Raw genomic sequence first — 56180 nt, 5'->3', positions numbered from 1 at the left:
GAGCAAAGTTTACGCGCACTTCGGCAAGATATTCACGCAGGCGGGTTCCCTTGGTCGCAAAAAGCGTAACGTCAAAGCGCGCCTGCTGCGCCGGTGCATGGGCGACAGGTTCAATTTCTTGCGCCAGATTTTCTATCTGCTGCTCCAGCGAATGCAAAAGTGTTTGCGTGCTCAACGAGACTCTCCCGAACGATTATTTCCGCGATTATGCGACAAACTGCGCGGTAAATCATGCGTTGTGGGCGGTTTATCACGCACTGATTCGCCGCAGTGGTTGACCTGGGGCAATAAAAAAGGCGATCATCGCCGGCTGTAGGTTGCTTTTTAAAGTGGCTTTGCATAAATTTGGGCGTCTTGACCCTCGGTCATCCCCAACTTATTTTTCTTGAATCGCCTGCCAGAGTCGTTCGCCGTCGCCTTAAGCTCAGTTAGCTATTCCGAATTATCTCGGCGTAGGGCGTTTGGTTTGAACAGATTCTCGCGCCGTTCAGGTATGAACCGACGCTTTTTCAGGCCTTTATTATGAGCGCTACCGTTATGACCGCTACTGCACAGCAGCTTGAGTTTATTAAAGACAGTATCAAAACCATCCCCGATTACCCTAAGCCGGGCATACTGTTTCGTGATGTCACCAGTTTGCTGGAAGTCCCCGAGGCCTATCAGGCCACTATCGATCTGCTGGCAGAGCGTTACCGCAATACCGGTGTCACCAAAGTGGTGGGTACCGAAGCACGTGGCTTCCTGTTTGGCGCACCGGTTGCGCTGGCGCTGGGCGTAGGCTTCGTTCCCGTGCGTAAGCCGGGCAAGCTGCCGCGTGAAACCATCGCGGAAGAATACGCGCTGGAGTACGGCACCGATAAGCTCGAAATTCACACCGACGCTATCAAGCCAGGTGATAAAGTGCTGGTTATCGATGACCTGCTGGCGACCGGTGGTACCATCGAAGCTACCGCCAAGCTTATCCGTCGTCTCGGCGGTGAGGTTTCTGACGCGGCCTTCATTATCAATCTGCCAGAGCTGGGCGGTGAAAAACGCCTGAACGGTCTGGGCATTGAATGTTACTGCCTGGTGAACTTCGCCGGTCACTAAAATTCGGCGTCCATCGCGTTACGGTGGGGCTTTGCACACCTCGGTCACTGATGCATTTCAGCGTCCGGGAACTTGTGCAGTTACCCTACCTGTCAACCCGAAGGCACTAGAATTTCTTGTTTATATCAGGCCTCGCCCGTGCAGGCGGGGCTGTGATAACATAACGCTACAGACCCCTCGACTTCTCCGGTATTAATGAGCTATCAGGTTCTTGCCCGTAAGTGGCGCCCCCAAACTTTCACTGACGTAGTTGGTCAGGAACACGTGCTAACGGCACTGGCCAATGGCCTGTCGCTGGGGCGAATTCATCACGCCTATCTTTTCTCCGGCACGCGCGGCGTGGGTAAAACCACTATTGCCCGTCTGTTGGCTAAAGGCCTGAACTGTGAAACCGGCATTACCTCAGCGCCCTGCGGCGTTTGCGACAACTGTCGTGAAATAGAGCAGGGGCGCTTTGTTGATCTCATCGAGATTGACGCCGCATCGCGTACCAAAGTCGAAGACACCCGTGAATTGCTCGATAATGTGCAGTACGCACCGGCCAGAGGGCGTTTCAAAGTCTATCTGATTGACGAAGTACACATGCTCTCGCGCCACAGCTTCAATGCGCTGTTGAAAACGCTTGAAGAGCCGCCTTCGCACGTCAAATTCCTGCTCGCGACTACCGATCCGCAGAAACTGCCGGTCACCATCCTTTCACGCTGCTTACAGTTCCACCTGAAGGCGCTGGACGTCGAACAGATCCGCAATCAGCTGGCTAAAGTGTTGCAGGCAGAGCAAATCGACAACGAGGCGCGCGCCTTGCAGCTGTTGGCCCGTGCGGCCGATGGCAGTATGCGTGATGCGCTCAGCCTGACCGATCAGGCTATCGCGATGGGACAGGGCAAAGTCACCACCGAGACCGTGGCGCAGATGCTTGGCACCCTCGACGACGAACAGCCGCTGGCTATTCTTGAAGCGCTGGTGAGTGCCGATGGCGCGACGGTGATGGCGCAGGTTGAACAAGCCGCCTCGCGCGGGGTGGACTGGGAAACGCTGCTGGTTGAAACCCTGGCGCTGCTGCACCGTATCGCGATGGTCCAACTGCTGCCGTCGGTGCTGGATAACCACTATGCGGCTATCGAACAGCGTCTGCGCGAACTGGCGCGGGTTATTCCGCCGACCGACGTGCAGCTTTATTATCAGACGCTGCTAATTGGCCGCAAAGAGTTGCCGTTCGCCCCGGATAAACGCATGGGCGTCGAGATGACGTTGCTGCGTGCGCTGGCGTTCCACCCTAAGGTGTTGATTGCCGAACCGGCCGCCAGAGAACCACGCACCGCTGCACCGCAGCCGATGTCGAACTCGGCCATGCCTGCGCAAAATGCCCCTGCGCAGCCTAAAGCCGCCCCTGCTCAACAGGCGTCTGCGGGCGGTGACGTCGCAATACCTGACTCCACCGCGCAGCTCTTGCAGGCGCGAACACAGCTGCTTCGACAGCAGGGAAGCTCATCCCCAAAAAAAGCTGAGCCGGCCGCGCCTGGAAAAGCGCAGCCGGCAAATTCGGTGCTGGAGCGACTGGCTTCCGTCACCGAGCGTTCATTAGAACGCACGGGAGCGACTGCGCAGAAGAAAGCCCCCGCTGCGCCGGTTAAAGAAGAGGCTTATCGCTGGAGAACAGTGAATGAGCCTGAGGCCGCCCCTGAGCCGGTTGCCACGCCGAAAGCCTTGCGCGCTGCGCTTGAGCACGAAAAATCGCCGGAGCTGGCGACACGCCTGGCCGAAGAGGCCATCGAGCGAGACGAGTGGGCAGCTACGGTCAATAAGCTGACTATTCCGAAACTGGTTCAGCAACTGGCGCTCAATGCTTTCCTTGAGCGGCCTGATTCGGCTACAGTCTGTCTGCATTTACGTTCTTCGCAGCGTCATTTAAACTCGCCAACGGCGCAAAAAACCTTGGCAGACGCGCTTGCCTCGCTGTATCAGCAGGAGATAGCGCTGAACGTGGTTGAAGACGACAACCTGGCGATACGCACGCCGCTCGAATGGCGACAGGCCATCTATGAAGAAAAACTGGCGCAGGCGCGTCAGTCGATTATCGCGGATAATAATATCCAGACTTTGCGTCGTTTCTTTGACGCCGAGCTGGACGAAGAGAGTATTCGCCCTATTTAACCGCCGCAGTAGGAGCATGGTGCACATACGCGGCCCGACGCAAAGAGAGAAGATTATGTTTGGAAAAGGCGGCATTGGTAACCTGATGAAACAGGCCCAGCAAATGCAGGAAAAAATGCAGCAGGCACAAGCGGAAATCGCTGCCATCGAAGTTACCGGTGAGTCTGGTGCAGGTCTGGTGAAAATCACCATCAACGGCGCACACAACGTCCGTCGCGTTGAAATCGACCCAAGCCTGCTGGAAGATGACAAAGACATGCTCGAAGATCTGGTTGCTGCAGCATTCAACGACGCGGCTCGTCGCATCGATGAAACTCAGAAAGAAAAAATGGCAGCAGTTTCTGGCGGCATGCAGTTGCCACCGGGCTTTAAGATGCCATTCTGATGCAAACCAGCCCACTCCTTGAATCATTAATGGAGGCGTTGCGCTGTCTGCCGGGTGTAGGCCCGAAGTCGGCGCAGCGTATGGCATTCCAGCTGCTGCAGCGCGATCGCAGTGGCGGAATGCGGCTGGCGCAGTCCCTGACTCGGGCGATGTCCGAAATCGGCCACTGTGCCGACTGTCGTACTTTCACCGAGCAGGATGTCTGCACCATTTGCGCCAATCCGCGTCGCAAGGAAAATGGTCAGATTTGCGTGGTTGAAAGCCCGGCAGATATTCATGCTATCGAGCAGACCGGTCAGTTCTCAGGTCGCTATTTTGTCCTGATGGGGCATCTGTCTCCTCTCGACGGCATTGGTCCTGACGACATCGGATTAGGTCGTCTCGAGCAACGTCTTGAAAGCGAAAGTATTCAGGAAGTGATCCTCGCGACCAACCCCACGGTCGAAGGTGACGCTACCGCGAACTATATCGCCGAGATGTGCGGTCAGTATGGCGTTCTGGCGAGTCGAATTGCTCACGGTGTTCCAGTGGGGGGCGAGCTAGAAATGGTTGATGGCACGACTCTTGCGCATTCTCTGGCAGGTCGGCACGCCTTCAAATATTAGTTTGCTCGGTTATCGTATTTGAAGCTGTAGCGGCGTTGGCTGCGCTAGCCCGCCCCAGTCACTGGCTTGTGTCAGCGCCTGGGGATGAACTAACCTGCCGCCTTGCTACAACTTCTATAACCCAGACCGGCTGTTTTTTAAAATCCCACCTTGGTCACTTCCACAATCAGGCAGTCTGTTAAAAAGCCTTGTTTCAGTATTTCCAAAGCGTTAGCGGTTTGTTCCCTGCTGATTCTAAAATAATCAATTAACGCGCGTTTCGATATTTCCTTGCCCGTTCCTCTTGAAAATCTGCCTTTACCCCCCCACTTCATACTCAGTCTGTTTTTACAGAGTTACGTTTTTAACCACTCAAACGGTTTGATTGAGGTATTTGATGAGTATGAAAGGACAAGAGACCCGCGGATTCCAGTCAGAAGTTAAACAACTGCTTCACCTGATGATCCACTCGCTTTATTCGAATAAAGAAATCTTCCTGCGTGAGCTAATTTCCAACGCCTCGGACGCGGCCGATAAACTGCGTTTTTGCGCGCTGTCAAAGCCTGTACTTTACGAAGGCGACGCCGAGCTGCGCGTTCGTGTGTCGTTTGACAAAGAAAAACGTACCCTGACGCTGAGCGACAACGGCATCGGTATGACCCGTGATGAAGTGATCGACAACCTCGGGACCATTGCTAAATCGGGCACCAAAGCCTTCCTACAGTCAGTCGGATCCGAGCAGGCCAAAGACAGCCAGCTGATCGGCCAGTTCGGCGTGGGCTTCTACTCTGCGTTTATCGTGGCTGATAAAGTCACCGTTCGCACCCGTGCAGCAGGCGTTAGCGCCGATGAAGGCGTATTTTGGGAATCTGCCGGTGAAGGGGAATACACCCTGGCCGACATCGAGAAAGCCTCTCGCGGCACCGAAATTACCCTGCACCTGCGTGAAGATCAGGACGAGTTCCTGGACAGCTGGCGCGTGCGTTCCATTATCAGCAAATATTCTGATCACATCGCACTGCCGGTTGAAATCGAGACCCGTAACGAAGAAGACGATACCGTTACCTGGGAGCAGATCAACAAGGCGCAGGCGCTGTGGACGCGCGGTCGCACAGAAGTGAGCGACGACGAATACAAAGAGTTTTACAAACACCTCTCTCATGACTTTAGCGATCCGCTGAGCTGGAGCCACAACCGCGTTGAAGGTAAGCAGGAATATACCAGCCTGCTGTATATCCCTTCACAGGCACCGTGGGACATGTGGAATCGCGACCACAAGCACGGTCTGAAACTGTACGTGCAGCGCGTCTTTATCATGGACGAAGCCGAGCAGTTCATGCCTAATTACCTGCGCTTTGTGCGTGGCCTGATAGACTCCAACGACCTGCCGCTTAACGTTTCCCGTGAAATTCTGCAGGACAGCCGCGTGACGCAGAATCTGCGTAATGCACTGAGCAAGCGTGCGCTACAGATGCTCGAAAAACTGGCGAAAGACGATGCAGAAAAATACCTGCAGTTCTGGAAGCAGTTCGGTCTGGTCTTGAAAGAAGGTCCGGCAGAAGACAGCAGCAACAAAGAAACCATCGCCAAGCTGCTGCGTTTCGCCAGTACCCGCAATGACTCTTCCGAGCAGACGCTGTCGCTGGAAGACTATGTTGCCAACATGGTTGAAGGGCAGGACAAGATTTACTTCATCACCGCCGACAGCTATGCCGCGGCGAAAAATAGCCCGCATCTTGAGCTCTTCCGCAAGAAAGGCATTGAAGTTCTGCTGTTGTCAGACCGCATCGACGAATGGATGATGAGCTACCTGACCGAGTTCGACGGTAAGGTGTTCCAGTCTGTGAGCAAGGCCGATGAGTCTCTCGACAAGCTGGCCGACGAGAAGAACGAACAGCAGAAAGATGCCGACAAGGCGCTTGAGCCGTTCGTTGAACGCGTCAAAACCCTGTTGGGCGATCGTGTTAAAGAGGTGCGTTTAACGCATCGTCTGACCGACACCCCGGCTATCGTTACCACCGGTGCGGACGAGATGAGCACGCAGATGGCCAAGCTGTTTGCCGCTGCGGGTCAGGAAGCGCCAGAGGTGAAATACATCTTTGAGCTGAACCCTGAGCATGCGCTGGTCAAGCGTGCTGCAGATGAAACCCAGGAGAGCCAGTTCTCAGAGTGGGTAGAGCTGCTGCTTGACCAGGCTCTGTTTGCAGAGCGCGGTACGCTGGAGGACCCTAACCAGTTCATCCGTCGTATGAACACCCTGCTGCAAGCGTAATTAATTGAAATATTGACCTAATAAGAGGCCAGACGGTTAACCCCGGCTGGCCTCTTCCAATAGCCAGTGGCGGAAAAGCGTGATCTCTTTCTCGTGGCTACGCGAACGTTTCACCAGCATATAGGTGGCTCTGTCGACCTCGGTAAAGCCCAGCGGCGCAATTAAACTCCCTTCCTGAATCTCTTTTTTGACCAAAATCTGCGGCGTCATAATAATTCCCAAACCATTTTTTGCGGCCTGAATGGCCAGCGTCAAATTGTCAAAATGCTTGCCCGAAATAAAGTCTCCCCGCGTATTGGTTTTTCTTGCCCATTCTTGCCAGGCATTGATTTTGGTGTCGGCATGCAGCAGTGGAAGGGTGGCGAAGTCGGTCTCGTAGGTAAAGCGATGACGGAAATCTGGCGAACAGACGGGCCCAATATAATCGACGGTAATCAGCGTCGCCTCTATTTCATCCGACAGCGGTGTTTCATTACTTTTGATTAAAATATCCGTGCGTTCATCCTGAATATTTTCAATGTTTACATGGGTCTGGAATGTCAGGGCGATATTTTCATGCCGTTGCGAAAAACGCGCGATACGGGGAATTAACCACTGTGACAAGAAACTGGGCGCGCAGGAAATAATAAGACTGTTCTCTTCGCGGGTTTTTATTTCTTTGCAGGTTGCCTCGATATTTCTAAATACCTGTTCACAGCATTTCTTTAAGGTCTCTCCGTCCTGGGTTAAATAAACCCGTCCGGCCGTGCGTTTAAATAAAGGCGTCCCTAACCAGGACTCAAGATTCTTTATTTGATGGCTGATTGCACTGTGAGTGATATTTAAGGATTCAGCGGCGGCGCTGAAGCTTTCAAACAGTGCCGCCTGTTTAAAGTAGTGCAACGCGCGCAGTGAAGGGAGATCAGACATAGCGCCACCTTGTTAGTTAATTTCAACTTGTCTGTCTGTTTATATCATTTTCTAACGTGAAAAAAACCCTTTAGTCTCGACCTTGTCCCAAAACGAGTCGCCAGGATGGCGGAGCTAGTCTTAGTAACGAGCGTGGCGGGACAACCTATAACCCTTTAAAACCGTGCCTTTCACCCGGGTATTCAGACAATATTAAGGATCAATATGAATAATACTTCCGTAAAGACTCAGCTTGTGATGTTTACCGGTGGTCGTGACAGTACCTTGGCAGCTTGTTATTTAATGTTACAGGGTATCCCGGTTCATCTGTACTCCGCTAACAGCGGTTGCTCCCTGCATCGCGGCATTCTTTCTCATCGTGTTGATGAACTTAAAAACCGTTTTGGTGAATTGGTCGTGGAACACACGGTTGAAGATATTAGCGGGACGTTCCGCAGTATCGCTATCGAGAATATCGAAGGAGATATTCTTAAGTATAGAAAAAATCTGGTGCTGCTCGGCGAAAAATTGGCAATACACGCACATCTTATTGATTTCTGTCGTCGTCATGATATTGACGTCATTAATGACGGCATTACCCATTATCAGCAGGAATTCCCGGAGCAGCGTCTGGTCGCGAAAGAATATCTGGTCGATCTGATGAAAGAATTCGGCATTCAGTATCACTCACCTATATATGAATTTGCCCAGTCTTCCGACGACGTGAAATATCGTCTGCTGCAGCTTGGGATCTCCACCAAGTCACTGGAAGGTGTGAGCATCTTCGGTGATAGCTTTACCACCCCAAGCGACGACACCATTCTGGCCTACCTGCGCGAGAAAACGCCGCTGGCGCTGAATATTGTCAAATTCCTGTCGGGTGAAACCCTGACGTTGGCCAAGAAAGTGGCCAGCTCTCCCGCTGAAGCTGCCTGAGTGGAGCCTGTGATGAAAACTATCATCAAGTGTTCGGCGATTATTATTCGCAACCGTTCGCTGCTGTTGACGCGTAAAGAGGGGACCGACGTGTTTATTTCACCGGGCGGAAAACCTCTTCAGGGTGAGGATCACCTCACCTGCCTGCGCCGTGAACTTAAGGAAGAGCTCAACGTTGAAGCGGCAGAAATCAAGCCTTTCGGCCTGTTTCATGGCATCGCGGAGTTCGAATCCGTAGCCATCGAGAACCACGTTTATCAGGTTGAAGTCGTCGGTCAGCCTGTCGCCAGCTCGGAAATCGCCGAGATTGCCTGGGTCAATTACCGTAAGCCGCCTTGCGAAGTCGGCGTGGGCTCAGTGTTTCGCGACAACGTGCTTCCTTTGCTCTACCAGAAGGAGTTGATCGACTAATGGATCCTTCAGCATTGTCACCCCAGCTCCAGAAGCTGCACGGCGGCGGACACTTCTACAAAAAAGTGAATCAGCTGCGTGAAGTTCTGCGGGAGAAACTCACCGAAGTTTACCGTCTGGAGCAATACGATGTGTTTATGGTGCAGTCGGTCAGCGTCGGGTTGGCGATGCTGTCCCACTTACTACATAAGCAAAATATTTCACTGAGCCTGGCGAATCATCAGCATTATCAGCCGATTGATATGCTCTTTCCCCACGCAGTGGCGGAAGGCAGAGAAAACAGCGGCGTGCAGATTGTGACGCACGTTAACCCTTACACCGGCGAGTTGAACCGACTTCATCATCCGGCGAAGGGCATCGTGGTGGACGCATCTCACAGTTTTGCGACCAACATGCATGATGACCTGATTAAGCAGGGTTCGATATTTTTAGCGCCGTTGCACAAGCACGCCTCGGTCGCGGTAGGCCTGACGCTGATTGCGGTGCGCCCGGAAGAGTACAGCATGCTGCTACGCAGCGAGCTGCGTCTCTTCGAGCGAGCGACGGTGTCGGAAACCCCGCTCACGATGGCGCTCGAAACGATTAATACCCCCGGGTGGCAGCCCTACAACGTTGCCAGCGTGGATGCCATCGATCTTTGGCTGCCCGACGGCGAAAGACTGCAGTCAATCGGCGAACCGGGTCTGCCTTTCTGCTGTTTCAAGGTGCCGTCATTTTCGCACGAGCAGCGCAAGGCGGTGAAGGAGATGAACGGAAGCTATTTCGAACATAGCGGTACCCTCCGCTTGTCCCGCTGGATGCGTGGAAAGCATGGACGGCCGGTAAATTGTACCGGCAGTGTTTTTGAAGATATTTCAAAACTATGGAATATAAGATGAGTAAATCAAGTGCAGTAAACGGTAACCTGATCGGCATTCTCGGTGGGGTTATTCTCAGTACCGATTCGGTATTTATCCGTCTCATGGCAGTGCATAATTCGTGGCTGATTGTGGTGCTGCGGGGATTGCTGATGTGGGCAGTGGTCTTTGCCGTGTGGTTGTTAGTCCCCAAGAGTCGTGCGGTGCTGGGTGTGCCGTGGATAACCCGACAAAACCTGCTCTCAGTACTGTTTTTCTGCGCGTCGTCGGCCTGTTTCGTTAACGCGCTTAATCGCGGCAATGTGGCAACCGTTCTGGTGATTATCTCTTCAACACCCTTCGTATCGGCGATTATTTCGCGGCTGTTCTTTGCCACTAAAATTGACAAGTCGCTGATGGTTGCGGCGGTAGTCGGTATGCTCGGCGTGGTTATCGTGATGTCAGGAAGGCAGGCGGGCGTTGATGCAACCGCCAACTACTTTGCTCTGGCAACTGCCGTCTGTATGGCGCTGGCGTTTATCTTTGCCTCACGCGTCGAGCAGGGCACGTTGGGACTGCCTTCGCTCGGCGGCGTGCTGGCCTCGGTTGTTGTGCCTGCCTTTGCTGGTACTGGCCTGCTGACAACCGTTGCTGACCTGCATGCAGAGCAGTGGCTGTGGCTGGTGATTGAAGGGGCACTGATCATTCCTGTTGCCATGGGTCTGATTTCACTTTCGACCCGCTATGTGCCACCGGCGAATGCTGGACTTTTCCTGTTGCTCGAAACCGCGCTGGCTCCACTGTGGATTTATGTTTTCCTGAACGAAGCACCGACGCCAAACGCGGTGATCGGCGGGTGTATCATTATCGTTGCCGTCATTTCGCAAACCTTGCAGGCTAAAAAACAGACAGCCATTGCCTGATAGTTGGCGTTTAATCGCTAACTTGCCGCCCCCTTTCTTGAGGAAGGGGGCGCAGAATGGTATGGTTGACCGTTTTCGACTTTTTATAAAATTACATGCAAGGGGATTTACGCAATGCGTATCATTCTGCTGGGCGCTCCGGGCGCAGGTAAGGGTACTCAGGCTCAATTCATCATGGAGAAATACGGGATTCCGCAAATTTCTACCGGTGATATGTTGCGCGCAGCTGTTAAGGCCGGAAGTGACCTCGGCAAGAAAGCCAAAGAAATTATGGACGCCGGTAAACTGGTTACCGACGAACTGGTTATCGCTCTGGTAAAAGAACGTATTACCCAGGAAGATTGCCGCAACGGTTTCCTGCTGGATGGTTTCCCACGCACCATTCCACAGGCCGACGCCATGAAAGAAGCGGGCATCAGCGTTGACTTCGTTTTGGAATTCGATGTTCCTGACGAACTGATCGTTGATCGTATCGTAGGTCGTCGCGTGCACGCACCTTCAGGCCGCGTTTACCACGTTAAATTCAACCCACCGCAGGTTGAAGGTAAAGACGACGTGACCGGCGAAGAACTGACGACTCGTAAAGACGATCAGGAAGAAACCGTTCGCAAGCGCCTGGTCGAGTACCATGAGCTGACCGAGCCACTGGTTTCTTACTACGGTAAAGAAGCAGAAGCCGGCAACACCCAATACGTTAAAATCGACGGCACCCAAAAAGTGTCTGAAGTTCGCGAAGAACTGGCTGCGATCCTGGGTTAATTTCCTGCACGGTACGCAAACGTTATCAGAGGCGACTTAGGTCGCCTTTGTTTTTCCCTCATTTCCCCCTTGCTGATAGCATTGATTGTTAATCCCATTTACTGTTATCGGTTCCGATTTGCCTGAGTTTGGTTACAATAAGGTCGCATTCAGACAGGTCACTTGCCCTGTGTTAAAAAATTAGCAATATTATTTAGGGAATTCAGCATGATGCAGACGAAATTCGGTGTGTTACTGGTCAACCTAGGAACCCCGGAAGCTCCAACCACCCCCGCGGTAAAACGTTTTCTGGCTGAGTTTTTAAGTGATATTCGCGTTGTTGATACCAATCGACTGATTTGGTGGCCGATACTGCAAGGCGTTATCCTGCCGTTCCGTTCACCGCGCGTAGCCAAACTGTATAAATCGGTATGGATGGACGAAGGTTCGCCGCTGATGGTCTACAGCCTGCGTCAGCAAAAGGCGCTGGCAGCACGTTTCCCGGATACCCCGGTTGAGCTGGCGATGAGCTATGGCAAACCAAGCCTCGAAGATGGCATTGGCCGCCTGATAGAGCGCGGAGTGACCAAAATGGTGGTATTGCCGCTTTATCCACAATATTCCTGTTCGACCAGTGCCTCGGTATTTGACGGCGTAGCGCGCGTGCTTAAGGAGCAGCGTCGCCTGCCTTCTGTCAGTTTTATCCGCGATTACGCTGAGCATCCGGCCTACATCGCCGCGCTAAAGGCCAGTATTCTGGAATCCTTTGAGAAACACGGCGAACCGGACCGGCTGGTGCTGTCTTTCCACGGTATTCCTAAACGTTTCGTGACGCTGGGCGACGACTATCAGCAGCGCTGTCAGGCAACCACGCAGGCGCTGACTACGGCGCTGCAGCTGCCCGCCGGGAAAATCATGCTGACCTTCCAGTCACGCTTTGGCCGTGAGCCTTGGTTAACGCCGTACACAGATGAAACGATGGAAAGCCTGCCGGGACAGGGCGTGAAACATATTCAGGTTATCTGCCCGGGATTCTCCGCCGACTGTCTTGAGACCATCGAGGAGATAAACGGTGAGAACCGCGAGCTGTTCCTGCACGCCGGTGGTGAAAAGTTTGAGTACATTGAAGCGCTTAACGATCGTAACGATCATATCGACATGATGCAGCAACTGGTTACGCAACACTTCTAATCCTGCCAGACTCGATTATCCGGCTGACGCGCACGCCATCCGGATAATAACTCTCCTGAATCCATTGTTTTCGTGTGATAACATTCGCGTCTGTCTCACTGCCCGTGCCCAAACTTCATGAAATTTCCCGGTAAACGTAAATCCAAACACTATTTCCCCGTTAGCGCCCGCGATCCCCTGCTGCGTGACTCCATGTTGCATGAGTCGGTGCAGAAAAATATGCATACCGAGCCAGAGGCCAATGCTTCTTACATCGTAGGCATCGATCAGACGCTGGTGGATATTGAAGCCCGGGTTGATGACGAGGTCATCGCGCGTTACGGCCTCGTCGCGGGGCAGTCGAGCCTGATCGACGACGACAGCGCCGAGCGCCTGTATCAGGAGTTGGTTAGTCAGTCTCTGATTACCCATCAGTTTGCCGGTGGCACCATCGGTAACACGCTGCACAACTATTCGGTGCTGGCCGACGACCGCTCTGTGCTGCTTGGCGTGATGTGCAGCAACGTGAAGATTGGCAGCTACGCTTATCGCTACCTGTGCAATACCTCTAGCCGTACCGATCTTGACTACCTGCAGGGCGTCGATGGCGCGATTGGTCGCTGTTTTACGTTGATCAATGAAAGCGGTGAACGCACCTTTGCTATCAGCCCGGGGCACATGAATCAGTTGCGTCCTGAGAGCATTCCTGAAGAGGTAATAGCCGGTGCTTCGGCACTGGTGCTGACTTCTTACCTGCTGCGCGGCGAAGCGGGTGATCCTATGCCTGAAGCAACAAGGCAGGCGATCAAGTATGCGAAGAAGTACCAGGTTCCGGTGGTGTTAACTCTCGGCACGCAGTACGTCATCGCCGACGATCCCGAAGGTTGGCGCGAATTTATCCGTGAAAATGTGACCATTCTGGCGATGAACGAAGATGAGGCCTGCGCGCTGACCGGCTTGGGGGATCCGCTGATGGCGGTCAATCAGGCGCTGGAGTGGGCCGATTTGGTGCTGTGTACTGCAGGTCCGAGCGGGCTTTATATGGGCAGCTACACCGAAGAGGCCTTCAAGCGTGCCACCAATCATCCGCTGTTGCCGGGTGCAATCGCCGAGTTTAACCAGTATGAATTTAGCCGCGCGATGCGTCGTGAAAGCTGCACCCAACCGCTGAAGATTTTCTCCCATATTGCGCCTTATATGGGCGGACCCGAGAAAATCATGAACACCAACGGGGCTGGCGATGGCGCGCTTTCAGCGCTGCTGCACGACATTGCCGCCAACGGTTTCCATCGTATGTCGGTACCAAACTCCAGCAAACACGCGCGCGACTATCTGACCTATTCGTCATTGGCGCAGGTCTGTAAATACGCCAACCGCGTAAGCTATCAGGTGCTGAACCAACACTCTCCGCGCCTGACGCGAGGTTTGCCTGAAAGAGAGGACAGTCTCGAAGAGTCTTACTGGGAGTACTAAAAATCCTCGTCGCCCTGAACACCGTAGCGGCGTTGGCTTCTTTCGCGCGCCCGAATCACTGACTTATGTCAGCTCATCGGGACTTGCTCAATTGCCGCCTGGCTACGGTGTCCATGGCTTCGAGGATTAACATTAAGCGTCCCTGAACACCGTAGCGGCGTTGGCTTCTTTCGCGCGCCCGAATCACTGACTTATGTCAGCTCATCGGGACTTGCTCAATTGCCGCCTGGCTACGGTGTCCATGGCTTCGAGGATTAACATTAAGCGTCCCTGAACACCGTAGCGGCGTTGGCTTCTTTCGCGCGCCCGAATCACTGACTTATGTCAGCTCATCGGGACTTGCTCAATTGCCGCCTGGCTACGGTGTCCATGGCTTCGAGGATTAACATTAAGCGTCTCTGAACACCCTAGCGGCATTGGCTTCTTTCGCGCGCCCGAATCACTGACTTATGTCAGCTCTGGACACCGAACCTAGGTTAGTCGTCAAATCGTGCAACCTTCGGCTCTGGGCGGCATCGCCATCCCGATGTTGATCGAGTCGAGCATATTGTTGGCTATCTCGCGCTCGCCCATCACGACCTTGTCCGCCCCGCGTGCCATGATGTAGGTCACTTCATCATCGTAGTGCGCGCGGGCGATTATCTCGATGGTCGGGCGTTTGGCCCGCGCCGAGGCGATGATTTCCCCAGACTCATAGCCGTTTGGAATGGTTAGCAGCAGCCAGCGGGCACATTCCAGACCGGCTAGCGTCATAATTTCCTGATTAGCCGCATTGCCGAGTACCGCACTGATGCCCTGTTCGCGCAGCGCCTCTACGCGTGGTCGGGAATTTTCAATCACCACCAGCGGGATCCCCTGCTGTATGAGCTTGGCACCCAGCAGACTGCCGACGCGTCCGTAGCCCACAATCAAGGCATGATCGCAGAATGCGACCGGCGTCTGTGCTTCGTCTTCCACGATTTCCTCAAGACTTTGATCCTCAATGACCTCGGTTTTGGCGAGATAGCTTTCCAGGAGGGAAAACAGCAGCGGATTAAGCATTATGGAGAGAATTGAACCCGCGAGAACCAGGTTACGCGCGTGTTCAGACAGCATGCCTAACGAGATGCCCAACCCGGCAAGGATAAAGGCAAACTCGCCGATTTGCGCCAGACTCACGGAAATCGTTAATGCCGTGCGCTGCGAATGGCCAAACATTTTCACCAGCAGGAAGGCGGCCGCAGACTTGCCAAACAGGATAATCGCCAGCGTTGCCAGCACGGCCAGCGGTTCATGAATCAGGATCATCGGGTCGAACAGCATGCCGACCGAGACAAAAAATAACACTGCAAATGCATCACGCAGTGGCAGGGTGTCATGTGCTGCACGCTGGCTCAGCTCGGATCCGTTAAGTACCATACCTGCAAAGAAGGCACCCAGCGCAAACGAGGCATCAAAGAACTCTACCGCGCCAAAGGCAATACCGAGAGCCAGCGCCAGAACCGCCAGCGTAAAGAGCTCACGCGAACCCGTGCTAGCGGATTTTGCCAGTATCCAGGGCACCAGACGACGACCGACAACAATCATTAGAATAATAAAGGCGACCACTTTGCCAAGCGTGATGGCTAATTCAGTAAACAGCTGGCCGAAACTGACGTGCTGATTGCCCATCATATTGCTGATGGCGGGGAGCAGGACTAGCGTCAACACCATCGCCAAATCTTCAACTATCAACCAGCCGATGGCGATTTGACCGCGTTGACTGTCTATTAGTTGCCGCTCTTCCAGTGCGCGCAGCAGTACTACCGTACTGGCGGTCGAGAGGCAGAGGCCAAATACCAGCCCACTGGTCAGATCCCAGCCGAGAAAGTGCGAAAGGCCCATCCCCAACAGCGTCGCTACGGCAATCTGAGCGATGGCTCCGGGAATAGCGATAGACTTTACCGCTAACAGATCTTTAAGGGAGAAATGCAGCCCGACGCCAAACATCAGCAGGATAACGCCTATCTCGGCGAGTTCGGGAGCCAGTGAGGTATCTGCAACAAAACCGGGAGTAAAAGGACCCGCCAATACCCCGGCGGCGAGATAGCCGACTAGCGGCGAAATACGTAGACGATTGGCCAGCATGCCGAGAAGAAAGGCGAGAACCAGCCCGCCAACAATTGTCGTAATCAATGGGGTGGAATTATGCATCAAGATTCCCTCTCGTTATGCACGGAACAGCGTGAACCTGGTGTTTTCAGTTTAAGTTAAAAAATTAATTTTAGGTGAGAAATTAATTTTAAAAATAAGATAAATGCGAGGGATACTGATAAAACCTTATGAAGGGAATGTTTGTATTACATTAAGGTGAAAAAGGCTGATAAAGCACGTTATCTTGCGATAGAAAAAGTGCAATATCAGCCTAATGAAATGACATAGAGCGGGTCTTTACGTAGATTTACGTTCGAGATTCGGCAGGAACGCGGTCAATATCCCTAAAAGCGGCAGGAATGCGCAAATTTGATACACCAGCTCAATGCTGGTTTTATCGGCCACGTAGCCTAATACCGCCGCCCCCAGACCACCCATCCCAAACGCCAGACCGAAGAACAATCCGGAAACCATGCCGACCTTGCCCGGAATAAGCTCCTGTGCGTAGACCAGAATCGCCGAAAATGCCGAGGCCAGAATCACCCCTATAATCACACTCAGAACGCTGGTCCACAGCAAGTTGGCGTGTGGCAGCAGCAGAGTGAAGGGCGCAACACCGAGGATAGACACCCAAATCACGTATTTACGACCAATCTTGTCGCCAATCGGACCGCCAAGAATCGTGCCCGCCGCGACTGCCAGCAGGAAGGCGAACAGGTGGAACTGCGCCTCCTGAATGGAAACGCCAAACTTGTGAATCAAATAGAAGGTGTAATAACTGCTCAGACTGGTCAGATAGAAATACTTCGAGAAAACCAGCACCAACAGAATAGTCAGTGACTTCACGACGGTACGTTTTGGCAAGAGACTCACGGCGACCGGTGCTGGTCCACGCTTCTTCGCCAGCTGTTGCTGGTGGCTATACCAGCGGCTGACCTGTAACAGCACGACCATACCCAGCAGCGCGGCCAGAGAGAACCAGGCTACATTACCTTTTCCATAAGGTGCGATGATAACCGCGGCCAGCAGTGGCCCCAGGGCGCTGCCGAAGTTACCGCCGACCTGAAACAGCGACTGTGCCAGACCGTGACGCCCGCCTGAGGCCATACGTGCCACCCGCGAAGACTCGGGATGAAACACCGAAGAACCGGTACCTACCAGCGCGGCGGCGATGAGGATCACGCCAAAGCTTTGCGCGACCGCCAGCAGCAGTAGACCTGCAAGCGTAAAGCCCATGCCCACCGGCAGGGAGTAGGGCTTCGGATGCTTGTCGGTGTAATGACCAATTAACGGCTGAAGCAGCGAGGCGGTTACCTGGTAGGTCAGGGTTATCATGCCTATCTGCGTAAAACTCAGAGTGAACTCTTTTTGCAGCAGGGGATAAATCGCCAGAATCAGCGACTGGAGCATGTCGTTAAGCAGATGTGAGACGCTGATGGCGGTCAACACCTTGAAGGCGGTGCCTTTTAACGCACTCTCCTTTGGAGGGATTTTGGATTCTATGCTATCTGTCATTGGAGGCTCATTATTATATATTTGCAGGGTGAATTCAGCGTAGTGCCGTCAATCTCGTTTAGCGATATCGGCGAAGCGCCCGTTTAATAATTGACACAAATCCGCTGCCGAGAGCTCAAGATCGAGGCCACGTTTGCCCCCGGAGACAAAAATAGTCGAAAACTGTTGAGCCGGACTGTCGATAACCGTCGGCAGCAGTTTTTTCTGCCCCAAAGGACTGATCCCACCGACGAGATAACCGGTTACACGCTGAGCCAGCTGGGGATCGGCCATGTCGGCCTTTTTGGCACCCAACGCTTTGGCAACCTTCTTGAGATCGAGCTGGGCCGCGACTGGCGTAACGGCAACGGCCAGGTTTTTAGCCTCACCGTTTAAGGCCACCAGCAGCGTTTTGTAAACCTGGGCGGCATCTAGCCCCAATTTCTTTACCGCTTCATCGCCAAAATTGGTTTCATCGCTGCTGTGCTCGTAGGCATGCAGCGTGAAGCTGATTTTATTTTTTTCCAAAAGTTTTACGGCGGGTGTCATTTCTCTTTTCCATTTAACAAAGTCGGCTTTTCACAGGCGGCGACTTGATTACGTAAAAAAATAATCACTTTGCTCAATCTTTTGATACTAAAGACTAAAGTACGAAAATCAATCGTTCTGTGCGGTTTTTAATCATTTTGAGTGTTGCCAGATGTCAAACACGTTGCTAACCTACGCGCGCCGGCATGGATTCCTCAAGAATGCCATGTTGCCGCGATAATTAATAAAAATGAAATTCCTCTTTGACTGGCCAATAGAAATATTGGCCATTTTTTTATCCCGAGTTTTATCCCGCAACAAATTCCATTTTTAATTCTTCTGATTCAGCAGGTTGGGAAGGTTACCTTCGCCATAAAGATGCAGCGCGCCGACGGCGACGACGTAGTTTCCTGCGGGCATATTTTCCAGCAGTCGCTTCCAGCGCTGATTACGTTGATGCATAAGCACATCGTAAAGCACGTTACCAAAGGTGGCGGGGAGCTGCTCGATGCCAACGGACGGACGGCTGTCCAGCCACCAGCTGATCATGGTTTGCAAGAGTCTGGCATTAGTGTGCCAGTGGGTAAGAGTGTCATCAAGCAGGCTACGCCCGCCTTCAGGTAATTGATGTAGCAATTCGAGCTGCTGCTCTGCCCCTTCCAGCTCAATGACTCTCTTTGCATGAGTTTTTGCATAGGTCAGCAGCTGAAAGTCGATGCCGTACTCTCCGCGTAGCCCTAAACGCTGCGCCTGTGTTGCCTGTAACATTAACGCTATCTGCCAGCACGGCAGGGCAATGAGAGAATACATTGGCACGCCCAGCTCATCGCACAGCCGCTCGATATGTTGATACTGCTGCTCGTCGATGCGTTCCACCAGCGGTGGCAGCGGGGCGGGTTCGCCGAACGGCGATTCATTGCCGCTGATGTCGGCTTCGACAATCAGCGCATCGGCCTGCGCCACCTTTCGAATCAGTTGTTTCGGCAGCGGAGACATGTCTTGTGTCCCCATGTGGATACTGCCCACCAGATGAAAGTTGCGCCCACCCGGCAGCGTAATATCGATAGCAGGATATGGGTATTGCGTGGGAGAAAGCAGCCCGGTCCAGCGAGCCAGGCGAATTACAAGTTCCCGTATCATTCATAGTCTCCCTATTCCAATTGCTTTTCATGCTATCGCCTGCGCGCAATTAGGAACAGGGGGAAAACTCTCTATCGCACATTTACTTAATAGATGGGGTGTTATCGGGTCTGAAATGCAGCAGTCGGTTGGCGTTGGCTACGACAGTAATCGATGACAGCGCCATCGCTGCACCGGCAACAATCGGGCTGAGCAGCGTGCCCGTCAGCGGGAACAGCACCCCGGCGGCAATCGGAATACCAATCACGTTGTAAACAAATGCCCCCATCAGGTTCTGCTTCATATTGCGCAGCGTGCCTTTGGACAACGCCAGCGCATCGGCAACGCCGTGCAGGCTAGGGCGCATCAGCGTAATAGCGGCGGTTTCAATCGCAACGTCGCTGCCGCCGCCCATGGCAATCCCCACGTCTGCCTGTGCCAGGGCCGGTGCATCGTTGATACCGTCACCAACCATCGCCACCTGCTCACCGCGGGCCTGAAGCGTCTTGATGGCTTCGGCCTTGCCCTCGGGCCTGACGCCTGCAATAACGTCATCGATTCCAGCGAGTCTCGCAATGGCGTTGGCGGTAACAGGATTATCGCCGGTCAGCATCACCAGCTTATACCCCGCACGATGCAGGCGACGCAGCGCATCGATGCTGTCTTCGCGTAGGGAATCGCGTATCGAGAACAACGCCACAACCTTGCCGTTGGCGGCCAGCAGCACTGGCGTAAAACCTTCGGCAGCCTGTTTCGCCAGCAGCGTATCGGCTTCATGGCAATCTACCTGATGTTGTTCGAGCAGTTCCCGGTTACCGAGCAGTAGGGCGGTAGCGCCAAGATGCCCACTGACCCCGAGCCCGCCGTGAGTTCGGAAATCGGTAACCGGTGAAAGAGCCATACCGGCCGCTTTCTCGGCAATTGCTTGGGCGAGCGGGTGATGAGACCCCTGCTCAAGCGAAGCGGCTAGCCTCAGCGCCTGCTGCTGCTCGTTAGCATTAAACAGATGAACGTCGATAACCTGAGGTTTACCTTCGGTAAGCGTGCCGGTTTTATCGAACACCAGCGTGGTCAGCGAACTGGCCTTTTGTAGCGCATCAGCGTCTTTTACCAGCACACCAAACTCGGCGGCGCGGCCTACGCCCGCAGTAATCGACATCGGTGTTGCCAGCCCCAGAGCACAAGGACAGGCGATGATAAGGACCGTTGTTACGATAACCAGCGTATACATCAGCTGCGGCTGCGGGCCGAAGAAGAACCAGACTGCGCCACTGAGCAGCGCAATGAGCACCACTGTCGGAACAAAGACTGCCGAAATTCGGTCCGCCAGTTTGCCGATTTGCGGCTTACTGCTCTGGGCCTCGCGCACCAGGTTGATAATTCGCGACAGCTGAGTTTGTCCACCTACGGCACGAGCAATAAACTGCACGCTGCCGTCTTGCACCTGGGTACCCGCGCTGATTTTCTCACCGGGAGTGCGGTGCTGCGCAATAGGTTCGCCGGTCAGCATTGCCTCGTCAAACCAGGCTTCACCCTGATGAATCTCACCGTCAACCGGCACACGATCGCCCGTAGTCAGGCGTAACAGCATCCCCTGCTGTACGTCTGCCAGCGGCAGCGTTTTTTCACCCTTGTCGGTCATTACCCGTGCGGTTGGTGGCGTGAGGTCGAGCAGGCGCTCAAGCGCCTTTGACGAACGCTGACGGCCGCGCTGCTCCAGCGCATGACCCAGATTGATCAGGCCGATTATCATGACTGCTGCCTCGTAATAGAGGTGGCGCGCCTGCATGGGGAAAGAGTCTGGCCATAGAGTGACCAGAAACGAGAAAATCCAGGCTGCCGCGGTGCCTAACGAGACCAGCGTGTCCATATTGGCGCTACCGCGCAGGAGGCTTTTCCAGGCACTGCGATAAAAATGGCCGCCTGCGATGATCATAATCGCCAGTGTGAGCAGCCCGACGACCAGCCAACCGCTACGATTCTCGTCGGTGACCATCATCTCGCCGCCAAACAGCCCCCAGGCCATTAACGGAATACCGGCCGCCAGTCCCAGCGCTGCCTGCCAGCTAAAACGAATCATACTGCTGCGTGCAGTTTGCTGCTGCCGCTCGCGACGCAGCGTTTCATCGATAATAATTTCAGCGCCGTATCCGGCCTTTTCAACCGCATCTATCAGCGCCTGGGTGTTTTTCGCACCCCGAACCAGCGCGCTGCGCTCGGCCAGATTCACATTGGCGCGGGTGACGCCATCAACGCGCTCGAGGGCTTGTTGCACTTTCGATACGCAGCTGGCACAGCTCATTCCGCTAAGCAGAAGTTGAACGCTGTCGTCGTCTGCCGCGGGAGTCGTTTCGTTGGATGCCGGAACAGAAAGGGTTGCCGCTGACTGACGTTCCGGCAAAGACATTTCAGGCAGAGTCAGCGGCTCAGATTTTGGGGACGCGTCATCCGCCTGAAGCTTGGCGTGATAACCCGCGTTCTCGACGGCGTCGATCAGGCTCTGGCTGCTTGCCTCGCCGGTAATCACGGCCTTGTCGATTGTCACATCAACCTGCTGTGCCCCCGCAACGGCTTCCAGCGCTTTGCGCGTAGATGCCACACAGTGACCGCAGGATAAGCCCTCAAGGGCCAATACGGTGGTGTTAGCCATAATTATTTCCTCTGGGCGATTTGTGCCCTGTTTAAGGTGAATAAGTCGTCAATTCCTCGTCATGATATACAATAAACCTTCCAGCAAGGTGAAGGTCAAGGAGGCGAAATGAATATTAGCGACGTAGCAAAAAAAACCGGTTTAACCAGTAAAGCAATTCGCTTTTATGAGGAAAAGGGCCTGGTCACGGCACCCATGCGCAGCGAAAACGGCTACCGCAGTTATGCGCCCAAACAGATTGAAGAACTGACGCTGTTGCGACAGGCACGTCAGGTGGGATTTACCCTGGAGGAGTGCCAGGAGTTGGTCGCGCTGTTCAATAATCCGCAGCGCCACAGTGCCGATGTAAAAGCGCGAACGCTAGAAAAAGCGCAGGAAATTGGGCGACACATCGAGGAATTAAAAGAAATGCGCCAGCGGCTGCTGGCGCTTGCGGAGTCTTGTCCGGGTGACGACGGCGCATTCTGCCCAATCATTGAGAATCTGAGCGGCTGCTGCCACAAATAGGTTATTCCGCGAGTACGGTATTAATGGCTGGGCATGACGCGTAAGGTGTTCCCTTCAACGCCTGTCACGGTGACCTCTTCACCGATATTCAGGCTGTCCGCACAGCTGACCCGCCAGGTGCTGTCGCCGATGCGAATGCGGCTGTAGCCATTCTCCGGTTGCTCGAGCAAATGGCCGTGTAGACCGACCATCTGCTGACCGCGTTGGTTAAGACTGGCGTTTGATTCGCTAACCGTGGTTTTGCGTTTAAGCCATGCGGCCCAAAGCAGGGCGGCAATGACGGTGAGCACGGCGAAGGCCACGCCTTGCCATTCCCACGGCAGCGGCACCAGCCAGATAAGCGCGCCGACTAGTGCGGCTGACACGCCGCTCCACAGCAGATAACCGCTGGCACCGAGCATTTCGGCGGCCAGAAGCAGGCCCCCGAGCGATAACCAGAACAGATGTGGACTTGCCATCAACTGCTGCAGCATTATTTTCCGCCTTTGGTTTCTTTCAGCAATTCCGCGATACCGCCAATCGAGCCCATCAGGCTGGTGGCATCCAGCGGCATCATAATCACTTTGCTATTGTTAGCCGACCCGATTTTGGTCAGTGCTTCAGTGTATTTCTGTGCCACAAAATAGTTAATGGCCTGGACATCACCGGCCGCGATTGCCGCTGACACCATCTGCGTTGCCTTGGCTTCTGCCTCGGCGCTACGCTCACGCGCTTCAGCCTGTAAAAATGCCGACTGGCGTTCACCTTCTGCCTTGAGGATCTGCGACTGCTTTTCGCCTTCGGCGCGGAGGATCGCTGACTGACGGATCCCTTCGGCTTCAAGAATATCGGCACGTTTTGTTCGTTCAGCCTTCATCTGCGCATTCATCGCGGAAACCAGTTCGGCCGGTGGTCGAACGTCACGAATTTCGATACGGGTGATTTTCACACCCCAGGGATTGGTGGCCTCATCGACAATATGCAGCAGGCGAGCGTTGATGTTGTCGCGCTGCGACAGGATTTCGTCGAGCTCCATCGAGCCTAGCACGGTTCGAAAGTTGGTCATGGTGAGATTAACTATCGCCTGCTCAAGGTTGCTGACCTCATACGCGGCGCGGGCAGGATCGATGACCTGAATAAAGCACACGGCGTCAATAGCGACGTTGGCGTTGTCGCGCGAGATTATCTCCTGTGAAGGGATATCCAGTACTTGCTCCATCATGTTGATTTTACGACCAATACGGTCCATGAAGGGCACGACCAGCGTCAGGCCTGGCATCAGGGTTTTGGTGTAGCGACCAAAGCGTTCAACCGTCCATTGAAAACCCTGAGGCACAATTTTGACCCCTGCAAATACCACGATCAGCGCAAAAATGACCACAACGGGTATAAAAGTCAGCATGGTGAAACTCCTGTAATGAGATATCCCGAAATGTCGGGTAAACCGTTTCCCTGTGCCAGCGGGCAAACTGCCGCTGCGGGTAAATCATCGCATATTTAGACAAAGCGGTAATGATTAAAGGATAGTTCAGAGAGGAGGCGTATGACGGGAGACGTATCCCAGAAACTGCACGCTGTAGTCGAGAGAGGGAAACACAGCGTGCAGTAAGGCATTATCAGGAGTAGACAGGTGTGACTAGTAAAGCAGTGAGTAAAGCTGGCGACGATATTTTGCGGCTAATGCATCACCGGTGCCGAGGGCGGCCAAAATATCCATCAGCGTTTTACGCGCCGCGCCATTACCGGCAGCCAGGTCTTTCTTCAGATGGCCAAGCAACAGCTCGAGCGCCTCTTCATTGCGGCCAACCTGATGCAACTGCAACGCAAGCTGAACGGCCAAATCGACGTTCTGCGGATCTTTCTCGATCTGCTGCTGAAGTTGCTGGATCTCTGGGGTGTCAGCGGCCTGTTTCAGCAGGTCAATCTGCGCGACTAGCCCCTGATAACGGGTATCGCGGTCCTGCAGTGGAATGGTCGCCAGCACCGCTTCTGCGTCTTCACTGCGGTTAAGCAGAATCTGGGCCTCGGCCAGTGAAAGGCCAATGTCGCTCCGCTGATTGCTGAGTTGCCAGGCGTCTTTCAACAGAGGCAGGGCGTCAATCACCTTACCTTGCTGCATGAGCTCGATAGCCTGTGCGGTTTTGATCTCTTCTTCTTTAGGCAGAACTTTGCTCAATAGCTCGCGAATGACTTCTTCAGGCTGTGGGCCCTGGAAACCATCGACCGGCTGACCATCCTGGAAGAGGTAGACGGCAGGAATTGAACGCAGACCGAACTGTCCGGCGATAGCCTGCTGCGCGTCGCAGTCTACCTTGGCGAGAATGAACTGACCCGCGTACTCTGCGGCCAGTTTTTCAAGGATAGGGCCGAGGATTAGGCAATGCTGGCTGCGTTCAGACCAGAAATAAAACATCACTGGCACAGTCATTGACTGCTCCAGCGTTTGGTGAAGATTGGATTCGGTAATATCTATTGATAAAGGTTGTGCAAGCATGAATTCTTTTCTCTCTCGTCCGTTCCGTTTAGTACCTAAATGGGGGCGATTTAGGGTTGTTCAAGACGGGGTATCAACTATTTCCCCTGAGCAGCCTGTCCAGCAAACGGGCGGGTAACAGGCGGCGCGCCACCACAACCGCGTGAGTAATCAAGGTAACCGGATAGCGTAATTTCGGCCGTGGACTCTCTAAAGCATGGCGTAATTTTGGCAACACTGCCTCTGCACCCAGCGTAAATTTGTCAGCCAGACTCGGATTAATAATCGGCTTGTCCGACTGTGTCTGTTTAACGTTCAGTGTAAAGTTGCTGTGCAGTGGACCCGGCTCAATCAGGCTGACATGAATGCCCGTGCCGTGCAGCTCCATTCGGAGCGTATCTGACCAGGCCTCGAGCGCATATTTGCTGGCCGCATACACCCCGCGGTTCGGCGTCGTGACCAGACCCAGCACCGAGCTGGTTTGAATAATACGGCCCTCTGCGTGTGCCAACATCGCCGGAAGCAGCAGCTGGGTTAGCTGGTGGGTCCCGAAAACATTGGTCGAAAACTGCTGTTCAAACTGTTCGCGGCTCGCGGTGTGCAGTGAGCCATAAACGCCGTATCCGGCATTGTTGAACAGCGCATATAGACGATTTCCGGTGAGTTCAATCACCTCGGCAGCCGCGCGTGCGACGCTGTGCTTGTCGTCGAGGTCCAGTTCGATAGTTTCAAAACCTAGCTGGCGCAGGTTGTCGATATCCTGCGCTTTACGGCATGCCGCGAGTACGCGATATCCGCGATTGCGGAGATACTGAGCGGCAGCAAGGCCAATTCCACTCGAACAACCGGTAATCAGAACCGCTTTTTGCATAACTTTACCTGTTAAACGCCCCAAATATTTGGAGATTATGGTTTACTCATTGATGGAGCAACCAAAGGTGCCAGCTTGCCGGACATCCAGTCGGCAATAAAGCTTTGCGCCGCCTGATTCGGGTGAAGCCCGTCGTCCTGCATCCATTCTGGTTTGATAGCGACCTGTTCCATAAAGAAAGGAACCAGCGGGATATCAGCCTGTTTGGCCAGTGCCGGATAAATCGCATAAAACGCATCGTTGTAGCGTTTACCGTAGTTTGGCGGCAGACGAATCTGCATTAACAGCGGCTCGGCATGGGCCTGCTTCACCAAAGTCACTATCTGGCCGAGCGTTTGGCTGATGGTCTGCGGCGCAAAACCGCGCAGCCCGTCGTTAGCGCCCAGCTCAATCAACACCCAGCGCGGGTGATGCTGTTGCAGCAGTCCAGGCAGGCGAGCCAGACCTTGCGCAGACGTATCACCGCTGATGCTTGCGTTGACAATATCAGGCAGGCCACCACGCTTTTTCCACTGATTATTCAGTAGCGTGGGCCATGAAGTGTTTGCCGGTAATCGGTAAACGGCACTCAAACTGTCGCCTACGATCAGCAGCGTATCAGCAGCAACGGCGCGAAAACTTAACATTCCCATCAACAGAAGGAAGGGAAGATGCCAGCGGAAAACGTACTTGAAGTTCATCATCTTAGTAAACACGTTGGTCAGGGTGAACATGAGTTATCCATCCTGTCCGGTGTTGAGCTGGTTGTCAAACCCGCTCAGACTATTGCGCTGATCGGCGAGTCGGGTTCAGGAAAATCAACGTTACTCGGTATTCTTGCCGGTTTGGATGATGGCAGCAGCGGTGAAGTCACGCTGCTGGGAAAACCCTTATCAGCGCTAAATGAAGAAAGGCGTGCGGCGCTGCGTGCCAAAAATGTCGGTTTTGTCTTCCAGTCGTTCATGCTGGTACCGACCCTGAACGCCCTCGAAAATGTGCAGCTTCCGGCGTTGCTGCGTGGAGAAACCGACGCCAGCAGCCGCGAACAAGCGGTGCAATTGTTGAAACAGCTGGGCCTTGGCGAGCGTTTACATCATCTGCCGGCGCAGCTTTCCGGCGGTGAGCAGCAGCGCGTTGCGCTGGCGCGCGCCTTTATCGGCAAGCCTAAACTGCTTTTCGCCGATGAACCGACCGGAAATCTTGACCGTCATACCGGCGAACGCATCGCCGACCTGCTGTTCTCGTTTAACCGCGATAATCACACCACGCTGATTTTGGTTACCCATGATGAGCAACTTGCCGCGCGCTGTCAGAGGCGCCTGCGACTGCGTGACGGAAAATTGTGGGAGGATGCATGATTTGGCGTTGGTTTTGGCGTGAATGGCGATCGCCCTCGCTGCTGATTGTCTGGCTCTCATTAACGCTGGCCGTGGCCTGCGTATTGGCACTTGGCAGCATCAGTGACCGTATGGACAAAGGGCTGAGTGAGCAAAGCCGCGACTTTATTGCCGGTGACCGTGTGTTGGAGTCCGCCAGGCCGATTACCGAAGCCTGGATCCAGGACGCGCAGCAGCAGGGGCTGAAGGTCAGCCGCCAGCTGTCGTTCATGACCATGACCTTTGCCGGTAATACGCCGCAGCTGGCGTCGGTCAAGGCGACCGATCTGGCGTATCCGCTGTACGGCAATCTCGACACCCAGCCTCCGGGCGTCAAGCCGCAGCCGGGCACTGTGCTGGTTGCGCCTCGACTGCTGGCGTTGCTGAATCTGAAGGTCGGAGACAACCTCGACGTTGGCGATACCACGCTGCGTATTGCGGCGGTGATTAATCAGGAGCCTGACTCCGGGTTTAACCCGTTCCAGACCGCGCCGAGAGTTATCATGAATTTGCAGGACGTACCTAAAACCGGTGCGATTCAGCCTGGCAGCCGTTTGACCTACCGTTATATGTTTGCCGGTTCGGCGCAGAATATTGCAACCTACGGCGAAGCGGTGAAGGGGCTATTGCGCCCGGACCAGCGCTGGTATGGCATGGAAGAGTCTGACGGGGCGTTGAGCCGTTCTCTGCAACGTTCGCAGCAATTCCTCACCCTGTCAGCGCTGCTGACGCTAATGCTGTCGATTGCCGCGGTTGCGGTCTCGATGAACCATTACTGCCGCAGTCGTTACGATTTGGTGGCGGTGCTGAAAACGCTTGGAGCAGGGCGACGTGCGCTGCAAAAATTGATTATTGGGCAATGGGTCGCCGTTTTAGTGTTGGCGGCGATAGCGGGCAGTATTATCGGGCTGGGCTTTGAGGCCCTGTTAATGAAAATGCTGGCGCCGGTGTTACCCTCAAAATTACCCCCTGCGGGTCTCTGGCCGTGGGTGTGGTCGATGGGGGCATTGGTCATTATTTCGCTGCTGGTGGGCCTGCGGCCTTACCGCCAGCTGTCGGCGACGCTGCCGCTGCGTGTGTTGAGGCAGGACGTCGTCGCCAATGTCTGGCCGCTGCGCTATTTCCTGCCGGTGATTATTTTGGTGGTGGTTGGACTGCTGGTCGCGCTGGTTGGCAACAGTTCTCTGCTTTGGGCGCTGTTGGGCGGTATTGTGGTGCTCTCACTGCTGCTGGGGGGGATTGGCTGGCTCAGCCTGCTTGTCCTTCGCCGCCTGACCGTTAGCCATCTTGGCCTGCGGTTGGCTATCAATAGGCTGTTGCGCCAACCCTGGGTAACGCTGAGTCAGCTGGCCGCGTTTTCGATGTCATTCATGCTGCTGTCGCTCCTGCTGGTACTGCGAAGTGACCTGCTCAGCCAATGGCAGCAGCAGCTGCCGCCTGATAGTCCTAACTATTTCCTGCTAAATATCACCAGGGAGCAGGTGCCGCAGGTGACTGACTTCCTGCGCCAGCACAAGGTTGAGCCGGATACGTTCTACCCTATCGTGCGGGTCAGGCTCACCAAAATTAACCAGCAGGATGCGACTGACCTTGTCCACCCGGGTGATGCAGGGCGTGAGGCGCTGGACCGTGAATTAAACCTTACCTGGATGCAGGGACTGCCGTCGCATAATCAGGTGATTTCCGGCGAGGGCCCGCCGAAAGCGGGTGAGGTGTCTATCGATCAGGGCATCGCCGAGCGTCTGAACATCAAGCTGGGCGATACCGTGACCTTTAGCGGCGATACGCAGGATTTCAGTGCCAAAGTTACCAGCCTGCGTAAGGTCGATTGGGACAGCCTGCGGCCTAATTTCTACTTTATCTTCCCGCCGGGCGCGCTCGATGCGCAGCCGCAAAGCTGGCTAACCAGTTTCCATTATCAGGAAAACGGACAGCTGCTGGTGGAGCTAAACAGACAGTTCCCGACGCTAAGCCTGCTGGATATCGGCTCAATCCTGCGCCAGATTGGTGATGTGCTTCAGCAGGTTAGCCGCGCGCTTGAGGTGATGGTTATCCTGGTCATCCTCTGTGGCGGGCTGCTGTTGCTGGCGCAGATTCAGGTCGGTATGCGTCAGCGCCGTCAGGAGCTGGTGGTTTACCGTACGCTGGGAGCCAGCAAAAAACTGCTGCGCAGTACGCTGTGGTGTGAGTTCGCGGTGCTGGGATTAGTCGCAGGCATAGCCGCCGCAGTGGGCGCCGAGGCTGCGCTTTGGCTGCTGCAGCGTAAAGTCTTCGACTTCCCGTGGCAGCCAAATATGGTCCTGTGGTGGTCGGTGCCTCTCCTGAGTGCGGTGCTGCTATCGCTGTGCGGCGGCTGGCTGGGGATTAGACTCTTACGCGGCAAAGCCTTGTTCCGCAGTTATCAGGGCTGATTGTCATACCTTGACGAAAACTACCGGCGTGGTTTTCCACGCCGGTAAACGCCTCTAGATATTTTTTGCTATCACGTCGTGCACTATCTCGCGCGTCCATTCGTAGTTATAGTGGTTATCGTCGAAGAACATCGGAACGGTATTATCCTTCACAAAGACGCACTGCTTGCCTTGGCAGCCATAGTTATAAAGATCAAAGAACTTGATATGGTCAATGGATGAGAGCGTTCTCATGTCGTTATAGGTTTCCTCGGTGTCACGCTCTCTCAGACTATTGATATCCGCCGTTTTGCCATGAATTTGCAATAAGCGATAGACGGTGGGTTTAAAGTGTTTGGTTTGGGTGATGAAATAAACGTTTGGCGTGAACTTCTGTAGATAAAGCTGGGTCTTCTCAATGCCTTTATTGATGTCGTTATAGGTGTGGAAGTTATACCAGTCGCTTGCCACGATAATTGCGTCTATTTTTCTCGATGGGATGAGTTTATTGAACGCGTAATTCATCAGATTGACGCAGGGTGCTGAACCCACGGAATCGATAATCGCCGGACAGCCTGCGGCAGTGACCTGAAGAACGGTATCGTTCTTATATTCCTTCTTCAATGCTGCTGAAAATTCAGCGGCGTGACTGTCGCCGAGCAACAAAATGGTTTTGCCTTTTTGGTTATCTGGAACGCAGGCCTTATAGTTGAAATCCAAATTGCTACCCTCAATAAAGCACAGTGCCGGCAACTGCCCAAACTGCGTTTTACCTGCGTCAGTGGTGATGTAGTTACTGTATTTATCCAGTGAGACCACGTCTTTGCTCAACCATTGGCTGGAAACTGATGCCGATGAAAGCCCAAAGAACAGCGCCACAATACAGATGGCCGCCGTCGGGGTTTTGAGCCATGAGAATCTAACCTTCTGTTCGACTAATTCATAAGACAGGTATCCGAGGAATATGGACACTGCGATGCCAATAAGCTGATTCGCCAATGAGAAAGCAATGTTATTGGTATAAAAAAGCGAAACAATAGGCCAATGAACCAGATAAATAGAATAAGACCATTTACCAATCTTTTGGATGTAATGATTTTTTAGCAGTACTTGCTCATTTTTGACGCCGGCATGCAGAATAAGGGCAGTGGCGATAGCAGGGATAAGCGTCGGATAGCTGGGCCAGAAGGCTGTTTCTTTATAGGTTAAAACGAAGCCGACAATTAAGACCAGACAGACGATTTCCGTGGTCTTTTTATATTTATTTTCCCACTTTATGCTGGATGCCATTGCGCCGAGAAAAAGCTCCCAGGCTCGGGTAGGCAGGAGATAGAAGTTTGCCTGAGGGTGGCTTTTTGCTATCAGAATGCATAACACCAATGACGCTGCGGTGATCAACGCATAGGCAAGCACCTTCTTGACTCTCAGCTTCTGAACAATAAATAAAAATATTGGCAGGCAAAGATAAAACTGGAATTCTACACCCAGCGACCAGGTATGCAGCAGGAAGTAAAAGTCAGCGGCATTGGAGAAATAGCCCGACGCGGTTTTCAGATAAAAAATATTAGAGGTAAATGTCAGTGCAGGGACGATCTCTTTAAAAGAATCCTTGAAGCTGTTGGGAGGGCTGATTATCAAGAGAATAATTGCATAAAGTGTGACGGCTGCCAGCAGCGCGGGATATATCCTTTTGAATCTTTTCTTATAAAATCCGATAGATGAAGACAGTGTGACGGGTTGTCTGGAGATTATCTCGTTCATGAGATAGCCTGAGATTACAAAGAAAACGTCGACCCCCGCATAGCCGCCCGGCAGAAAATTAATTTGAAAGTGGAACAGAACAACTGATGCCACCGCGATAAATCGCAGGGCATTTATGTCTAATCTAAACATCAGCATTTTCCTGTTATTTAATTTTTATTTAAAAATCAAACCACTTCCCGGGTTACAAGAAAAAACGTCAAAATAGAAATTGCTTTGCGATTTCAGATGCCTCTTTGTGCGCCTGAATTATTCGGAAAAGTCTCAACCCTCTTTATCCCAAAAATAAGAGTAGTAAAAGTTTAGGATTAAGACGTGATTTTTTTGAGAGTGTGCTAATTATCGTTGGGGATAAGCGGAGGGGAGATAAAAATAATGCTAATTTTCAAAGAGAAAAGGGCAGCTTGCGTTAGCTCACTGCCCCTAGAGGAGTCGCGACTTCCAATTTTATTGTTCAGCTAAACTAAAGCTTCTCAAGCGCCCAGGCGATGCCGCTGGCATATTCGGCGGGCAGCATGGGAACCAGCGCCTGCAAATTATCCTTCAGCAACAGGGGATTGGCGTCGTTGAGGTTGAGGTGCCCAACCTTGCGACCGGCTCTGACTTCTTTCTCGTACCAGTGCAGATTCACCAGCGGCTGGCTCAGCCACTCGTTGTTTACATCGGTGCCAATCAGGTTAACCATCACCGACGGCGTACTGACAACCGGGGTTGGCAGCGGCAGGTCGAGGATAGCGCGCAGATGTAGCTCAAACTGGCTGATAGACGCGCCATTTTGCGTCCAGTGGCCGCTGTTGTGCACGCGAGGCGCCAGTTCGTTAATCAACAGACCTTCCGCAACCACGAAGCACTCCATCGCCATGACGCCGACGTAGCCAAGCTCGTTCATAATCGCGGCAAGCATGGACTCAGCCTGTTGCTGCTGGGCAGCGTTCGGTGTCGGCAATGCGACGCTAGTGCGCAAAATGCCGTCCTGATGCAGGTTGTGAGTCAGCGGGTAAAACACCGTCTTGCCGTCATGGCTGCGAGCACCAACCAGCGAGACTTCACCCGAAAAATTGATGCCTTGCTCAACGATGCACTCGCCGTAGCAGTCCTCTGGCAGAGCGGTTTCTTCGCCCTGGCGGAAGCGCCATTGGCCACGACCGTCGTAACCGCCAACGCGGCGCTTAACGATAGCCAACTCGCCTATGTTCGCGTAGATGCTGTTCCACTCTGAGGCGTCAGCCAGCAGTTGCCACGGGGCCGTTGCCAGACCCAGCTGGTCGAGCAGCTGTTTTTGCGTCAGGCGGTCGGCCAGACGCGGGAAAATGTCGCGGTTTACAAAGCCGGTATGGCTCGCCAGTTCGCGAGTCAGCGCGGTTTCTGGCCAGCGTTCAACTTCGGCAGTGATCACGCTATTCTGGAAAGGAACGGCTTCAGGCTCTGCGTCAATCCCAACCGGATAAACGGCGATGCCCAGCGGCTCACCTGCCTGACGCAGCATGCGGCCTAACTGGCCGTTTCCGAGTACGCAGACCGGCTTCATGCTTCCTCCCGCGGATCGGGATTGTTCAGCACTTCGTCGGTTTGCTCTTTACGCCAGGCGGCGAGAGCCTCTGCGATGCGCGTGTCGTGTAGCGCCAGAATCTGAGCCGCCAGCAGGGCTGCGTTAGCCGCACCCGCTTTACCAATCGCCAGCGTACCAACCGGGATACCGCGTGGCATCTGCACGATGGAATAAAGGCTGTCAACGCCGCTCAGTGCCGCGCTCTGTACCGGCACCCCGAGGACAGGAACCAGCGTTTTTGCAGCAATCATGCCCGGAAGGTGTGCAGCGCCACCGGCACCGGCGATGATTACATCCAGACCTTTTTCAGACGCCTGCTCGGCAAAGCTGAACAGTTTGTCCGGCGTGCGGTGAGCGGAGACAATCTCGACATGAAAAGGAATATTCAGCGTTGTGAGGACGTCAGCAGCGAACTGCATGGTAGCCCAGTCACTTTTAGACCCCATGACGATAGCGATTTTTGCCGGGGTAACGTTGGATGTCATGCCTGTAAAGCTCCTGTGATTATGCAAGCGTTGTCAGGTAGCGGCGTAAACATGAATGATTACCTGACCGAGAGGGCGCAAATAATAGCACGGCAAATCCGCAAGGAAAACGGTTGCGTAGCCAGCATTGCTGCAACTGCGATGACTTTGCGCATATAATCAAGGGATAACAAATTTCACAGACTTTACCTGGAATTATCGCCATGACTGAAGATTTACTGGCTCCGATCAATGACTTTCTGCACTGCGAAACCCCGGCACGTTGGGTAGACGTTGCCTTGGTTAATCAGGAAATTATGCTGATCGACCACGCCAACTGCGAAAAGAAAGCCGCCGCCTCGGCGATGAGTTTGATGACCCGCTATCTTGACCGCACCGAACTGCTGTTTTGCGCAGCACGTCTCGCGCGCGAAGAACTGCACCATTTCGAGCAGGTGGTGGATATTATGCAAAAGCGCGGCATAAATTATGAGGTTCTTACGCCATCTCGCTACGCCAATGGCTTGCTCAAACATTCACGCCATCACGATGAGCTGAATCTTCTGGTCGACAGACTGATTATTGGTGCATACATCGAAGCGCGCTCGTGCGAGCGTTTTGCCAAGATTGCCCCGCATCTTGATGAAACGCTGTCGCGATTCTACACCTCACTGTTGCGTTCCGAAGCGCGTCATTTCCAGGATTATCTGTCACTGGCGCAGCAGTATGCTGGAGTGGACATCAGCGATCGCGTCGAGGAGTTAGGCAGGGTAGAGGCGGAACTGATTCTGTCACCAGACCAACAGTTCCGTTTTCACAGCGGAGTACCGGCTTAATCTTTACCGGTTAAAATGGGAAGGTGACGAGTTCTACGCCTTCGGGCGTGACCTTCACCATTGAACCTTCTTCGTGCCATGCCCCGAGCACGGCACGATGACCCAGGGTTTTGCCCAGCTCGACCGGATGAATGGCGGGCCGATGCGTGTGGCCATGGATCATCCATTCAACGCCGTGGGCCTGCATTTGCTGCACGACGGCCTGAGGGTTGACGTCCATGATGCTCATGTCTTTATGGCCGTTCGACGCCTTGCTCCCCGCCCGCATTTTGGCGGCAATCGCCAAACGCCATTTGAGCGGAAGCATTAAGAATATTTTTTGAATCAGTGGGTTATGCACTTTTTTGCGAAACTTTTGATAGCCCACGTCATCAGTACACAGCGTATCACCGTGCAGGATAAGCACTCTGCGGCCGTAAAGTTCCAGCACCTTCTCTTCAGGCAGCAGCGTCATCAGGCTGTCGCGGGCAAAACGTCGGCCCAGCAAAAAATCCCGATTGCCGTGAATGAAAAAGCAGGGTACGCCCTGTTGATGTAATTGATTGAGTGCACGAGAGATTTCTGCGTGTAAAGGCTGGGGATCGTCGTCGCCAATCCAGGCTTCAAACAAATCGCCCAGAATATAGAGCGCCTCGGCCTGCGGGGCATCCTCCCGCAAAAAACGCAGAAAACCGGCAGTGATTGCCGGTTCCTGTGCGCAAAGATGGATATCTGCGATAAAAAACGTTGTCATTCCTGCGTGCGTTATTCGCTAACGGTAACGCTTTTGATGATCACGTCTTCTACTGGAACGTCCTGGTGCATACCGCTGCGACCGGTTTTAACTGCTTTGATTTTTTCTACAACATCCAGACCGTCGGTCACTTCTGCGAATACGCAGTAGCCCCAACCCTGTGCGTTCTGGCCGCTGAAGTTCAGGAAATCGTTATCAACAACGTTGATAAAGAACTGAGCAGTTGCAGAATGTGGATCGTTAGTGCGCGCCATTGCCAGCGTACCACGGGTGTTTTTCAGACCGTTGTTCGCTTCGTTTTTGATAGGTGCGTCGGTGTTTTTCTGATTCATGCCTGGCTCGAAACCGCCGCCCTGGATCATGAAGCCGTTAATGACACGGTGGAAAATTGTGTTGTCGTAGAACCCTTTACGGCAATAGTTCAGGAAGTTTTCAACGGTGACTGGCGCTTTGTCAGCAAAGGTGTTGATAACGATGTCGCCGTGATTGGTGTGAAAAGTGACCATAATAATCATCCTGCTTTTGTTAGTGTTTACTCATAATGAGGCAGTACTATAGCCTTTTCTTATACCATAACTCAAAAGTAGCCGTCAGCTTCTTGCTCGCTGGCCGCTAATATAAGGTGCGGCAAAGCGCCTGGATGCTGTTTAATTTGTTATATTATAACAATAGAATGCGTCAATATGTTGATGAGCGGCTTATACCGTTTCGGTAGCGGGCTTTTCGTTATATTATGAGCATTATTATCACACGCACGTTTTTTGCATTTTAAGTAATTTACCCACAACACAATTGGAATAGCTCGATGCTGAAGATTTTTAACACCCTGAGTCGCCAAAAAGAGGAATTTAAACCAATTCATGCCGGAAAAGTCGGTATGTACGTGTGTGGGATTACCGTTTACGACCTCTGTCACATTGGGCATGGCCGTACTTTTGTCTCTTTCGACGTCGTGGCTCGCTACCTGCGTTATTCCGGTTATGCGCTTAAATATGTGCGTAATATCACCGACATCGACGACAAAATCATTAGACGTGCTGCTGAAAATGGCGAAGGTTTTAACGATCTTACCGATCGCATGATTGCTGAAATGCATGCTGATTTCGAGGCGTTAGGGATCCTTCCTCCCGATCTCGAACCGCGCGCGACGCATCACATTGCCGAGATCGTTGAACTGGTTCAGCGCCTGATCGACCGCGATCATGCCTACGTTGCCGTCAATGGTGACGTGATGTTCTCCGTTGAAAGCGATGCTGATTACGGCATCCTGTCGCGTCAGGATCTTGACCAGTTGCAGGCTGGAGCTCGCGTCGAAGTCGCCGATGTCAAGCGTAACCCGATGGACTTCGTGCTGTGGAAAATGTCCAAAGAGGGCGAACCGAGCTGGAATTCACCGTGGGGCAACGGCCGTCCGGGCTGGCATATCGAATGTTCGGCGATGAACTGCAAACAGCTGGGCACCCATTTTGATATTCACGGCGGCGGTTCCGACCTGATGTTCCCGCACCACGAAAACGAAATTGCCCAGTCTTGCTGTGCGCACGATGGTCCTTACGTCAATACCTGGATGCACTCGGGTATGGTGATGATTGACCGCGAAAAGATGTCCAAATCATTGGATAACTTCTTTACCGTGCGTGACGTTCTCAAGTATTACGACGCCGAAAGCGTGCGTTACTTCCTGATGTCTGGCCATTACCGCAGCCAGCTGAACTACAGCGAAGAGAACCTCAAGCTTGCGCGTTCATCAATGGAACGCCTTTACACCGCACTGCGCGGTACAGATGCCAATGCGCAACCTGCGGGTGGGGAAGAGTTTGAGGCTCGTTTCCGTTCGGCAATGGACGACGATTTCAATACTCCAGAGGCTTATTCAGTGCTGTTTGATATGGCTCGCGATATCAACCGCTTGAAGAGTGAGAACCCAGAAGCTGCTAATGGCCTTGCTGCCGAGCTGCGTCGTTTGGCCGGGGTACTGGGTTTACTGGCGCAGGATCCCGAGCAGTTCCTACAGTCTGGCGCTCAGGCAGACGATGGTGAAGTGGCCGAGATTGAAGCCTTGATCAAGCAGCGCAACGATGCCCGAGCAACTAAAAACTGGTCAATGGCCGACCAGGCGCGCGATCGTTTAAATGAAATGGGTATTGTTTTGGAAGATGGTGCCTCTGGTACAACCTGGCGTCGTAAATAAATCATAGCTTTTCAGCTACTCTGCGCCCCAGTCACTTAGTTCGCTAAGCTACTGGGGAGTTATTAGCTCACCGACCTGATGTGACGCGAAATCTCCAGATTTATCATTCCGATAAACTAATAAAAAACGGCGGTTAATTGCTTAACCGCCGTTTTTTTTATCGCAATAGGTCTGCCTGATTACTGGGAGGCTTTAACGACCATCTTGCTGCTGGCAAATTCAATCTGCTGATCGGCCAGAATTTTGCAACGTTTACGGGTTTCAACCTGACCGTTGACCTTAACCAGACCTTCGGCAATCACCGCTTTTGCTGCTGCACCGCTCTCACACCAGCCCATAAATTTGAGCAGGTCGCAGAGTTCTACGTGCGGGTGAGATTCGAGATAAAAAGTTTCCATGCCATCCTGTCTTAGTGATTATTCACGTCGTGGTATTCCTCGCAAGCCTGCAAGGTATTTTGGATAAGTGTAGCAACGGTCATAGGACCAACGCCACCAGGAACCGGCGTAATGTACGAAGCTCGCTCGGACGCCGATTCAAATTCCACATCGCCGACTACTTTACCACTTTCCAGACGGTTAATACCCACATCAATGACGATAGCACCCGGTTTGATCCATTCTCCCGGAATAAAGCCCGGTTTACCGACCGCAACGACCACTAAATCGGCATGCTCAACGTGATGGCGCAGGTTTTTGGTGAAACGGTGAGTCACGGTGGTGGTGCAGCCAGCCAGCAGCAGCTCCATGCTCATCGGGCGACCTACGATGTTTGACGCCCCGATAACCACGGCGTTCAGGCCGAAAGTGTCGATATTGTAACGCTCAAGCAGCGTCACGATGCCGCGTGGGGTACAAGGGCGCAGCTTAGGCGCGCGCTGGCACAAACGGCCGACGTTGTAAGGATGGAAGCCGTCGACGTCTTTGTCCGGATGGATGTTTTCCAGCACCTTGACGTTGTCGATGCCCGCAGGCAGAGGCAGCTGAACCAGAATGCCATCGATTGCGTCGTCGTTGTTAAGCTGGTCAATCAGCGCCAGCAACTCACCTTCGGTGGTGGTAGCAGGCAAATCGTATGAACGGGAAAGGAAACCAACCTCATCGCAAGCTTTGCGTTTGCTGGCAACATAAATTTGTGATGCCGGGTTCTGACCGACCAGCACAACGGCCAGTCCTGGGGCGCGTTTACCCTGGGCCAGGCGTTGTTTAACTTTTTCAGCGACTTCGCTTCTAACCTGCTGCGCAATCGTTTTACCGTCAATAATCTTTGCTGCCATCTGGGAATAAATCCATCAATTAATTAAGTGCGGGGAATGCGCCTATTTTGTCAGAACGCGCGGCTGCTGTCAGGCGCAGAATCATCATAAGATGAACGTAAATTAATCGAATAGCCGATTTTTGTAGCAATAAAGTGCAAAAAGGCGTGACAGAATCGAGAGTTATGCGTTTTATAACAGATACAAACGATGACGCCTCTGCGCGTAAAAATGCACTTTTATCGATTTTAAGAGGGAGAAGGCGGCAATGACCAGAAAAGTAGGCATTATAGGCGTGGGTCACGTTGGGGCCGATACGGCATTTTCACTTGTGACGCAGGGGCTGTGTGACGTTCTGGTCCTGATCGATGAAAATAAAGCGAAGGCTGACAGTCAGGCAATTGAGCTGCGTGATATGGCTTCGCTGACGGCTTCGCGGGTGCAGGTGATCGCCAATGATTATGCGGCGCTGGAGGATGCCGAGGTTGTTGTCATCGCCGTCGGTCCTAAAACGCTGCTGCGCGAAGACCGTCTCGAAGAGCTGGCCGAAACACGAGAGGCAGTGAGTGAGGTAACACCAAAAATCATCGCCAGCGGATTTAATGGCGTTATCATCAATATTACCAATCCCTGCGACGTGATTACTCAGGTAATTCAGAAAGTGAGTAGACTGCCGCATGCGCAGGTATTGGGTACCGGCACCTCTCTGGATACAGCACGTATGAAGCGCGTGGTCGGTGAGTTCTTTAGCGTCGATCCGAAAAGCGTAAACGGCTACGTGATGGGCGAGCACGGCGAATCGCAGTTTGTGGCCTGGAGCACGGTAAACATCGGCGGCTGCCCGGTTAGCGAACTGGCGGTAGAGGGGGAAGCAAACTGGCTACAGCTTGAGTCGGCGGTGCGCGGCGGCGGATGGGCGATTCTGCAGGGCAAAGGTTGGACCAGCTTCGGCATCGCCACCGCGACGGCAAGACTGGTTGATGCCGTTCTCTCCGATGCGCAAAGCGTGTATCCGGTCGCCGCGTGGGACGATGCCAAACAGGTCTACATCGGCCAACCGGCCATTATTGGCAAAGGTGGCATTGTTAAACGCCTACATCCAAAGCTCACAACAGCAGAGAATGCGGCCTACGAGTCCTCCGCACGAGTCATTTTAGATGCCTTTAACCGCTAAAGTCGTAAGCCAAGGCGGCAAATCGTAAAAAACGGCGGCAGAGGCCTAATCATTGAAATTTATTTAATTTCACCAGCCTTGCTGCCGTATTAGTTAGAAATTTAGGTGAAATTGCTCAGGCATTGAGCAGTAAACGCAAAAGCCATTGACTCAACTCGGATGGCCCGTATAATCCGAGTCCGCTGTACTGCCTTTTAGCAGTCTAATGCGCCCTTAGCTCAGTTGGATAGAGCAACGGCCTTCTAAGCCGTAGGTCACAGGTTCGAGCCCTGTAGGGCGTACCATTAATATGGCAGCGCCAGAATTCAGACATCTCAGGATGTCTTTTTTTATGCCTGAAATTCACTGCTGAACCCTTTGCAGCAAAGCATTACATTCCCTCCAGAAACTCAATAAACGCCCGTACTTTGGCATTGAGCGCCGAACGTTCCGTCACGCAGGCATAGATATTCATCGGTAAAGGTTCCGCTCGGGCGGTGTCGTCGTTAAAAGTAGTAAATAACGCTACCAGCTTTCCCGCATCAATCAACGGTTGTGCGACGAAGCCTGCAAGTCGGGCAATGCCGCCGCCGTTTAGTGCAATTTGCGTAATGATATCGATGTCATCACTGATAAAACCGGGGTTCAGTTTGGCGTTGAAACGTTTGCCGTCACGCACAAAACTCCAGGGCAGGAAACGGCCATCGGTGGGATAACGAAAAACCAGGCAGGAATGATGGCTCAGGTTCTCAGGCGTTGCGGGTACGCCTGCGCGGTCAAGATAGGCAGGGGCGGCGCAAAACACAAAAGGGATTGAAGCAATAGGGCGGGCGATAAGCTGATCGTTGAGCTGGGCCTCGATCCGAATGCTGACATCTACGCCTTCTAGCCGATGATCGACGCTGCGATCGGTGCTGATGATCTCTATTTCGATATCTGGATAAGCATCTTTAAACGCAGGCATGCGCGGTGCGAGCACGTGACGGCCAAAGGCGGCGGTCGTTGCGATACACAGCGCCCCCTGAGGTTTGGTCTCGACGGCAGCGGCCTGCGAGGCAAGGTCGATATCCTGCGGGATGTGGTGCACTTTCTCGTAATAACGTTTGCCGCTTTCGGTGAGCGTCATGCTACGCGTAGTGCGCGACAGCAGCCGCACCCCTAAATGATTTTCGAGCCGCGAGATGCTCTGGCTTACAGCGGCAGGGCTTATGCCCTGGGCACGAGCCGCTGCTGCGATGCTGCCGTTATCCACCACGCGGATAAAGCTATTGATCAGGCCCAGAATATCCATTGATGCTCAACGCTCCATTCGTAATTTTTACTTAGCAATGATTAAAGCATAGCGCCTCTACCGCCGTACCGGAGAGCTTGTTAGGTTAAGCGCTCTTACGCTACTTATCAAAAAAGCAGGAGACAACGATGACCCAGAGCACCCTTAAGAATACGTCAAGGATCCGCTTTCCCAAGCATACCTCACCCTACGTTTTTGCGCTTTATATGGCGACCATCATGGCGTTTATGATGAGTCTGGTGATCACGTTCGCTGAATTTGGCGCAGGGGATCATTACATGGCAAATGTGATGAATGCCTATCGCGTTGCAATGCCTGCGGCCTTCGTTTGCATTCTTGTGGTTCGGCCTGTGGTAATGCGTCTGGTGAGCTGGACGGTGCACGGTCATTGAGTCTGTTTCTGTAGGAGTTTGTAACCTTTGCGTGCTCATTATTTCGGTGCTGAACAACTCTAGTGACTACACTAAGTTGTAATACCCAATAGAAATCAATGAGGAGCATGCATGAATTTATCTCTTACTCATCAAATTGCGCTGGTCACCGGTGCCAGCTCGGGCCTTGGCTATGCCTGTGCCGAAGGGCTGGCAGCCGCCGGTGCCAGCGTTGTTGTCAATTACAACAGTCATGCAGAACCCGCCGAAGCCTTGGCCGCACAGATTCGTCAACAGGGCGGTCAGGCTATCGCGTTAGGGGGAGATGTCTCGAACGAAGAGGACGTTGAGCGTCTGTTTGAACAGACGATCGCCGAATTCGGGGCGTTGGATATTTTGGTCGCCAACTCGGGCTTGCAGAAGGATTCGCCGATTGGTGAGATGACGCTGGCGGACTGGAACAAGGTGATCGAGGTGAATCTCACCGGGCAATTTCTCTGTGCCCGCGCGGCATTACGTCAGTTCCGCAAACAGGGGACACAGCGCAATGTGAGCCGCGCCATCGGGAAAATTATCCACATGAGTTCGGTGCATCAGGTTATTCCCTGGGGTGGGCACGTTAATTACGCGTCTTCGAAAGGGGGAGTGGATATGTTGATGCGCAGCATCGCGCAGGAGATTGGTGGCGAGAAGATCCGCGTGAATTCTGTGGCTCCTGGGGCCATCGCTACCCCCATCAATGCAAGCAGCAGAGAGGGAGAGGGTACCAACAAAATCCTCAAACTGGTGCCCTATGGGCGGATCGGCGACCCTGTCGACGTTGCTAACGCCGTGGTCTGGCTGGCTAGCGACCTCTCCGACTACGTGCATGGCACCACGCTGTTCGTTGACGGTGGGATGAGCCTCTATCCCGGTTTTCAGGATAACGGCTAATCAGCTTTCATCGGTGCAACCACCACATTGACGTTTTTATCCTTCATGCGCTGAATGATGGGCAGCGGCGTGCCTTGATTGACGATGACCACGTCAAACTCGTCGAGGTGGGCGAAGCTATGCAGGGCGCGGCGTTCAAACTTGGTGTGATCGACCAGCAGAATACGTTTCTCGGAGGACTCAAACATTGCGCGCTTGGTTTCGACCATCTCGGCCGACTGGTGAAATACCCGATCGTCGATAATCGCCGACATGCTGACGAAGAACATATCCGCCTGTAAATTCGCGATTTCCTTGCGCGTCATCTGGCCCATAAAGGCGTTGCACCAGTTATAGAACTGGCCGCCGAGGCCCATTAAGGTGATGTCGCGCATTTCTTTGAGCTCGGTCATCACGGTGAGTGAGTTAGTAATCACCGTCAGCGGCGCTTTTGACGGCAAATAGCGCGCCATTTGCAGCACGGTAGTGGAGTCATCGAAAAATATTGCCTGACCGGGTTCGATATAGCTGGCCGCAACCTCGGCAAGGGCACATTTTTCTTCAAGCTGACGGGTGGAACGATAAACGTCGCTGGACTCGACCAGGCTGGTGGGCGTCGCGGAAACCACACCACGCGTCTTTCTCAGCAGGCCGCGCTCGACCAGTTCATCAATGTCGCGATGTGCGGTCATCAGGCTGATGCTGAAGCGGTCGGTGATGTCCTCAATACGAATCGCGCCTTCCGCCATCACCGCCTCGACAATCAGCTGGCGACGTGCAAGCTGTCTCGCCTGGCGACTGTCGCTGGGCAGCGCTTCCGCCATGAAAACGTCGACTGCATTATTTTGGGAAGCCTGAGTCATAGTGAGTTCCAAAAGACGAATTAACGTCACCCCGTCGGCACGAGAAGGGCGACGGGGTGTCCTGTAAAATCGACCTATTACAGCGCTGATTGAGCGGTTTGGCAAATCAGCGAAGTAAAAAAGCCTGTAAGAACGGAAAGTTAACCTGTTTCTCTGCGTTAATTAGACAGTTTGAACGCGGAAGTGTATTTCGCGACGTTATCCTTGTTAATCAGCACACAGTCAAACAGCTGTTTCTCCTGAGCCGCACCGGTTTTACCGGTTTTAAGGAAGGTATCGGCCTCATCAATCGCCTTGGCGGCAAATTGTGCCACTGGCTGCATGACGGTGTAGGCCAGTGTGCCGGCTTTCACTGCATCAACCGCGTCCGGTGAGCCATCGAATGCACCGACTTTGACCTGACCCAGTTTCCCCGCTTCTTTCAACGCGGCAATCGCGCCAAGCGCCATTTCGTCGTTGCCGCTGATCACCCCTTTAATGTCAGGATGCGCCTGAAGCATGGACTGCATTTTGTTATAGCCTTGAGTGCGGTCCCAGTTGGCAACCTCTTTGGCAACCTGTTTGAGGTCAGGATACTGTGACAGCACGGTATCGTAGCCGTTGGCACGGGTTGCGGCATTGTTATCTGACGGCGAACCGAGCAGTTCGACGTAATTACCGCTGTCGCCAACCGCCTTGACCCACTCCATTGCACCCAATGCGGCACCCTGCGCGTTATTAGACACCAGTTGCGCCTTCGCCAGTCCGCTCTGGTTCAGCTCGGCGTTGATAACAATCACCGGGATCCCCGCCGCGATGGCTTTCTTGACCGATCCTACCGAGCCGTCGGCGTTAGCGGGATCGAGGATAATCGCTTTGGATTTGTTGGTGATCGCCGTGTCAATCAGTTGGCTCTCGGTGTTGGTATCGCCTTTATGGGCGCTGACCGTCGCCGAATAGCCGAGTTTTTCAGCCTGTGCCTTAGCCACCTGGCCCTCGGTGTACCAGTAAGGGTTGGAAGGGTCGTTGACGATAATCGTCATCAGGCCTTTATCCGCCCAGGAAGGGGTCGCGAACACCGTCATTGCGGCGACGGCGGTGACCATCAGTAAACGTCTGCTGTTATGGAACATGTGAGATACTCCAGTGTTTGTAGGGTGTAGAGTTTTCTATCTTCTTGTTTTTACATCTAAAGTCACATCACTTGCTGCGTCGTCCGTACTGTAGCGTGTTAAGCAGTACGGCCAATACGATGACCGCGCCGGTGAATACGGTTTGCCAGTAGGCGGAAACCCCGATAATAACCAGCCCGTCGGAAAGAAAGCCGATGACGAATGCGCCAAGCAGCGTGCCGCGAACGTTACCGCGTCCGCCGGTCAGTGCCGCACCGCCGATAACCACTGCGGCGATGGCGGTCAGTTCATAGGTGGTACCTGCCGTCGGGCCTGCCGAGGTGAGCTGGGAGGAGAGCACCAGACCGGCAATGGCGGCGCAGACGCCAGAGAGGACATACACTGTGATTTTGACCCGTTTTACCGGCACGCCGGAGAGCGAGGCGGCACGTTCGTTACCGCCGGAAGCATACAGCCAGCGGCCAAACGCGGTGCGGCTGAGCAGGAAACCGCACGCCAAAGCGATGACACACAGAGTCAGCACGCCAATGGGAATATTGAAGATGCGGTTAAAGCCGAGCCAGTCGAAGCCGGTATTGCCGAGCACGCTTTCACCGGAGAGTTTGTTGTAGGTCAACCCGTTGGTCATCAGCAGGGCAATACCGCGCGCAACGTACAGTGAGCCGAGTGTGGCGACGAAGGCCGGCACGCGAAACACGGCGACCAGGACTCCGTTAATCAGGCCGACGACCGCACCGAGTGCGAGGGTCAGAATCACCACCGCCCAGACCGGAAAATAGAGGATGACGCCAAATGCCTGCAGGTTGACGCCCTGCATCAGAAAGCCTGCAAACACGCCAGCAAGGCCGAGCGTGGATCCTACCGACAGGTCAATGCCGCCGTTGAGGATAACCAGCAGCATACCTATCGCCGGCAGCCCAAAGATAGCGACGTGAGACGCCATGGTCAGGAAGTTGGCAGAATTAAAGTAGTTCGGCGACATGATAGAGAACACGATAATAATCAACAGCAGGGCGAAGAAGGCACGGCCTTCGAGCAGCAGCTTGGCGATGCTAAAGCTGCGATGGCTCGAGGGTTTTTTCGCCGCGGGTGCACGCGAGGTGCTCAGGGCATGGGTTCTGTCGTTCATGATAGTTCGCTTCCAATGTTTTCGTAAAATCCGAGTCGCCTGAGGTCAGCGTGGTCGGCTATCAGGCCACGAGCGATTCGCCCGAGGCGGCCATAATCTGTTCTTTGGTTGCACTGGCGTCGAAGATGGCGGAAATATGTCCTTTGCTCATCACCACGATACGGTGCGCCACGCTGAGGCATTCGCCCACTTCCGACGTCGAGTAGATAACCGCCAATCCTTTGCGGGCGTTCTCGGCCAATAGCCTGAACACTTCGGCCTTGGCGCCGATATCAATCCCCCGGCTCGGCTCATCGAGCAGGATGACTTTGGGATGCGTCGCCAGCATTTTGCCGATGACCACTTTCTGCTGGTTGCCGCCGGAGAGGGAGCCGATAGTGGCTTCGCCGCCGGAGGTTTTCACCGTGACGTTGCGGATAGACTCATCGACCAGCTGCTTCTCACGTTTTGGGGACAGCACCAGCCTTTTGACAAAATCGCCGATGCTGGCGAGCGTAAGATTTTCACCGACGGTCATGGTCTGAATCAGGCCATCGCGCTGGCGGTCTTCGGGCACCAGTGCCAGACCGCTCTCGATACGGTCGGCGATACTCAACCCAGTGATCTCTTTCCCGTTCAGGGTGATAGTGCCTTTTTCGGCGTTAACTCGACCGGCGATGCACTCCATTAATTCGGTGCGTCCTGCGCCCATCAGGCCATAAATACAGACGATTTCCCCGGCGCGTATTGCCAGCGACAGGTTGTCTACTACCTTGATGCCGGTCGGGCCTTTCACCGTGAGGCCGCCCACTTCCAGCGCGGTATTACCGAACTCATAGCCGGTCGGCGGTGAGCCCAGGTCGAAATGCTCACCCACCATGTTGCGCACGATCCACTGTAAATCGATATCCTCGCGTTTGGCGTAGGCGGTCATTACGCCGTCGCGCAGTACCACCGCGCGGTCGGTTATCTCCAACGCCTCTTCGAGGTGATGCGAGATATAGACGATGGCGACGCCGCGGCTGGTCAAATCGCGAATAATCTTGAATAGCACCTCAACCTCGGCGGCGCTCAGTGCGGAAGTCGGCTCGTCCATGATTAGGATGCGCGACTTAACCGACAGTGCACGGGCTATTTCAACAATCTGCTGCTGGCCGAGACGCAAGTCCTCAACCAGGGTTAAGGGGTCGATCTCCTCCTCCAGCTCTTCCATCAGTTCACGGGCGATGCGTTCTTCTTCGGCGAAGTTCACGCCGGTGGCATGATGAAGTTCACGGCCGACGAAGATGTTGTCGCGCACGTTCATATTGGGAGAGAGGTTCAACTCCTGATGAATGATTGAGATACCGCACTCACGGGCCTGATTGGTGGAATTGAACACCACCGGCTCGCCGTTGAGGAGGATTTGCCCTGAACTCGGGGTTATCACGCCGGAAAGGATCTTCATTAGCGTCGATTTTCCGGCACCATTTTCGCCGAACAGCGTGGTGACCTGTCCCCGCCGAATGTCGAAATCCACTTCCTTTAGGGCGTGAGTCGAGCCATAGACTTTGCTGACATTACGCGCCGAGAGCACGATTTCGCCCTCAGTCTGGTTATCAATGACGTTGGGATGAGTGATTACATTGCTCATTGGACGGTCATCCCTACTGGCGTTACCAGCCAGTTTTTCGGATTAAGCAGGCGGAATACGCCGGTGACTTTGACGGTTTTTCCGCTGAGATGTTGGGTATCGATATTGCTCAATACCGCTTTTTTCATCGCACGGTTAATCCCCGAACCGGCATTCTGGTACTCAATCTGGTTCTTGAAATCCCCAAACTGAAGGGTGCCGGTCGCGTCGCGCAGATCGGTGCCGTTAATGGCCGGACCGGTTTGCAGACGCACCTTGATGTCGTCCGGCATGCCCGCGACTTTCAGTGCGTAAATGCCCATCTCGCCTTCTCCAACTACGCCTGTTAACGAAACAGAGAATACCGGCATCGGGCTACCGACGCCGTATTTCGTCGTCGCAGCCGCAGGGTCAGCGTTGAGCGCCGTGGCGAGCGTTGCCGCATCGACTGCACGCGATTGAACGCTTTGCTGAATCTGCGGAAAAGTTTTGTCCCCGTAGCTGTCCGGATTGAAGGCCTGCTCGGCCACGTCTTCCGTTGAGCCAATTTTGACCACTTTGGTGTTCAGGCCAATGGCCACCATCACAGCAAGCGTAACGGCCAAAGCGACGCCAATCTTTTTTAAGGTTCGCGGCGTGACCTGGTTAGAAAGGATTGAAAGCGTCGTCATAGCATGGACCTCATAGTGACTTTCCCTCATGGCCTATATCACATGATTAGTGTGATTATTATCATATCTATGCGGCGTTTTGCCGCGTTGAAATGTTATAAATATGATAATTGTTAATGTTAAAAATGTTATGCGTGATATTTTTTGTCAATCGCTTTACCGACTTTTTTTGCGGTTGGAGATCTGGATCTCCTTCCTGTTCGCTTTTTAGCCTGCTCGACGTTAGTTGCGGATCCTTAGCGCCTGTATTTATCAAGAGTTTCTTATTTAAATAATTGATTTTATTTATATTTTAAAATTAACGCGAAGTTGAGATTTTACTGGGAGTCTCAAGCTCTCTCAGGATCTCGTGGTGATTATTATCTGAGTTTTCCCTGATGCTGGTCTAAAGACAATAAAGAGTTTCCCGACAAATGTGATCATTTATCAAACAAATTTGTGATCGAGAGCGCTTACTGAATTGAAAAATTTTATTTGTACTGAAATTTAATTCATTCTCTATGTTAGCTTAGTGATATGTTTAGTTTGCCCCTCAACATTCGGGAGTAATAAATGGATAACCGCGACATTATTCTCGGCATTGACTCCGGAACCTCGGTGGTAAAAGCCGTCGCGTTTGACCTTGAAGGTCAACAATTGGGTTGTGCATCGGTCAGAAATACCTATCAACGTGGAGAAGACGGATCGGCGCTACAGTCAATGGATAAAACCTGGCATGACTGTGTTGATGCTATTCGTCATCTTGCCGATGACATCGAGAATCTGGCGTCGAGAGTCGTGGCGCTGGCGGTCACGGCGCAGGGAGACGGCACCTGGCTGGTGGGGAAAGAGAATCGTCCGGTAGGGGATGCGTGGATCTGGCTTGACGCTCGCGCCGCTGATACCGTCCGCCAGTTGGAGCAGTCTCCGCTTTCTCGTGAGCGATTCAGCGCCACCGGCACCGGCCTTAACACCTGCCAGCAGGGCGCGCAGCTTGCCTATATGCAGGCGCATCACCGCGAACTGCTGGAGAGCGCCGAGGCGGTGATGCACTGTAAAGACTGGCTGTACCTTAACTTGACCGGCGTGCGCGCCACAGATCCCTCCGAGGCGAGTTTCACCTTCGGTAATTTCCGCCATCGCGGCTACGAAGACGTGGTCATCGAGGCATTGGGGCTTCAGGAACGACGCTATCTGTTGCCGGAAATTGTCGAGGGTACTCAGGTAACGCATCCGCTCACGCCCGAGGCCGCCGAGGCTACTGGGCTGCTGGCGGGAACGCCGGTCTGCCTGGGCTATGTCGATATGGTGATGACCGGGCTGGGTGCCGGTGTGCACACCGGCGGAGACGCCTCCTTTAACAAGAATACCGCCTGCTCAATCATCGGCTCTACCGGCGTACACATGCGTTCGGTGCATTCGTCCGATGTTTTCCTGAATCAGGCGCAGACCGGCTACGTTATCACGCTGCCGATACCCCATCAGGTGACGCAGATGCAGACCAACATGGCCGCTACGCTCAATCTCGACTGGTTACTCAACATGACGCTGTCGCTTATCGAGGAGTTTGGTGGCAAGGCGGATCACGCCACGCTGGTGAAGCACCTCGATAAATGGCTGGAGAACACCCATCCCGACGAACTGATGTATCACCCCTATATCTCTCTGGCCGGTGAGCGGGGGCCATTCGTTAATGCCGACGCCCGCGCCAGTTTTATTGGTCTGCGCTACAGCCACGGCTACGCCGATTTGCTTCGTGCGGTGATAGAGGGGATTGGTATGGCGGCTCGCGACTGTTATCGGGCGATGTCTGCTCAAACGCCGCTCGAGCTGCGGTTGTCCGGTGGCGCGGTGCGTTCGGCGAAGGTGCGGCAGATTTTGTCCGCCTGTATCGGGGCACCGGTGCGGGTCAGCATTCGCGATGAGGCCGGGGCCGCAGGGGCGGCGATGATGGCCGCCGTGGCGATTGGCGCTTACCCCGATATGGAAAGCTGTATTGCCACCTGGGTTACGCCGTTGCTGAGTGCGGTCGAAACGCCTTCCCCGGCGCTGGTCAACCATTACAACCGACTGTTCGAGACCTATCGGCAAACGCGTTCGCTGTTACCGCCGGTGTGGGCCGAGTTGCAGTCTCTGAAAGGAGTAGACAATGAGTGATTCAGACTTGTTGGACGTTTTTGTCATTGGCGGCGGCATCAACGGCGCCGGTATTGCGCGCGACGCAGCCGGACGTGGCCTGTCGGTGATGATGTGTGAGAAAGACGACCTCGCTCAGGGCACCTCTTCCCGTTCCGGCAAGCTGGTTCACGGCGGTCTGCGCTACCTCGAATACTATGAATTTCGTCTGGTGCGCGAGGCGCTGATTGAACGCGAGGTGTTGCTTAACTCTGCCTGTCACATTATCTGGCCTATGCGCTTTGTGCTGCCGCACAGCCCGCAGGACAGGCCCGCGTGGCTGGTACGCCTTGGACTGTTCCTCTATGACCACCTGGGAGGGCGAAAAAAACTGCCCGGCACGCGTTCACTCAATCTCGACCGAAGCCCTGAAGGCACGCCTTTGCTCGACGAATATCATCGCGGTTTCGAGTATTCCGACTGCTGGGTCGATGACGCGAGAATGGTGACACTCAACGCGCTTGGTGCGAAAGAGAAGGGCGCGACAATTCTTACCCGCACCGCCTGTGTGATGGCGAAACGCAGCAAGGACCGCTGGGAGATTTTTCTGCGCGATGAACACAGCGGCGAGATGCGTCAGGTATTCGCCAAGGTACTTATTAATGCCGCCGGTCCATGGGTGCTGGATATCGTCAAACAGGTAACCCACACCCGCAGCGCGCGCAACGTGCGGTTGGTGAAAGGCTCGCACATTATTGTGCCAAAATTCTGGGAAGGGCAGCAGGCCTATCTGGTGCAGAATCATGATAAACGGGTGATTTTCATCAATCCGTATGAGGGCGACATGGCCCTGATTGGCACCACGGATATTCCCTATGAGGGGCGCGCCGAGGACGTGAAGGCGGACGAAAGCGAGATCCAGTATCTGATGGACGCGGTAAACCGTTACTTCAAGGTCAAGCTGCGCCGCGACGACGTGATAACCCATTTCTCCGGCGTGCGGCCGCTGTTTGACGACGGTAAGGGCAATCCGTCTGCCGTGACGCGCGACTACGTGTTCGACCTCGATACGCAGGGGGGTGCGCCTATCCTGCACGTGTTTGGCGGCAAGATAACCACCTTCCGCAAGCTGGCCGAGCACGCGATGCAACGGCTGAAAGAGGCTCTGCCGAACATGGGACCGGACTGGACGCGGGAAAGCGTGCTGCCTGGCGGGGAGATTGAAAACGCCGATTTCGAGGCCTTCAGCGAAAAACTCAAAACCGATTACCCGTGGTTGCCGCCGTCATTGCGTAAACACTATGCTCGCCTCTATGGCGCACGAACCGGCAATCTACTGGCAGAGGCCACCACGCTCGCCGACCTAGGACGCCATTTCGGCGGCGATTTTTACGAGGCCGAAGCGCGCTACCTGGTAAAAAACGAGTGGGCACAGCGACCTGAAGACATTCTCAAACGCCGCACCAAACACGGGCTACATCTTTCGGAAGATGAGATTAAGGCGTTCGAACAGTGGTTTGAACAGACGCTGGTCACGCAGCCACCGGTGATTTTACAGGCAAACGCCAGCTGAATTAGGGGGCAATGATGGCACTCACTCTGTCTTTAAATACTAATCCGCTGGTGAATCGCTTCGCTGAACCGGAAGACCTGATTTACACCGTGGCGCGCGATATTCGCATTCGAGACCTGCAGTTGACTCACGAATTTATCAATCCGTCGTGGCCTGCCTCGACCCTGCGCAGTCTCACCCGGCGTATGAAGACGGCGATGGAGAGTACCGGCGTGCGGGTAACTTCCGGCATGACTGGCCCCTACGGGCGACTGAATCATTTTGGTCATCCGGATGCCAGCGTGCGCCGCTATTACGTCGACTGGTTCAAAATTTTTGCTGACATTATCGCCGATCTCGGCGGAAAATCCGTGGGTTCGCAATTTGCTATCTTTACTTATCAAGATTTTGACTATACCGAGCGACGTGAAGCGCTGCAAAATACCGCGCTCGATTGCTGGTGCGAAGTCGCGGAGCATGCGAAAACGGCCGGTCTCGAGTTCCTCTTTTGGGAGCCTATGAGCGTGGGAAGGGAGTTTGGCGAAACTATTCAGGCCAGCCTCGACCTGCAAAAACGGCTGACGGAGACCGCGATGGCGATTCCGATGTGGATGATGGCGGATATCGATCACGGCGACGTGACCTCCGATAATCCACAGGATTACGATCCCTATGCCTGGGCCGCCGCCGTGCCTCGTTACTCGCCGATTATTCATATAAAGCAAAGTATGTTAGATAAAGGTGGTCATCGACCCTTCACTGCGCAGTATAATGTTAACGGTCGGATCCAGCCCGAGCCGCTACTTAAAGCGTTTGCCAGCGGAGGCGCGCGGGACAACGAAATTTGTCTCGAGCTGAGTTTCAAAGAGCGTGAGCCGAGCGACCGGCAGGTGGTCGCACAGATTGCTGAGAGCGTGGCGTTCTGGGCACCGTATATTGATTCCGGCAGCCAGCACTTATCGCTATAACGGCCGTTTTATCGTGGATGATAAGGGCGATACCCTTGATTATAATGATGATATCATCAAACCTTTACTGGAGTTTTTATGACCGCCCCTATTAAGATTGCCTACGTCAAAGCCAACTGGCATGCCGATATCGTTAACCAGACGCTGGTAGGCTTTAAGCAGTATTTTGAAAGCAACAACCAAGCGTATGAAATTGAAGTATATGACGTTCCTGGCGCTTTTGAGATGCCTCTGCTGGCCAAGCGCCTGGCAAAACGCGGCAACATCGATGCCGTGGTCTGCGCCGCACTGGTGGTAGACGGCGGAATTTATCGCCATGACTTCGTTGCGCAGGCGGTCGTTAGCGGCCTGATGCAGGTCCAGCTAGAAACCGAAGTCCCGGTGTTCTCGGTTTCCCTGACGCCGCACAACTTCCAACCTGAAAAAGAGTTTACCGAGTTCTATCATCAGCACTTCATCAAGAAAGGCGCTGAAGCAGCCAAAGCGGTCTGCATGGTACACGCGATTAAATGACAGGGTTGTTCCCGGGGTAATCCATGAAACATTCTTCCTCGCAGGCGGACGCTGACGACTCCCTTGCACTACGAGCCGCATGGCTGCACTACGTGGGAGGACTGACTCAGGCGGACGTGGCAAAACGTCTTGGTTTACCTTCGTTGAAAACACACCGCATGATTGCCCGCGTAGTCGCCGACGGGGCGGTAAAAGTGACCATCGACGGCGATATCGTTGAATGCGTCGAGCTCGAAAATCGCCTGCGCGACAACTTTGGGCTGAGCTTTTGCCGCGTCGCACCGGACCTCGCCGAAAGCGGGCTGCCGGTGCGGGCGCTCGGTATGGCGGGCGCAGACTATTTGCGCAGCCTGCTGGCGTCCGGCGAGATGACTACGCTCGGGCTGGGCCATGGGCGAACGCTTTCCTCCGTGATTCACCAACTTCCCCGAATCGATGCCCAGAGCGTGCGCTTTGTGTCGTTGCTCGGCTGTCTGACCCGCAATTATGCCCTCAACCCTCACGACGTTATGCATCGCATTGCCGAGAAAACCGGCGCGCATGCCTACATTATGCCGGTGCCGTTCCTGGCAAATACGGTGGAAGATAAAGAAGTACTGCTGGCCCAGCGCGGCGTGAAAGAGGTGTTTTCTATGGCTGAAGGCGCCGAAGTCAAACTGGTGGGTATCGGTACCGTCGAGGCTGCGGCTCAGCTGGTGGAAGCGGGTATGGTGGAAGAGGGCGAAATGCTCGATATCTCTGCCTCGGGCGGCGTGGGTGAATTGATTGGGCACTTCTTCGACCGACACGGGCGGGTAATCAACACCCAGCTCACCGCAAGAATGCTGGCGGTCAGTCTGGATGCCAATCGCGCCGACAAAATTGTGGCGATTGCCGGTGGCGAGAACAAGGTAGAAGCGATTCGCGCCGTCCTGTCCAGCGGCCTGCTGCATGGCCTCATCACCGACGAGGTAACGGCCAGTGCCTTGATAAGTTAGCCTGCTGCAGTCTCGTGCAGGCGCTGCCAGACAATTCTTCCTTCTGCTGTGCGTTCAAACACGGCGGTTGAATGGCGCAGCGTTGCGGGGTTGCCAGGCTGCGCCTGCTTTTCCTGATAGCTCACGACCGCACCGTTCGGCCATTCGCTGATGATATGCAGCGCGAAGACCTCGATTTCTAGCCCGCTTTTTGCCCCTCCGCTGCTGCGGAAAAACTGCGTCAGCCCGGCGTAATCCAATGCCTTTCCTGCGATGCCCACCATGCTATACCGCGGGCTGAATCTCGACAGCAGTTGCTCGCATACCGCTTGTGGCGCGTGGCCTGCCAGCCATTGCTGGATAAGAACGTGTGCCTCGATAACTTCATTAAAGTAAGGGTTGTTGTGCTGCATAGATTCTCCAAATTATTGTGCGAGTTTTTCCACGATGGCGTTGTCTTTGAGGCGCAGACAGAGCGCCACAGGAATCACGCTGCTTAGCGCCGCGACGACAAAGCAGCTGCGATAGGCAAGCGTGACCGAGCCTTCTGTTAGCGTTGAAAACAGGTTAAACAGCAGACCCATCAGCGTGACGCCAAGACAAAAGCTCAGCTGGCGGTTGATGTTCCACAGCGCACTGGCGTCGCCCAGCTGCGCGTCGTGAGTCTCGATAAACGCCGCGCTTTGTGCCGTGCTGCTGCAAAGGCTGCTGCCAAACCCCATCAGCGCGAAACAGGTCATTTGAGTCAGTCTATCGTCCCCGCTGCCGATAAGCGTGAGCGCGGCGATGCCCAATCCATTGATGAGGCATCCCGCAATAAACAGCGGGCGCGGTCCAAGACGGTTAAACTGCCTGCCGGTCAGGCTGATGGCAACAAAGGCCGCCAGCGCCCATGGCAGCATAAGCTCACCGACATGGGTGGCCGACATGGCAAGCTGGTTTTGCAGATAAAGCATGGCGAGCAGGCTGACGCCGGTAAACAGACCGGGCACCAGCTGATAGATGAGCATCGAGGTTCTTAGCAGCGGCAGTGCGACCAGCCGCAGGTTAAGCAGAGGGTGAGTTTTTCGAAGCGACTGGCGTACGTAAATCGCCATCAGTGCAATCCCGGCGAGCAGCAGCATTGCGCCGCCGATTCTTTCAGTACGAGTACCCAGCTGAGTCAGCCCGAGCAGAATCAGCGTTAATGCGGCGCATGACATCAGCAGTCCGACGGCATCGAGGCGGGTCTTCACCGCTGCCGTTTCATCGTTACGCAGCCAAAATGCAGCCAGCAGCAGCGTCAGCGTCGCCAGCGGCAAAGAGGCAAAAAATACCCATCGCCAGCCGAGGCCGTCGGCAATCACCCCGCCGAGCGCCGGAGAAAGCGCCGGAGCCAGCAACCCCACGAGCATAATGACCGCCGAGAGACGCGCACGTTCATTGGCGGGATAGAGTGAATAGGTCAGCGTCTGACCGATAGGGATAAGCAGCCCGCCCCCCAGCCCCTGCGCTACGCGCCAGCCGACCAGTGAGGTCAGGGAGTTCGCCGTTCCTGCGCCCAGCGTCGCGACCATAAAGAGGCTCAGCGAGAGCAGAAACAGCCGTTTTGAGCCGAGGCGAGCGGCGAGCCAGCGGCTGGCGGGAATAATCAGCGTCAATCCGATGATGTAGCCATTGCTGACCCAGGCGAGCTGTTCCACCGTCGCATGAAAGCTGCGTGAGATGGCGGGATAGGCCACGTTGGAAATAAACATGTTAATCAGGTCGATAAAGAAACCAAGCAGGTAAACAACGGCCACGCGCATTCGATAATTCATAGCATCCTTCATCGCACTTCCAGCTCAAGAATGGGGAGTGTAGACAACAAAAGGAAGCGGATAAACCGGCTACCAGCAGTTACACTGTCAAAAATATTTTGACAGTAAGGGGGCGTCATGCTGAATTTTCAACGGCTGGAGATGTTCGTCAACGTAGCGGCGGCGGGAAGTTTTACCGCGGCTGCGGCAACGATGGGGCTGACCAAGGCCGTCGTCAGTTTTAACATCAAACAGCTTGAGGCCGAACTGGGCGTGGCGCTACTGCATCGCACGACGCGGCGGGTCTCTTTGACCGGCGCAGGGGAGGGGTTTTATCAGCGCTGCCTGCTGCTGTTGCAGGACGCAGAAAGTGTGCTTGACGAGGTCAGGCTCGATCATCAAGGCCTGAGCGGTACACTGCGGCTGACCACGACGCCAGAGTATGGCGCGCGGGTGGTGGTCCCTGCGCTAACCTCATTCAGCGAGCGGCATCCGCAACTGCGCATCCAGCAGGTTTCTTCCTCACAGCACAACGATTTAATCTCCGGTCGTTTTGACGTCGCTATCCGCCTCGGCCAGCTCGCCGACTCCAGCCATCATGCGACCCTGATCGACAGCTTTGCCATTCTCCCTGTCGCTTCACCTGCCTATTTGCAGCGCTATGCGCCACAGGGCTTGAATACGCTCGAGCAACTGGCGCAGGCCAAATGGCTTGCCCACAGTCGGTTAAGCACGCCGCTAAGCTGGGTCGTGACGACGCCACAAAAAGTGAGTTGCCTGTTTAGCGTTGAGCCAGATGCCTGTGTGACTGCCGACAGCGCCGCAGCATTGCTGTCGTTTGCACTTCATGGGGCGGGCATCGCCCTGTTGCCGCAGTGGTTGGTCGCGGAGCACGTTGCAAAGCAGAAATTGACGGTGCTGTTGCCCGACCACCAGTTTCCGCGACAGGGAGTCTATGCGCTTTACCCGAATACGCGCTACGTGCCGGAGAAGGTTCGTCTGTTTATTGAGCATTTACGTGCCAGCGTAGGCGAGGTTAATGAAGTGTGATCTGCATCACACTTCATCGGTAATACTTATCTAATTTTAATTATAAATAG

53 protein-coding genes and 1 tRNA gene (1 of these 54 running past the window's edge) are annotated in these 56180 nt (G+C 54.0%); 27 read left to right on the top strand and 27 right to left on the bottom strand.

Annotated features, from left to right (window positions below):
• Positions 1-175: the start of a primosomal replication protein PriC gene (gene priC, locus BS640_RS03595; RefSeq protein ID WP_017492290.1), read on the bottom strand. 362 nt of this gene lie to the left of the window's left edge; 175 of the gene's 537 nt are visible here — the first part of the coding sequence; the start codon lies at positions 173-175; the stop codon falls past the left edge of the window.
• A 362-nt stretch (positions 176-537) separates the two neighbouring features.
• Between priC and apt the strand changes: the two genes are divergently transcribed.
• From apt to htpG, 5 genes are all read left to right on the top strand, one after another.
• Positions 538-1089: an adenine phosphoribosyltransferase gene (gene apt, locus BS640_RS03590; protein WP_038328083.1), complete on the top strand. Its 552-nt coding sequence runs from the start codon at positions 538-540 to the stop codon at positions 1087-1089.
• Positions 1090-1284: 195 nt separating this feature from the next.
• Positions 1285-3243: a DNA polymerase III subunit gamma/tau gene (dnaX, locus tag BS640_RS03585; protein ID WP_084911931.1), complete on the top strand. Its 1959-nt coding sequence runs from the start codon at positions 1285-1287 to the stop codon at positions 3241-3243.
• A gap of 55 nt (positions 3244-3298) precedes the next feature.
• Positions 3299-3628: a YbaB/EbfC family nucleoid-associated protein gene (locus BS640_RS03580; RefSeq protein ID WP_017492293.1), complete on the top strand. Its 330-nt coding sequence runs from the start codon at positions 3299-3301 to the stop codon at positions 3626-3628.
• Complete coding sequence (gene recR / locus BS640_RS03575) at positions 3628-4233, top strand: recombination mediator RecR (RefSeq protein WP_026110586.1); 606 nt, start codon at positions 3628-3630, stop codon at positions 4231-4233. Before BS640_RS03580 ends, recR begins: the two co-directional genes overlap by 1 nt.
• Positions 4234-4615: 382 nt before the next feature.
• Positions 4616-6484, top strand: coding sequence for a molecular chaperone HtpG (gene htpG / locus BS640_RS03570; protein WP_084912004.1), 1869 nt, complete (start codon positions 4616-4618; stop codon positions 6482-6484).
• 36 nt (positions 6485-6520) lie between these two features.
• Here htpG and BS640_RS03565 read toward each other — a convergent pair whose 3' ends face one another.
• Positions 6521-7393, bottom strand: a complete 873-nt coding sequence (locus BS640_RS03565; RefSeq protein WP_017492296.1) for a LysR substrate-binding domain-containing protein — start codon at positions 7391-7393, stop codon at positions 6521-6523.
• A gap of 204 nt (positions 7394-7597) precedes the next feature.
• On the opposite strand from BS640_RS03565, the gene BS640_RS03560 reads away from it, so the two are divergent.
• The 7 genes from BS640_RS03560 to BS640_RS03530 all read left to right on the top strand — a co-directional run bounded on the left by BS640_RS03560 (position 7598) and on the right by BS640_RS03530 (position 13859).
• Complete coding sequence (locus tag BS640_RS03560) at positions 7598-8308, top strand: hypothetical protein (RefSeq protein ID WP_017492297.1); 711 nt, start codon at positions 7598-7600, stop codon at positions 8306-8308.
• A 12-nt stretch (positions 8309-8320) separates the two neighbouring features.
• Positions 8321-8719 carry an NUDIX hydrolase gene (locus tag BS640_RS03555; RefSeq protein ID WP_017492298.1) on the top strand — a complete coding sequence of 133 codons (399 nt, stop codon included), beginning with the start codon at positions 8321-8323 and terminating at the stop codon, positions 8717-8719.
• Positions 8719-9597 carry a DUF6024 family protein gene (locus BS640_RS03550; protein ID WP_017492299.1) on the top strand — a complete coding sequence of 293 codons (879 nt, stop codon included), beginning with the start codon at positions 8719-8721 and terminating at the stop codon, positions 9595-9597. The genes BS640_RS03555 and BS640_RS03550 overlap by 1 nt, the downstream gene beginning before the upstream one ends.
• Positions 9594-10478, top strand: a complete 885-nt coding sequence (locus BS640_RS03545) for a DMT family transporter (RefSeq protein WP_017492300.1) — start codon at positions 9594-9596, stop codon at positions 10476-10478. Before BS640_RS03550 ends, BS640_RS03545 begins: the two co-directional genes overlap by 4 nt.
• Before the next feature lie 114 nt (positions 10479-10592).
• Positions 10593-11237, top strand: coding sequence for an adenylate kinase (gene adk / locus BS640_RS03540; protein WP_017492301.1), 645 nt, complete (start codon positions 10593-10595; stop codon positions 11235-11237).
• Positions 11238-11444: 207 nt separating this feature from the next.
• The gene (gene hemH / locus BS640_RS03535; protein ID WP_017492302.1) at positions 11445-12407 is read left to right on the top strand and encodes a ferrochelatase; all 963 of its coding nucleotides are present in this window, start codon (positions 11445-11447) and stop codon (positions 12405-12407) included.
• 117 nt (positions 12408-12524) lie between these two features.
• On the top strand, positions 12525-13859 hold the full coding sequence (locus BS640_RS03530) for an inosine/guanosine kinase (protein WP_017492303.1): 1335 nt from the start codon (positions 12525-12527) through the stop codon (positions 13857-13859).
• Between the two features lie 483 nt (positions 13860-14342).
• Here the strand turns inward: BS640_RS03530 and ybaL are convergent, their stop codons facing one another.
• The 5 genes from ybaL to copA form a co-directional block, all read right to left on the bottom strand.
• The gene (ybaL, locus tag BS640_RS03525) at positions 14343-16031 is read right to left on the bottom strand and encodes a YbaL family putative K(+) efflux transporter (RefSeq protein ID WP_084911928.1); all 1689 of its coding nucleotides are present in this window, start codon (positions 16029-16031) and stop codon (positions 14343-14345) included.
• Between the two features lie 237 nt (positions 16032-16268).
• A complete protein-coding gene (locus tag BS640_RS03520) occupies positions 16269-17486 on the bottom strand; it encodes an MFS transporter (RefSeq protein WP_084911925.1) in 1218 nt (405 codons plus the stop codon).
• Positions 17487-17534: 48 nt separating this feature from the next.
• On the bottom strand, positions 17535-18014 hold the full coding sequence (ybaK, locus tag BS640_RS03515) for a Cys-tRNA(Pro)/Cys-tRNA(Cys) deacylase YbaK (protein ID WP_084911923.1): 480 nt from the start codon (positions 18012-18014) through the stop codon (positions 17535-17537).
• A gap of 309 nt (positions 18015-18323) precedes the next feature.
• Positions 18324-19133, bottom strand: coding sequence for a TraB/GumN family protein (locus tag BS640_RS03510; RefSeq protein ID WP_017492658.1), 810 nt, complete (start codon positions 19131-19133; stop codon positions 18324-18326).
• A gap of 82 nt (positions 19134-19215) precedes the next feature.
• Complete coding sequence (gene copA / locus BS640_RS03505) at positions 19216-21762, bottom strand: copper-exporting P-type ATPase CopA (RefSeq protein WP_084911919.1); 2547 nt, start codon at positions 21760-21762, stop codon at positions 19216-19218.
• A gap of 108 nt (positions 21763-21870) precedes the next feature.
• Here copA and cueR point away from each other — a divergent pair, with 108 nt between their 5' ends.
• A complete protein-coding gene (gene cueR / locus BS640_RS03500) occupies positions 21871-22269 on the top strand; it encodes a Cu(I)-responsive transcriptional regulator (protein WP_017492656.1) in 399 nt (132 codons plus the stop codon).
• Between the two features lie 20 nt (positions 22270-22289).
• On the opposite strand, the gene BS640_RS03495 is transcribed toward cueR, so the two are convergent.
• The 5 genes from BS640_RS03495 to tesA all read right to left on the bottom strand — a co-directional run bounded on the left by BS640_RS03495 (position 22290) and on the right by tesA (position 26275).
• A complete protein-coding gene (locus BS640_RS03495; RefSeq protein ID WP_084911917.1) occupies positions 22290-22742 on the bottom strand; it encodes an NfeD family protein in 453 nt (150 codons plus the stop codon).
• Positions 22742-23650, bottom strand: a complete 909-nt coding sequence (locus BS640_RS03490; protein WP_084911915.1) for an SPFH domain-containing protein — start codon at positions 23648-23650, stop codon at positions 22742-22744. The genes BS640_RS03495 and BS640_RS03490 overlap by 1 nt, the downstream gene beginning before the upstream one ends.
• Before the next feature lie 234 nt (positions 23651-23884).
• On the bottom strand, positions 23885-24742 hold the full coding sequence (locus BS640_RS03485; RefSeq protein WP_026110639.1) for a thioredoxin family protein: 858 nt from the start codon (positions 24740-24742) through the stop codon (positions 23885-23887).
• A 73-nt stretch (positions 24743-24815) separates the two neighbouring features.
• On the bottom strand, positions 24816-25592 hold the full coding sequence (locus tag BS640_RS03480; RefSeq protein WP_017492652.1) for an SDR family oxidoreductase: 777 nt from the start codon (positions 25590-25592) through the stop codon (positions 24816-24818).
• 35 nt (positions 25593-25627) lie between these two features.
• Complete coding sequence (gene tesA / locus BS640_RS03475; protein WP_139802759.1) at positions 25628-26275, bottom strand: multifunctional acyl-CoA thioesterase I/protease I/lysophospholipase L1; 648 nt, start codon at positions 26273-26275, stop codon at positions 25628-25630.
• Here tesA and ybbA point away from each other — a divergent pair.
• Entirely contained in the window at positions 26243-26929 is a 687-nt protein-coding gene (gene ybbA, locus BS640_RS03470; RefSeq protein ID WP_017492650.1) for a putative ABC transporter ATP-binding protein YbbA, read from the top strand. The genes tesA and ybbA overlap by 33 nt on opposite strands.
• Positions 26926-29358, top strand: coding sequence for a putative ABC transporter permease subunit YbbP (gene ybbP / locus BS640_RS03465; RefSeq protein WP_084911913.1), 2433 nt, complete (start codon positions 26926-26928; stop codon positions 29356-29358). The genes ybbA and ybbP overlap by 4 nt, the downstream gene beginning before the upstream one ends.
• Before the next feature lie 54 nt (positions 29359-29412).
• On the opposite strand, the gene BS640_RS03460 is transcribed toward ybbP, so the two are convergent.
• The 3 genes from BS640_RS03460 to purE all read right to left on the bottom strand — a co-directional run bounded on the left by BS640_RS03460 (position 29413) and on the right by purE (position 33132).
• Positions 29413-31230, bottom strand: coding sequence for an acyltransferase family protein (locus BS640_RS03460; protein ID WP_158086743.1), 1818 nt, complete (start codon positions 31228-31230; stop codon positions 29413-29415).
• 331 nt (positions 31231-31561) lie between these two features.
• Entirely contained in the window at positions 31562-32626 is a 1065-nt protein-coding gene (gene purK / locus BS640_RS03455; protein ID WP_017492647.1) for a 5-(carboxyamino)imidazole ribonucleotide synthase, read from the bottom strand.
• On the bottom strand, positions 32623-33132 hold the full coding sequence (purE, locus tag BS640_RS03450) for a 5-(carboxyamino)imidazole ribonucleotide mutase (protein WP_017492646.1): 510 nt from the start codon (positions 33130-33132) through the stop codon (positions 32623-32625). Before purE ends, purK begins: the two co-directional genes overlap by 4 nt.
• Before the next feature lie 203 nt (positions 33133-33335).
• Between purE and BS640_RS03445 the strand changes: the two genes are divergently transcribed.
• A complete protein-coding gene (locus BS640_RS03445) occupies positions 33336-33947 on the top strand; it encodes a MiaE family protein (protein WP_084911908.1) in 612 nt (203 codons plus the stop codon).
• Between the two features lie 10 nt (positions 33948-33957).
• Here the strand turns inward: BS640_RS03445 and lpxH are convergent, their stop codons facing one another.
• Positions 33958-34680, bottom strand: a complete 723-nt coding sequence (lpxH, locus tag BS640_RS03440; RefSeq protein ID WP_017492644.1) for a UDP-2,3-diacylglucosamine diphosphatase — start codon at positions 34678-34680, stop codon at positions 33958-33960.
• A gap of 11 nt (positions 34681-34691) precedes the next feature.
• Positions 34692-35186, bottom strand: coding sequence for a peptidylprolyl isomerase B (ppiB, locus tag BS640_RS03435; RefSeq protein WP_017492643.1), 495 nt, complete (start codon positions 35184-35186; stop codon positions 34692-34694).
• Between the two features lie 299 nt (positions 35187-35485).
• Between ppiB and cysS the strand changes: the two genes are divergently transcribed.
• Positions 35486-36871 carry a cysteine--tRNA ligase gene (cysS, locus tag BS640_RS03430; RefSeq protein WP_084911906.1) on the top strand — a complete coding sequence of 462 codons (1386 nt, stop codon included), beginning with the start codon at positions 35486-35488 and terminating at the stop codon, positions 36869-36871.
• Positions 36872-37050: 179 nt separating this feature from the next.
• On the opposite strand, the gene ybcJ is transcribed toward cysS, so the two are convergent.
• Both ybcJ and folD read right to left on the bottom strand, forming a co-directional pair.
• Entirely contained in the window at positions 37051-37269 is a 219-nt protein-coding gene (ybcJ, locus tag BS640_RS03425) for a ribosome-associated protein YbcJ (RefSeq protein ID WP_017492641.1), read from the bottom strand.
• Between the two features lie 11 nt (positions 37270-37280).
• The gene (gene folD / locus BS640_RS03420) at positions 37281-38147 is read right to left on the bottom strand and encodes a bifunctional methylenetetrahydrofolate dehydrogenase/methenyltetrahydrofolate cyclohydrolase FolD (RefSeq protein ID WP_017492640.1); all 867 of its coding nucleotides are present in this window, start codon (positions 38145-38147) and stop codon (positions 37281-37283) included.
• Positions 38148-38394: 247 nt separating this feature from the next.
• Here folD and BS640_RS03415 point away from each other — a divergent pair, with 247 nt between their 5' ends.
• Entirely contained in the window at positions 38395-39300 is a 906-nt protein-coding gene (locus tag BS640_RS03415; RefSeq protein WP_084911904.1) for an L-lactate dehydrogenase, read from the top strand.
• A gap of 207 nt (positions 39301-39507) precedes the next feature.
• Positions 39508-39584, top strand: a tRNA-Arg gene (locus BS640_RS03410).
• A gap of 86 nt (positions 39585-39670) precedes the next feature.
• On the opposite strand, the gene BS640_RS03405 is transcribed toward BS640_RS03410, so the two are convergent.
• Positions 39671-40570: a LysR family transcriptional regulator gene (locus tag BS640_RS03405; RefSeq protein WP_017492638.1), complete on the bottom strand. Its 900-nt coding sequence runs from the start codon at positions 40568-40570 to the stop codon at positions 39671-39673.
• A 128-nt stretch (positions 40571-40698) separates the two neighbouring features.
• On the opposite strand from BS640_RS03405, the gene BS640_RS03400 reads away from it, so the two are divergent.
• Together BS640_RS03400 and BS640_RS03395 are read left to right on the top strand one after the other, a co-directional pair.
• A complete protein-coding gene (locus BS640_RS03400; protein WP_084911903.1) occupies positions 40699-40962 on the top strand; it encodes a DUF2798 domain-containing protein in 264 nt (87 codons plus the stop codon).
• Positions 40963-41073: 111 nt separating this feature from the next.
• Entirely contained in the window at positions 41074-41874 is an 801-nt protein-coding gene (locus tag BS640_RS03395; protein ID WP_017492636.1) for an SDR family oxidoreductase, read from the top strand.
• Here the strand turns inward: BS640_RS03395 and BS640_RS03390 are convergent.
• The 5 genes from BS640_RS03390 to BS640_RS03370 all read right to left on the bottom strand — a co-directional run bounded on the left by BS640_RS03390 (position 41871) and on the right by BS640_RS03370 (position 47219).
• Positions 41871-42716 carry a DeoR/GlpR family DNA-binding transcription regulator gene (locus tag BS640_RS03390; protein ID WP_017492635.1) on the bottom strand — a complete coding sequence of 282 codons (846 nt, stop codon included), beginning with the start codon at positions 42714-42716 and terminating at the stop codon, positions 41871-41873. The two genes, BS640_RS03395 and BS640_RS03390, sit on opposite strands and share 4 nt — an antisense overlap.
• A 158-nt stretch (positions 42717-42874) precedes the next feature.
• Positions 42875-43828, bottom strand: coding sequence for a D-ribose ABC transporter substrate-binding protein (locus BS640_RS03385; RefSeq protein WP_084911900.1), 954 nt, complete (start codon positions 43826-43828; stop codon positions 42875-42877).
• A 67-nt stretch (positions 43829-43895) separates the two neighbouring features.
• Positions 43896-44957 carry an ABC transporter permease gene (locus tag BS640_RS03380; RefSeq protein WP_017492633.1) on the bottom strand — a complete coding sequence of 354 codons (1062 nt, stop codon included), beginning with the start codon at positions 44955-44957 and terminating at the stop codon, positions 43896-43898.
• 61 nt (positions 44958-45018) lie between these two features.
• Complete coding sequence (locus tag BS640_RS03375) at positions 45019-46569, bottom strand: sugar ABC transporter ATP-binding protein (RefSeq protein ID WP_017492632.1); 1551 nt, start codon at positions 46567-46569, stop codon at positions 45019-45021.
• Positions 46566-47219 carry a DUF2291 family protein gene (locus BS640_RS03370; protein WP_084911898.1) on the bottom strand — a complete coding sequence of 218 codons (654 nt, stop codon included), beginning with the start codon at positions 47217-47219 and terminating at the stop codon, positions 46566-46568. Before BS640_RS03370 ends, BS640_RS03375 begins: the two co-directional genes overlap by 4 nt.
• Before the next feature lie 552 nt (positions 47220-47771).
• Between BS640_RS03370 and BS640_RS03365 the strand changes: the two genes are divergently transcribed.
• From BS640_RS03365 to BS640_RS03345, 5 genes are all read left to right on the top strand, one after another.
• A complete protein-coding gene (locus BS640_RS03365; protein ID WP_084911896.1) occupies positions 47772-49355 on the top strand; it encodes an FGGY-family carbohydrate kinase in 1584 nt (527 codons plus the stop codon).
• A complete protein-coding gene (locus BS640_RS03360; RefSeq protein ID WP_084911894.1) occupies positions 49348-50886 on the top strand; it encodes a glycerol-3-phosphate dehydrogenase in 1539 nt (512 codons plus the stop codon). The genes BS640_RS03365 and BS640_RS03360 overlap by 8 nt, the downstream gene beginning before the upstream one ends.
• Positions 50887-50900: 14 nt before the next feature.
• Positions 50901-51833 (top strand): TIM barrel protein, encoded by a 933-nt coding sequence (locus tag BS640_RS03355; RefSeq protein WP_017494256.1) that lies wholly within the window; start codon positions 50901-50903, stop codon positions 51831-51833.
• A 78-nt stretch (positions 51834-51911) separates the two neighbouring features.
• Positions 51912-52346, top strand: coding sequence for a 6,7-dimethyl-8-ribityllumazine synthase (locus tag BS640_RS03350; protein WP_017494255.1), 435 nt, complete (start codon positions 51912-51914; stop codon positions 52344-52346).
• Between the two features lie 23 nt (positions 52347-52369).
• Positions 52370-53323: a sugar-binding transcriptional regulator gene (locus BS640_RS03345; RefSeq protein WP_017494254.1), complete on the top strand. Its 954-nt coding sequence runs from the start codon at positions 52370-52372 to the stop codon at positions 53321-53323.
• Here BS640_RS03345 and BS640_RS03340 read toward each other — a convergent pair.
• Together BS640_RS03340 and BS640_RS03335 are read right to left on the bottom strand one after the other, a co-directional pair.
• On the bottom strand, positions 53320-53715 hold the full coding sequence (locus BS640_RS03340) for a DUF4440 domain-containing protein (RefSeq protein WP_017494253.1): 396 nt from the start codon (positions 53713-53715) through the stop codon (positions 53320-53322). The two genes, BS640_RS03345 and BS640_RS03340, sit on opposite strands and share 4 nt — an antisense overlap.
• A 12-nt stretch (positions 53716-53727) precedes the next feature.
• Positions 53728-55101: an MFS transporter gene (locus tag BS640_RS03335; protein ID WP_084912002.1), complete on the bottom strand. Its 1374-nt coding sequence runs from the start codon at positions 55099-55101 to the stop codon at positions 53728-53730.
• A gap of 117 nt (positions 55102-55218) precedes the next feature.
• Between BS640_RS03335 and BS640_RS03330 the strand changes: the two genes are divergently transcribed.
• Positions 55219-56130 (top strand): LysR family transcriptional regulator, encoded by a 912-nt coding sequence (locus BS640_RS03330; protein ID WP_084911891.1) that lies wholly within the window; start codon positions 55219-55221, stop codon positions 56128-56130.
• The last annotated feature ends 50 nt before the right edge of the window (positions 56131-56180 follow it).

Source organism: Rouxiella badensis, assembly GCF_002093665.1.
Lineage (GTDB): Bacteria > Pseudomonadota > Gammaproteobacteria > Enterobacterales > Enterobacteriaceae > Rouxiella > Rouxiella badensis.
This window is presented reverse-complemented; position numbering and strand designations above follow the sequence as displayed.

Excerpts from the sequence above, each read along its gene's own strand:
- apt (WP_038328083.1), top strand. The coding sequence starts at position 538 with ATGACCGCTACTGCACAGCAGCTTGAGTTTATTAAAGACAGTATCAAA.
- dnaX (WP_084911931.1), top strand. The coding sequence starts at position 1,285 with ATGAGCTATCAGGTTCTTGCCCGTAAGTGGCGCCCCCAAACTTTCACT.
- BS640_RS03580 (WP_017492293.1), top strand. The coding sequence starts at position 3,299 with ATGTTTGGAAAAGGCGGCATTGGTAACCTGATGAAACAGGCCCAGCAA.
- recR (WP_026110586.1), top strand. The coding sequence starts at position 3,628 with ATGCAAACCAGCCCACTCCTTGAATCATTAATGGAGGCGTTGCGCTGT.
- htpG (WP_084912004.1), top strand. The coding sequence starts at position 4,616 with ATGAAAGGACAAGAGACCCGCGGATTCCAGTCAGAAGTTAAACAACTG.
- BS640_RS03565 (WP_017492296.1), bottom strand. The coding sequence starts at position 7,393 with ATGTCTGATCTCCCTTCACTGCGCGCGTTGCACTACTTTAAACAGGCG.
- BS640_RS03560 (WP_017492297.1), top strand. The coding sequence starts at position 7,598 with ATGAATAATACTTCCGTAAAGACTCAGCTTGTGATGTTTACCGGTGGT.
- BS640_RS03555 (WP_017492298.1), top strand. The coding sequence starts at position 8,321 with ATGAAAACTATCATCAAGTGTTCGGCGATTATTATTCGCAACCGTTCG.
- BS640_RS03550 (WP_017492299.1), top strand. The coding sequence starts at position 8,719 with ATGGATCCTTCAGCATTGTCACCCCAGCTCCAGAAGCTGCACGGCGGC.
- BS640_RS03545 (WP_017492300.1), top strand. The coding sequence starts at position 9,594 with ATGAGTAAATCAAGTGCAGTAAACGGTAACCTGATCGGCATTCTCGGT.
- adk (WP_017492301.1), top strand. The coding sequence starts at position 10,593 with ATGCGTATCATTCTGCTGGGCGCTCCGGGCGCAGGTAAGGGTACTCAG.
- hemH (WP_017492302.1), top strand. The coding sequence starts at position 11,445 with ATGATGCAGACGAAATTCGGTGTGTTACTGGTCAACCTAGGAACCCCG.
- BS640_RS03530 (WP_017492303.1), top strand. The coding sequence starts at position 12,525 with ATGAAATTTCCCGGTAAACGTAAATCCAAACACTATTTCCCCGTTAGC.
- ybaL (WP_084911928.1), bottom strand. The coding sequence starts at position 16,031 with ATGCATAATTCCACCCCATTGATTACGACAATTGTTGGCGGGCTGGTT.
- BS640_RS03520 (WP_084911925.1), bottom strand. The coding sequence starts at position 17,486 with ATGACAGATAGCATAGAATCCAAAATCCCTCCAAAGGAGAGTGCGTTA.
- ybaK (WP_084911923.1), bottom strand. The coding sequence starts at position 18,014 with ATGACACCCGCCGTAAAACTTTTGGAAAAAAATAAAATCAGCTTCACG.
- BS640_RS03510 (WP_017492658.1), bottom strand. The coding sequence starts at position 19,133 with ATGATACGGGAACTTGTAATTCGCCTGGCTCGCTGGACCGGGCTGCTT.
- copA (WP_084911919.1), bottom strand. The coding sequence starts at position 21,762 with ATGGCTAACACCACCGTATTGGCCCTTGAGGGCTTATCCTGCGGTCAC.
- cueR (WP_017492656.1), top strand. The coding sequence starts at position 21,871 with ATGAATATTAGCGACGTAGCAAAAAAAACCGGTTTAACCAGTAAAGCA.
- BS640_RS03495 (WP_084911917.1), bottom strand. The coding sequence starts at position 22,742 with ATGCTGCAGCAGTTGATGGCAAGTCCACATCTGTTCTGGTTATCGCTC.
- BS640_RS03490 (WP_084911915.1), bottom strand. The coding sequence starts at position 23,650 with ATGCTGACTTTTATACCCGTTGTGGTCATTTTTGCGCTGATCGTGGTA.
- BS640_RS03485 (WP_026110639.1), bottom strand. The coding sequence starts at position 24,742 with ATGCTTGCACAACCTTTATCAATAGATATTACCGAATCCAATCTTCAC.
- BS640_RS03480 (WP_017492652.1), bottom strand. The coding sequence starts at position 25,592 with ATGCAAAAAGCGGTTCTGATTACCGGTTGTTCGAGTGGAATTGGCCTT.
- ybbA (WP_017492650.1), top strand. The coding sequence starts at position 26,243 with ATGCCAGCGGAAAACGTACTTGAAGTTCATCATCTTAGTAAACACGTT.
- tesA (WP_139802759.1), bottom strand. The coding sequence starts at position 26,275 with ATGATGAACTTCAAGTACGTTTTCCGCTGGCATCTTCCCTTCCTTCTG.
- ybbP (WP_084911913.1), top strand. The coding sequence starts at position 26,926 with ATGATTTGGCGTTGGTTTTGGCGTGAATGGCGATCGCCCTCGCTGCTG.
- BS640_RS03460 (WP_158086743.1), bottom strand. The coding sequence starts at position 31,230 with ATGTTTAGATTAGACATAAATGCCCTGCGATTTATCGCGGTGGCATCA.
- purK (WP_017492647.1), bottom strand. The coding sequence starts at position 32,626 with ATGAAGCCGGTCTGCGTACTCGGAAACGGCCAGTTAGGCCGCATGCTG.
- purE (WP_017492646.1), bottom strand. The coding sequence starts at position 33,132 with ATGACATCCAACGTTACCCCGGCAAAAATCGCTATCGTCATGGGGTCT.
- BS640_RS03445 (WP_084911908.1), top strand. The coding sequence starts at position 33,336 with ATGACTGAAGATTTACTGGCTCCGATCAATGACTTTCTGCACTGCGAA.
- lpxH (WP_017492644.1), bottom strand. The coding sequence starts at position 34,680 with ATGACAACGTTTTTTATCGCAGATATCCATCTTTGCGCACAGGAACCG.
- ppiB (WP_017492643.1), bottom strand. The coding sequence starts at position 35,186 with ATGGTCACTTTTCACACCAATCACGGCGACATCGTTATCAACACCTTT.
- cysS (WP_084911906.1), top strand. The coding sequence starts at position 35,486 with ATGCTGAAGATTTTTAACACCCTGAGTCGCCAAAAAGAGGAATTTAAA.
- ybcJ (WP_017492641.1), bottom strand. The coding sequence starts at position 37,269 with ATGGAAACTTTTTATCTCGAATCTCACCCGCACGTAGAACTCTGCGAC.
- folD (WP_017492640.1), bottom strand. The coding sequence starts at position 38,147 with ATGGCAGCAAAGATTATTGACGGTAAAACGATTGCGCAGCAGGTTAGA.
- BS640_RS03415 (WP_084911904.1), top strand. The coding sequence starts at position 38,395 with ATGACCAGAAAAGTAGGCATTATAGGCGTGGGTCACGTTGGGGCCGAT.
- BS640_RS03405 (WP_017492638.1), bottom strand. The coding sequence starts at position 40,570 with ATGGATATTCTGGGCCTGATCAATAGCTTTATCCGCGTGGTGGATAAC.
- BS640_RS03400 (WP_084911903.1), top strand. The coding sequence starts at position 40,699 with ATGACCCAGAGCACCCTTAAGAATACGTCAAGGATCCGCTTTCCCAAG.
- BS640_RS03395 (WP_017492636.1), top strand. The coding sequence starts at position 41,074 with ATGAATTTATCTCTTACTCATCAAATTGCGCTGGTCACCGGTGCCAGC.
- BS640_RS03390 (WP_017492635.1), bottom strand. The coding sequence starts at position 42,716 with ATGACTCAGGCTTCCCAAAATAATGCAGTCGACGTTTTCATGGCGGAA.
- BS640_RS03385 (WP_084911900.1), bottom strand. The coding sequence starts at position 43,828 with ATGTTCCATAACAGCAGACGTTTACTGATGGTCACCGCCGTCGCCGCA.
- BS640_RS03380 (WP_017492633.1), bottom strand. The coding sequence starts at position 44,957 with ATGAACGACAGAACCCATGCCCTGAGCACCTCGCGTGCACCCGCGGCG.
- BS640_RS03375 (WP_017492632.1), bottom strand. The coding sequence starts at position 46,569 with ATGAGCAATGTAATCACTCATCCCAACGTCATTGATAACCAGACTGAG.
- BS640_RS03370 (WP_084911898.1), bottom strand. The coding sequence starts at position 47,219 with ATGACGACGCTTTCAATCCTTTCTAACCAGGTCACGCCGCGAACCTTA.
- BS640_RS03365 (WP_084911896.1), top strand. The coding sequence starts at position 47,772 with ATGGATAACCGCGACATTATTCTCGGCATTGACTCCGGAACCTCGGTG.
- BS640_RS03360 (WP_084911894.1), top strand. The coding sequence starts at position 49,348 with ATGAGTGATTCAGACTTGTTGGACGTTTTTGTCATTGGCGGCGGCATC.
- BS640_RS03355 (WP_017494256.1), top strand. The coding sequence starts at position 50,901 with ATGGCACTCACTCTGTCTTTAAATACTAATCCGCTGGTGAATCGCTTC.
- BS640_RS03350 (WP_017494255.1), top strand. The coding sequence starts at position 51,912 with ATGACCGCCCCTATTAAGATTGCCTACGTCAAAGCCAACTGGCATGCC.
- BS640_RS03345 (WP_017494254.1), top strand. The coding sequence starts at position 52,370 with ATGAAACATTCTTCCTCGCAGGCGGACGCTGACGACTCCCTTGCACTA.
- BS640_RS03340 (WP_017494253.1), bottom strand. The coding sequence starts at position 53,715 with ATGCAGCACAACAACCCTTACTTTAATGAAGTTATCGAGGCACACGTT.
- BS640_RS03335 (WP_084912002.1), bottom strand. The coding sequence starts at position 55,101 with ATGAATTATCGAATGCGCGTGGCCGTTGTTTACCTGCTTGGTTTCTTT.
- BS640_RS03330 (WP_084911891.1), top strand. The coding sequence starts at position 55,219 with ATGCTGAATTTTCAACGGCTGGAGATGTTCGTCAACGTAGCGGCGGCG.